Annotated in this window: 47 protein-coding genes (1 of these 47 running past the window's edge); 36 read left to right on the forward strand and 11 right to left on the reverse strand. The window is 40.6% G+C overall.

Going from position 1 to position 57,671, the window contains the following annotated elements; translation table 11 throughout:
* Positions 1-462 precede the first annotated feature (462 nt).
* From M3183_RS10075 to M3183_RS10090, 4 genes are all read right to left on the reverse strand, one after another.
* Positions 463-1,563: an ABC transporter ATP-binding protein gene (locus M3183_RS10075; protein ID WP_251469143.1), complete on the reverse strand. Its 1,101-nt coding sequence runs from the start codon at positions 1,561-1,563 to the stop codon at positions 463-465.
* A 104-nt stretch (positions 1,564-1,667) separates the two neighbouring features.
* Positions 1,668-2,573, reverse strand: coding sequence for a PucR family transcriptional regulator (locus M3183_RS10080; RefSeq protein WP_251469145.1), 906 nt, complete (start codon positions 2,571-2,573; stop codon positions 1,668-1,670).
* A gap of 244 nt (positions 2,574-2,817) precedes the next feature.
* Positions 2,818-3,345: an NUDIX domain-containing protein gene (locus M3183_RS10085; RefSeq protein ID WP_251469146.1), complete on the reverse strand. Its 528-nt coding sequence runs from the start codon at positions 3,343-3,345 to the stop codon at positions 2,818-2,820.
* Between the two features lie 222 nt (positions 3,346-3,567).
* The gene (locus tag M3183_RS10090; protein ID WP_251469147.1) at positions 3,568-4,485 is read right to left on the reverse strand and encodes a LysR family transcriptional regulator; all 918 of its coding nucleotides are present in this window, start codon (positions 4,483-4,485) and stop codon (positions 3,568-3,570) included.
* A gap of 165 nt (positions 4,486-4,650) precedes the next feature.
* Between M3183_RS10090 and M3183_RS10095 the strand changes: the two genes are divergently transcribed.
* The 4 genes from M3183_RS10095 to M3183_RS10110 are packed head-to-tail and all read left to right on the forward strand — an operon-like array spanning position 4,651 to position 8,888.
* A complete protein-coding gene (locus M3183_RS10095; RefSeq protein ID WP_251469149.1) occupies positions 4,651-5,853 on the forward strand; it encodes a 2-methylaconitate cis-trans isomerase PrpF family protein in 1,203 nt (400 codons plus the stop codon).
* A complete protein-coding gene (locus tag M3183_RS10100) occupies positions 5,850-6,848 on the forward strand; it encodes a Bug family tripartite tricarboxylate transporter substrate binding protein (protein ID WP_251469150.1) in 999 nt (332 codons plus the stop codon). Before M3183_RS10095 ends, M3183_RS10100 begins: the two co-directional genes overlap by 4 nt.
* Before the next feature lie 41 nt (positions 6,849-6,889).
* On the forward strand, positions 6,890-7,363 hold the full coding sequence (locus tag M3183_RS10105; protein ID WP_251469151.1) for a tripartite tricarboxylate transporter TctB family protein: 474 nt from the start codon (positions 6,890-6,892) through the stop codon (positions 7,361-7,363).
* A gap of 13 nt (positions 7,364-7,376) precedes the next feature.
* Positions 7,377-8,888: a tripartite tricarboxylate transporter permease gene (locus tag M3183_RS10110; protein WP_251469153.1), complete on the forward strand. Its 1,512-nt coding sequence runs from the start codon at positions 7,377-7,379 to the stop codon at positions 8,886-8,888.
* A 325-nt stretch (positions 8,889-9,213) separates the two neighbouring features.
* Here the strand turns inward: M3183_RS10110 and M3183_RS10115 are convergent, their stop codons facing one another.
* A complete protein-coding gene (locus M3183_RS10115; protein ID WP_251469155.1) occupies positions 9,214-10,077 on the reverse strand; it encodes a sulfite exporter TauE/SafE family protein in 864 nt (287 codons plus the stop codon).
* Positions 10,078-10,320: 243 nt separating this feature from the next.
* On the opposite strand from M3183_RS10115, the gene M3183_RS10120 reads away from it, so the two are divergent.
* Positions 10,321-10,590: a hypothetical protein gene (locus M3183_RS10120; RefSeq protein ID WP_251469156.1), complete on the forward strand. Its 270-nt coding sequence runs from the start codon at positions 10,321-10,323 to the stop codon at positions 10,588-10,590.
* A 37-nt stretch (positions 10,591-10,627) separates the two neighbouring features.
* Here the strand turns inward: M3183_RS10120 and M3183_RS10125 are convergent, their stop codons facing one another.
* From M3183_RS10125 to hutG, 3 genes are all read right to left on the reverse strand, one after another.
* Complete coding sequence (locus M3183_RS10125; protein WP_251469158.1) at positions 10,628-10,813, reverse strand: hypothetical protein; 186 nt, start codon at positions 10,811-10,813, stop codon at positions 10,628-10,630.
* 2,148 nt (positions 10,814-12,961) lie between these two features.
* Positions 12,962-14,176 carry a sodium/glutamate symporter gene (gltS, locus tag M3183_RS10130; RefSeq protein WP_251469160.1) on the reverse strand — a complete coding sequence of 405 codons (1,215 nt, stop codon included), beginning with the start codon at positions 14,174-14,176 and terminating at the stop codon, positions 12,962-12,964.
* Positions 14,173-15,156 (reverse strand): formimidoylglutamase, encoded by a 984-nt coding sequence (hutG, locus tag M3183_RS10135; protein WP_251469161.1) that lies wholly within the window; start codon positions 15,154-15,156, stop codon positions 14,173-14,175. The genes gltS and hutG overlap by 4 nt, the downstream gene beginning before the upstream one ends.
* A gap of 329 nt (positions 15,157-15,485) precedes the next feature.
* On the opposite strand from hutG, the gene M3183_RS10140 reads away from it, so the two are divergent.
* The 24 genes from M3183_RS10140 to M3183_RS10255 all read left to right on the forward strand — a co-directional run bounded on the left by M3183_RS10140 (position 15,486) and on the right by M3183_RS10255 (position 47,337).
* Positions 15,486-16,379 carry a LysR family transcriptional regulator gene (locus M3183_RS10140; protein ID WP_251469162.1) on the forward strand — a complete coding sequence of 298 codons (894 nt, stop codon included), beginning with the start codon at positions 15,486-15,488 and terminating at the stop codon, positions 16,377-16,379.
* Positions 16,380-16,571: 192 nt separating this feature from the next.
* Positions 16,572-17,933 carry a sigma-54 interaction domain-containing protein gene (locus tag M3183_RS10145; protein ID WP_251469164.1) on the forward strand — a complete coding sequence of 454 codons (1,362 nt, stop codon included), beginning with the start codon at positions 16,572-16,574 and terminating at the stop codon, positions 17,931-17,933.
* A gap of 72 nt (positions 17,934-18,005) precedes the next feature.
* Positions 18,006-19,469: a sodium:solute symporter family protein gene (locus tag M3183_RS10150; protein WP_251469166.1), complete on the forward strand. Its 1,464-nt coding sequence runs from the start codon at positions 18,006-18,008 to the stop codon at positions 19,467-19,469.
* Positions 19,470-19,512: 43 nt separating this feature from the next.
* On the forward strand, positions 19,513-20,754 hold the full coding sequence (locus tag M3183_RS10155) for a Zn-dependent hydrolase (protein ID WP_251469321.1): 1,242 nt from the start codon (positions 19,513-19,515) through the stop codon (positions 20,752-20,754).
* Between the two features lie 41 nt (positions 20,755-20,795).
* Positions 20,796-22,466: an amidohydrolase gene (locus M3183_RS10160; protein WP_251469167.1), complete on the forward strand. Its 1,671-nt coding sequence runs from the start codon at positions 20,796-20,798 to the stop codon at positions 22,464-22,466.
* Between the two features lie 644 nt (positions 22,467-23,110).
* Complete coding sequence (locus M3183_RS10165; protein WP_251469169.1) at positions 23,111-24,145, forward strand: TAXI family TRAP transporter solute-binding subunit; 1,035 nt, start codon at positions 23,111-23,113, stop codon at positions 24,143-24,145.
* Between the two features lie 81 nt (positions 24,146-24,226).
* Positions 24,227-25,915, forward strand: a complete 1,689-nt coding sequence (locus M3183_RS10170; protein WP_251469171.1) for a thiamine pyrophosphate-dependent enzyme — start codon at positions 24,227-24,229, stop codon at positions 25,913-25,915.
* Positions 25,916-25,949: 34 nt separating this feature from the next.
* The gene (locus tag M3183_RS10175; RefSeq protein ID WP_251469172.1) at positions 25,950-27,812 is read left to right on the forward strand and encodes a TRAP transporter permease; all 1,863 of its coding nucleotides are present in this window, start codon (positions 25,950-25,952) and stop codon (positions 27,810-27,812) included.
* A 34-nt stretch (positions 27,813-27,846) separates the two neighbouring features.
* Complete coding sequence (locus tag M3183_RS10180; RefSeq protein ID WP_251469174.1) at positions 27,847-28,413, forward strand: UbiX family flavin prenyltransferase; 567 nt, start codon at positions 27,847-27,849, stop codon at positions 28,411-28,413.
* A 383-nt stretch (positions 28,414-28,796) separates the two neighbouring features.
* Positions 28,797-29,585 carry a helix-turn-helix domain-containing protein gene (locus tag M3183_RS10185; protein ID WP_251469175.1) on the forward strand — a complete coding sequence of 263 codons (789 nt, stop codon included), beginning with the start codon at positions 28,797-28,799 and terminating at the stop codon, positions 29,583-29,585.
* 57 nt (positions 29,586-29,642) lie between these two features.
* Entirely contained in the window at positions 29,643-31,205 is a 1,563-nt protein-coding gene (locus M3183_RS10190; RefSeq protein WP_251469177.1) for a class I adenylate-forming enzyme family protein, read from the forward strand.
* A gap of 87 nt (positions 31,206-31,292) precedes the next feature.
* The gene (locus M3183_RS10195) at positions 31,293-32,693 is read left to right on the forward strand and encodes a UbiD family decarboxylase (protein WP_251469178.1); all 1,401 of its coding nucleotides are present in this window, start codon (positions 31,293-31,295) and stop codon (positions 32,691-32,693) included.
* A gap of 107 nt (positions 32,694-32,800) precedes the next feature.
* Positions 32,801-33,991, forward strand: a complete 1,191-nt coding sequence (locus M3183_RS10200; protein ID WP_251469179.1) for an MFS transporter — start codon at positions 32,801-32,803, stop codon at positions 33,989-33,991.
* A 113-nt stretch (positions 33,992-34,104) separates the two neighbouring features.
* Positions 34,105-35,631 carry a class I adenylate-forming enzyme family protein gene (locus tag M3183_RS10205; RefSeq protein WP_251469180.1) on the forward strand — a complete coding sequence of 509 codons (1,527 nt, stop codon included), beginning with the start codon at positions 34,105-34,107 and terminating at the stop codon, positions 35,629-35,631.
* 60 nt (positions 35,632-35,691) lie between these two features.
* Positions 35,692-36,444, forward strand: a complete 753-nt coding sequence (locus M3183_RS10210; protein WP_251469182.1) for a response regulator transcription factor — start codon at positions 35,692-35,694, stop codon at positions 36,442-36,444.
* 123 nt (positions 36,445-36,567) lie between these two features.
* On the forward strand, positions 36,568-37,695 hold the full coding sequence (locus tag M3183_RS10215) for an XdhC family protein (protein WP_251469184.1): 1,128 nt from the start codon (positions 36,568-36,570) through the stop codon (positions 37,693-37,695).
* 16 nt (positions 37,696-37,711) lie between these two features.
* Positions 37,712-40,123 carry a xanthine dehydrogenase family protein molybdopterin-binding subunit gene (locus M3183_RS10220; RefSeq protein WP_251469186.1) on the forward strand — a complete coding sequence of 804 codons (2,412 nt, stop codon included), beginning with the start codon at positions 37,712-37,714 and terminating at the stop codon, positions 40,121-40,123.
* Positions 40,124-40,140: 17 nt separating this feature from the next.
* On the forward strand, positions 40,141-40,596 hold the full coding sequence (locus M3183_RS10225) for an SRPBCC family protein (RefSeq protein WP_251469188.1): 456 nt from the start codon (positions 40,141-40,143) through the stop codon (positions 40,594-40,596).
* Positions 40,597-40,613: 17 nt separating this feature from the next.
* Positions 40,614-41,489, forward strand: a complete 876-nt coding sequence (locus tag M3183_RS10230) for an FAD binding domain-containing protein (RefSeq protein WP_251469190.1) — start codon at positions 40,614-40,616, stop codon at positions 41,487-41,489.
* 1 nt (position 41,490) lies between these two features.
* On the forward strand, positions 41,491-41,997 hold the full coding sequence (locus M3183_RS10235; protein ID WP_251469192.1) for a (2Fe-2S)-binding protein: 507 nt from the start codon (positions 41,491-41,493) through the stop codon (positions 41,995-41,997).
* Positions 41,997-43,553 (forward strand): class I adenylate-forming enzyme family protein, encoded by a 1,557-nt coding sequence (locus M3183_RS10240; RefSeq protein WP_251469195.1) that lies wholly within the window; start codon positions 41,997-41,999, stop codon positions 43,551-43,553. Before M3183_RS10235 ends, M3183_RS10240 begins: the two co-directional genes overlap by 1 nt.
* Entirely contained in the window at positions 43,553-44,353 is an 801-nt protein-coding gene (locus M3183_RS10245; RefSeq protein ID WP_251469196.1) for an enoyl-CoA hydratase/isomerase family protein, read from the forward strand. The genes M3183_RS10240 and M3183_RS10245 overlap by 1 nt, the downstream gene beginning before the upstream one ends.
* Before the next feature lie 311 nt (positions 44,354-44,664).
* Complete coding sequence (locus M3183_RS10250; protein ID WP_251469199.1) at positions 44,665-45,918, forward strand: benzoate/H(+) symporter BenE family transporter; 1,254 nt, start codon at positions 44,665-44,667, stop codon at positions 45,916-45,918.
* A gap of 624 nt (positions 45,919-46,542) precedes the next feature.
* Positions 46,543-47,337, forward strand: a complete 795-nt coding sequence (locus M3183_RS10255) for a carbon-nitrogen hydrolase family protein (protein ID WP_251469200.1) — start codon at positions 46,543-46,545, stop codon at positions 47,335-47,337.
* Positions 47,338-47,542: 205 nt separating this feature from the next.
* Here the strand turns inward: M3183_RS10255 and M3183_RS10260 are convergent, their stop codons facing one another.
* The 3 genes from M3183_RS10260 to M3183_RS10270 form a co-directional block, all read right to left on the reverse strand.
* Positions 47,543-48,904, reverse strand: a complete 1,362-nt coding sequence (locus M3183_RS10260; protein ID WP_251469201.1) for a M20/M25/M40 family metallo-hydrolase — start codon at positions 48,902-48,904, stop codon at positions 47,543-47,545.
* A gap of 108 nt (positions 48,905-49,012) precedes the next feature.
* On the reverse strand, positions 49,013-49,693 hold the full coding sequence (gene rpiA / locus M3183_RS10265) for a ribose-5-phosphate isomerase RpiA (protein WP_251469203.1): 681 nt from the start codon (positions 49,691-49,693) through the stop codon (positions 49,013-49,015).
* A gap of 201 nt (positions 49,694-49,894) precedes the next feature.
* Positions 49,895-50,614 (reverse strand): metallophosphoesterase family protein, encoded by a 720-nt coding sequence (locus M3183_RS10270; protein ID WP_251469205.1) that lies wholly within the window; start codon positions 50,612-50,614, stop codon positions 49,895-49,897.
* A 776-nt stretch (positions 50,615-51,390) separates the two neighbouring features.
* On the opposite strand from M3183_RS10270, the gene M3183_RS10275 reads away from it, so the two are divergent.
* From M3183_RS10275 to M3183_RS10305, 7 genes are all read left to right on the forward strand, one after another.
* A complete protein-coding gene (locus M3183_RS10275) occupies positions 51,391-52,167 on the forward strand; it encodes a 3-hydroxybutyrate dehydrogenase (protein WP_251469207.1) in 777 nt (258 codons plus the stop codon).
* Between the two features lie 145 nt (positions 52,168-52,312).
* Entirely contained in the window at positions 52,313-52,423 is a 111-nt protein-coding gene (locus tag M3183_RS10280) for a putative holin-like toxin (RefSeq protein ID WP_251469208.1), read from the forward strand.
* 507 nt (positions 52,424-52,930) lie between these two features.
* The gene (locus M3183_RS10285; RefSeq protein ID WP_251469213.1) at positions 52,931-53,947 is read left to right on the forward strand and encodes a TRAP transporter substrate-binding protein; all 1,017 of its coding nucleotides are present in this window, start codon (positions 52,931-52,933) and stop codon (positions 53,945-53,947) included.
* A 122-nt stretch (positions 53,948-54,069) separates the two neighbouring features.
* A complete protein-coding gene (locus M3183_RS10290) occupies positions 54,070-54,567 on the forward strand; it encodes a TRAP transporter small permease (protein ID WP_251469214.1) in 498 nt (165 codons plus the stop codon).
* Positions 54,564-55,832 (forward strand): TRAP transporter large permease, encoded by a 1,269-nt coding sequence (locus tag M3183_RS10295; RefSeq protein WP_251469215.1) that lies wholly within the window; start codon positions 54,564-54,566, stop codon positions 55,830-55,832. The genes M3183_RS10290 and M3183_RS10295 overlap by 4 nt, the downstream gene beginning before the upstream one ends.
* A gap of 10 nt (positions 55,833-55,842) precedes the next feature.
* Entirely contained in the window at positions 55,843-56,817 is a 975-nt protein-coding gene (locus M3183_RS10300; RefSeq protein ID WP_251469218.1) for an asparaginase, read from the forward strand.
* 25 nt (positions 56,818-56,842) lie between these two features.
* Positions 56,843-57,671: the 5' portion of a CaiB/BaiF CoA transferase family protein gene (locus M3183_RS10305; protein ID WP_251469220.1), read on the forward strand. It continues 368 nt past the right edge of the window; 829 of the gene's 1,197 nt are visible here — the first part of the coding sequence; the start codon lies at positions 56,843-56,845; its stop codon lies off the right edge, out of view.

The following is a 57,671-nucleotide window of genomic DNA, read 5'->3' on the forward strand; positions in this document are numbered from 1 at the left end:
GAAATTCCTCCGTCTATTTCAGCTAATTAACATCCAATTTCCTAAATAAGGGGAATTTCTACCTCTATTTTTTGAACGAATCTTAAAAAGGGAGCAAAAAGCAACAATCTTTTAGAAAAGAGCCTTTATTTAAGGGAATGGTCCTGTGTGTCGTTTCAGTTTCCAAGTGGCCTTGTTAAAGACAGTTCACCCATCCATCGAGCCGTTTCTGTCTTCAAGCCTGCTTATTAAAGACAGTTTCCCCATCCATCGTGCCGGTAATGTCTCCAAGGCGCCTTATTAAATGAAAAAAATGATGTGGCTATTTATTTAAACAATTTACGGAAGGGTAACTAATTTTCACCTAAATGAATGAACAAGCAATGCCAAACAAAAAAGGTACAACCCGCAAATACCCATCTGGACTGTACCATTTTTTTAGAGTGTAAAATTTTAGATTTTGAAGATTGCCCAACTGCTTTCTTATGGGCGGATTCTGGCCTCTGTATCGGCATCAAAAAAGTGAGCCTTATTTAAATCAAAAGCAAGTTCTAATTCATCACCAGGATTCACAACTGAGCGAGAATCGAGGCGGGCAATAAAGTTTTGATTGTTAATGCTTGAATAAACCATTAATTCTGCTCCGGTCAATTCGGCTACATCAATTGTTGCGGTTATAGCAGGCCCGCCTGACGCTTCAATAAAGACAGGCTCATCATGAATGTCTTCAGGACGGATACCAAGAATAACTGATTTTCCAACATACCCTTGTTCACGGAGGAATTTCATTTTTCCTTCAGGTACAGGGATGGAAGTATTTCCAATCACAAACCTGCCGTCATCCAACTTGCCGTTAAAGAAGTTCATGGCAGGTGAACCGATAAAGCCGCCGACAAAAACATTTTCAGGATTTGCATACACCTCTTTTGGTGAGCCAACCTGCTGAATAATTCCGTCTTTCATTACCACCAGCCTGCTCGCCATTGTCATAGCTTCGGTTTGGTCATGGGTTACATAAATAGTTGTTGTATCTAAACGGCGGTGAAGCTTGGTAATTTCAGCGCGCATTTGCACACGAAGCTTGGCATCAAGATTGGACAATGGCTCGTCCATTAAAAACACCTTCGCATCCCGCACAATAGCCCGGCCTAATGCAACACGCTGGCGCTGGCCTCCTGATAATGCTTTTGGTTTCCGTTTTAAATATTCTTCCAGTCCAAGAATTTTTGCGGCCTCTTTTACTCGCCGGTCAATCTCGTCTTTTGGGATTTTACGGAGCTTTAAGCCAAATGCCATATTATCATAAACAGACATATGGGGATAAAGTGCATAGTTTTGGAATACCATCGCAATATCACGGTCTTTGGGAGCAACATCATTGACACGCTTGCCATCAATTAAAAAATCGCCTTTTGAAATTTCCTCCAGGCCTGCAATCATCCGTAATGTCGTAGATTTACCACATCCAGACGGACCAACAAAAACAATAAATTCTTTATCGTCAATATGTAGATTAAAGTCTGAAACAGCTGTCACTCTATTATCATAAATTTTATAAATATGGTCTAATACTAATTCAGCCATTTTTATACCTCCTGTTAACCTGATAGTTTCAGTTTAACAATTGGTCATAAAATTCTGAATAGGCAGAATGCACAAAGTGTGAAAGCACTTCTTTGGGCACTTTGTCATTTTGATTGATATTCATAAACCAAGCAGGCTAGGAAAACAGTAAAAGCACCATAAAAATCTTTTAAGCTTAATCCTATTTTTTCAGTAAATTTATCAATTCTATATTGCAATGTATTACGATGTATAAATAACTTTTTAGCTGCTACACTTGAATTTAAATTATTCTCTAAAAAAATTTTTACCGTAGAAAATAAATCAGGATCCTCCCGGAACATCTCTAAAATATCTTCATTTATCTTATGTTTTAATTTATCAGGTAAATGATAGGCTGTATAGAAAGGGAAAATACGTTCATAAGTAAAAATATTAATATCACTTACATGTTCAAGCGCAAAAGCAAAGAATTCTTTTTCTTGTTTAAACAATATAGGCAGCTGTTCAGAATATGGATAAAATTTTCCAACATAAAAAGATACCTTGACATAAAAATCCCCCTCCAATGTGGCAGACATGGAAATCAACTCTTCTTCGGTAAGAAAAGTATGGGATCTTTCTTCAATGACAACTCCTTCATTAGGGCTCATCCATGTGATAGGGACTTTATCACTGAAAAAACCGGTTAATGCAGCCTCTATTTCACTTCGATTCATTTCGTTCTGATGAATATGAAACAAAATAAAACGTAACTCTGATTTGCCTTTTTGGACCGGAATCGGGCCGCCCGAATACAAAAATTCATACCATTGCCTTGATGGAGAAGTATTGAAAGCTGGTTCATTTTCGACATACGTGAAAAGAGACTTTAACAATTTAAACTCTTGGTCACTTACAGTTGATTTCATCAAACCAATCCATTCGTTTTCTTCCTCGTTGCAGAAAAGGTAATATTGTTCTGGAAAATCATCAGGTTTCTCTGTAAATGTAACAGACCCTTTATAATGGCTAAGTAATTTTTTTAACATTTATTTTTCCCTGCCGTGTCTTTTTCCTCTAATTATAACAAACAAAAAAACTATTTCGGCAAAGAAAGATACAAATCCTAGTCGGTTTAGCAGAGGTTCTTCTGCAGAGAAGGTCGCGCATTTCTTTGTGTAATCATGGCATATGTGGATTGATCTTAAAGTTTCCGTTTAGAAAGAAGCTGGGGTGGAGGGTATTAAGAACGTACAGGCTGATAAACCTGTACGTTGTGCTTTAAGTCGAAACTCAGTCTGTCATAAATTTATACCGCAAAACTGCTGCAAGTCCTGCACCATGTTTGAATTCCCCTACTTTAATCAGGGTCTTCAGTTCATCCATTGAAATCGTATGTAATTCAATGAGTTCGCTTGATTCTAATTTTTGCTCAGTGGGAACTAATCCTGCTGCCGCAAATAAGAAAATTTCTTCGGAGGTTGAGCCTGGCGATGGGTAGAAACTGCCTAAATTCAGCCAATGTTCCGCTGTATAGCCTGTTTCTTCTTCCAGCTCTCTTTTCGCCGCATCCAGAGGGGATTGGTCGGATTCATCAATCGCACCTGCAGGCAGCTCCCATTCCCAGCTGTTCAAGGCATGGCGGTATTGCTTCATACAAATAACATCTGCATTCTCTGTTACCGGCAGAATGCAAACCCCTTTTGCAAAATCTAAAAAGGAAAAAGTTTTTTCCTCACCGTTTGGAAGGATCACTTGATCAACGGTTATCCCAAAACGATCTATTTTTTCTTTATGAGAAGAACGAATCGTCCAATTCATGAAATTCACCTCTATATGTTTGTCTATGTTTTATTGTAATAGATTAGGGATATGGAAGAAAGCATCAGAGCCCGATAAGCTTGACAAAAAGCAGCTTCATAAACCGCCGCCTGCGGGAATTTACTTTGATCCATTCAATTTTTATCAAAGAATCCAAATAAAAGAACGTATTTTCAGATAAAAATAGGTGCCCCCACATAATTTTTGAGGGGGCATTTCACTCTATTTAGTACTAGAAACTGGAGAAGCGCTTTCAATTTTCTCTAGCAATTTACTGTTACGGAAGTCCCATCCTTTTAAGAAATCGCAGAATGCCTTTATTAAGACATTGTTTACATATTCCTTACGATAGATTAAGGAGGTTTGTCTTTTTACATGTTTACCGTCTTTTGTGAAACAGGGAGTCTTAAATAGTTTTTTATCATCTTCTAATAGAATATTTGGCAGAATGGCGTACCCTAGTCCATTTAGGACCATTTCTTTGCATGTTTCCATATTGTCGACCCGCATAGTAATATTAGGGGGCTCGACATAACTTTCTGTCCACCAATCATCAATCATTTTTTTTAAAGAAGTGTCAGTATTATAATAAATCCTTGGCATGAGATGCAGTTCTTTTACATTAATGGGTTCTTTACAAACAATTAGTAAGTCCTCTTCCATTAACAGCAGCTTTTCATGGGAAACCTTATAATTGCCGCGCAGGATGCCTACATGTGCCTGTTCCTTAAAAATAGAATCAATGACATCTGCACTCCAGCCAGTATTCACCTCAAACTCTACCGACGGATACCTTTCACTAAATTTTGCGAGAATGGGCGGCAGTTTATAGCGTGAGAAAATACTAGATGCACTAATCCTCAGCACCCCTTGAATATTGTTTTCGAAATTGATCACATCTTCTTTCGCTCTCTTCAATTCCTTTTTCATTCTTTTGGCATAGTTGACCAAGTATTCTCCTTGCGGGGTAAAAACAACTCCACGCCGGCCGCGATAAACAATTTTTATACCAAACTCTTCTTCTAAACGCTGGAGCCGATAGGTAATAGCTGGCTGAGAGCTTCGCATCATTTCGCTGGCCTTGGTAATATTTTTGGATTCAAATAAGATAGTTAACATTTCCCAGTCTATCTGATCCATACAAATTCCTCCTTGAAATTTTTAGACATTATATTAATAATATTAGGTATAAATAGATTTTATCAAAAATTATAAAAAATCGATATTTTATTTATTTCTCAATTTTCAATATACTTCTTATATACCATGGTATCAATAAGTTTTTTATAAGAGGTGTATTACCTGGTGAACATTTATGGACAATTATACAAATTACCAAGTGTGTTAATGAGAGGAGGAACAAGCCGAGGGTTAATTTTTAAGGATGTGGATTTGCCAACTGACCCAGAGATAAGAGATGCAGTCATAACAAAAATTTATGGCAGTTCGAAAAATGGCCAAATTGATGGCATTGGCGGCGGAACATCCTTAACAAGTAAAATGGCAATCGTTGGAATGACAGATACCTTAGGCTGTGATATCTACTATACCTTTGGACAGGTGAGCACTAATAGCCAGAAGATTGATTATCATGTTACTTGCGGGAATATGGCTTCAGCAGTTGGACTATATGCTGTCGAAGAGGGATTGGTAAGAAGAACAGAAGGAATCACAACTGTAAGAATCTATAACACGAATACAAAACGGGTTATGGAAGTCGAAGTACCGGTTCAAAATGGACAAGTTGTTTACGAAGGCGACTTTTCTATCTCAGGTGTATCAGGAACAGGTTCTTGCATCATGGTTAACTTTATTGATTTTGGCGGCGCTATCACTGGCGAACTGCTGCCAACTGGAAATATCATTGACACAATTGAATTAGATCATGGTCAGGAAATAGAAGTAACTATCTTAGATGCAGGGAATGTGTTGGTTTTTGTTAGAGCATCAGATTTGGGCTTAACTGGCACAGAATTGTCTGACGTCATGGATCAAGAAGATATGAAGAAAAGAATGGAAGACATTCGAGTGCGGTGCGGGAAGAAAATCAATCTTTACGAAGAGGGAGAAGTAGTTACTCCTGAAACACATGCGCTGCCAAAAATAGCGATTGTTTCAGAATCTGCAGATTATATGACTGAAAATGGAGAAAGAGTCGATAAAAACAGCATTGACATTGTAGGAAGATATATTTCGATGGGATCCTTACATCGTGCATTTGCCGTAAGCGGTGCGATTGGATTAGGAGCAGCTTGTAAAATACCAGGTTCTATACCCAATCAAGTGATGTCCCCATCTAATCAAACAGACCAAATCACAATTGGCCACCCTACAGGTACGATTCTTGTGAATGTTCATTTAGAGGCATCTAATTTTTCTTATAGATTGGTAAAAGGCGGGATTGGAAGGACAGCACGAAGAATTATGGAAGGGGATACATTTGTACCAGTTGATCTATTAGATACAAATTCTATACATATCAAAAATAAAGAGGGGGCGCAAAAATGAAAAAGAGATTTCTGCTTAGTGTCATGATTATTGGAAGTTTATTATTGGCTGCATGCAGTTCAAGCCAATCTTCAGCTGGAAATAAAGGAAACAAGGATTATCCAAAGAGACCCATTGAATTAGTGGTTCCGTTTGGGGAAGGCAGTGCAAGCGATACTTTCGCCAGAAAATATGCTGAAATTATGTCCAAGGATATGGATCAGCCCCTTCAGCCTGTGAACAAGGATGGCAGCGGCGGCCTGGTTGGGATGGTTTATGCACACGGCCAGGCGAATGATGGATATACCGTTCTAGAAGTAACCCCATCCCATGTGATTGCGGATGTTCTTGGAACAGGTAAGAATATGAAGTTTTTAGAAGAATTCGAGCCGATTGCTAGAATTCAAGAAGATATTTACGTTTTGTCGGTACCTGCTAACAGCAAAATAAAAGATTTTGATAATCTTGTGAAAATGGGGAAAGAAAAAGAAATCTCATTTGCCGGTGTCAGTCCAGGAGGGCTTGATGATTTAACCCTAAATGCACTTGCCGATGCGACAGGGATGAAAGTTAAGTTTGTTCCATATGGTTCAGGATCTGAGGTAAAAGCTGCAGTATTAGGCGGCGAAGTGGATGTGTACTTAGATAAATTGATAAACACTGTCAACTATATCAAAGATGGCAAGGTTCGACCAATGGTTGTGTTAAATGATAAACGAATTACTCAAATTGATGAATTAAAAGATACGCCAACCACGGTGGAAAAAGGGTACGATGTAACGATTGGTTCTTGGAGAGGATTTGTTGTGAAGAAAGGCACTCCTCAAGAAGTAAAAGATTATTTACTAGAACAAGTAAAAAAGGCTTATGAAACAGAGGAATATAAAAAGTTTAATGAGGATTCGTTAACCAATATTCGTGACAGCTTCTTGGAGCCAGAAGAGTTTAAGAAAGCAATGCAGGAAGACTACAAAGTATTTGATAAGGTTGCAAAACAAACTGGATTGAAGAAATAATCAAGGGCGGCTTTTAGCCGCCTGCTTTTGGAGGTATATAGATGGGTGAAGTTATATTTCATGTGTTCCTCATCATTGTGATGGGGCTGTTTTTTAAAGATTCTTTCGCAATAACATCCGGCCGTTCTGCTGATCCCATTGGGCCTGCGGGATTTCCACAAACACTTCTCATTATTATCATAGTACTTCTATTAATTTCCCTTTTTAAAGCGATTCGAAAGCTGAAGTCTGGTGAAGGAAAAGGGGAGCCATTGAACCTAAACTTTGCTTATTTTGGATTATTACTAGGAATTATCGTGTTTATCATTTTAAATGATTTGATCAGTTTTACACTTGCAACAATTGTATTTACTTTCTTCTTATTTTGGATGTTAGGGCAAAAACGATATGTTCGAATGTTCGTTCAATCCATCCTCGTGGCAGTTGTTTTTACCCTGGTTTTTGGAAAGGTTTTATCTGTTCCGCTGCCTCGCGGAATGGGAATTCTAAAAGAGTTAACATATTTCTTATATTGATAGGGGGGAGAACATGGATTTTCAATTATTACTTGACGGGTTATTGACAACTATTTCACCGGTGAACTTATTGCTGGTTTTTGCTGGAATGTTAATTGGGGTATTTTTCGGGTCCCTTCCCGGGATCAGCTCATCGATGGGGATTGTTCTAATGCTTCCATTTACGTATTATATGGGTATTCTCCCTTCAATTATTTTACTGGTCGCTCTTTATGCTGGTTCGTCCTATGGTGGGTCTATTACAGCCATCCTTTTTAATACACCAGGGACACCGGAATCTGTGGCAACCACTTTTGATGGATATCCCATGACCAAACAGGGGAAGGCAGGAAGAGCTCTTAGTCTTGCCATTAGTGCATCTGCCTTTGGAGGCGTTTTCTCCGTTTTGATTATGTTGTTTTTGGCGCCGCCATTATCAACTATAGCATTAAAAATACAGAGTGCAGAGTACTTTGCGCTAACCGTTTTGGGGCTTATTGTCATAGCATCAATTGGAACAAAGTCCCCTCTTAAAGCGATTAGCTCCGGCCTTATTGGGATAATGATTGCCTTGATCGGAATGGATCCAATGGTAGGAGTGGACAGGTTCACTTTTGGACATATCGAGCTTATGAATGGACTTGAAATGATTCCGATTATGATTGGTGCCTTTGCATTAGCGGAAGTATTAAACCAAGTAACAGAACGTCATAATCAAATTAATGTGGATAAAAAGGTTTCTTTAGAAACGGTTAAACTAATCGATATGATTAAATATAAATGGGTTTTATTGAAATCAGCCGTGATTGGTACGGTTATTGGAATTCTGCCAGGCACCGGCGGCTCCATCGCATCTATTGTCAGCTATGGGGAAGCAATACGTTCCAGTAAGAATAAAGAAAGATTTGGCCAAGGGGAAGAGGAAGGGGTTGTAGCTCCTGAAACGGCAAATAATGCTGCAGCGGGGGGCGCTATGATACCAACACTTGTTTTGGGGATTCCAGGAAGCCCAACTACTGCTATTATTCTAGCAGCACTTGCCTTGCAAGGGCTGCAGCCTGGTCCACAGTTAATGTCAGACCAGCCATTAATGCTGTATTGCATTTTCTTCTCAATGCTGATTGCCAGCGTTACTGTATTTATTGGCGGCCGTATCGGGGTTAAGGCCTTTGCGGCTATTCTAAAACTGCCATATTCGATATTAGGAACTTTAATTGTTTTATTATCCATGGTCGGTTCCTATGCAGTCGGAAACTCCATGTTTAATGTTTGGATTATGTTCCTGTTCGGGATTATTGGATATTTCATGAAAAAATATCATTTCTCACCAGCTGCGCTAATTTTAGGGCTTGTCTTAGGTCCTATGATGGAAGAAAACTTAAGAAGACAATTATTAGTAACAAACGGGGATTACTTATCCTTTATCACACGGCCTATTTCAGCTGTTATCCTGCTTTTCGCGATAGTTGCATTATTCTATCCAGTCATTGCAAAAGCGGTTAAGAATAGGAAGAATTCGAACGGAGATGTTTCTTCGAATATGTAATGAAGGTTGAAGCATGAGGAGGATTCCCATGCTTCTTTCCCATTCTTTTGAAATCAAAGTGGTATGATTGCCAATATCTTTGTTCCTTCATTTAACCGTTGTGCGAAAGATAACTTAGTTAAAGTAAAAGGGCTTGGGAAAGAAGCTGGAAGATAAAAGAGAATATTGTAGAAAAAAATAATATTTTCCCAGGAAATTTTGTTTGAATTTTCGACATGTATTTTAAATTAGCAGTGAAAAACTTCTTATGTACCGGCTCTTCAGCCGTTTAAACTAAATGTTTATTCTGGGGGAGATTTACGGAAATAATGTCGGTTCGTAGAATTTATTGAAAAAACATTCGAAATCCAATGACAACTAATAACACAGAGAGCATTTGGATAATGATTTTTCCAGGGATCTTTTGAGATAGAAAAACACCTAATTGAGAACCAATAATGACCCCAATGCCGCCCCATAATACAGTAATCCAATCAATATTGCCATAATACATTTGGGAGGCCACACCGACGGTTGTATATAGACATAATGAAAAAATGGAAGTGGCTGTTGCATAATGAGTCGGAACCTTAAAACCATAGATTAATATTGGAACAAGCAGCCATCCTCCTCCAATTCCAAGATAGCTGGATAAAATCCCCATGAATAACCCCAGTGGAATCAGCCATTTTCCTTGAAGATTGGTATTCTCTATTGCAGCAGCTTCCTGTGCCGTACCCTTTGTTATAGAGGCCGTTTCTTGATCCGCTTCCCCGATTTCAGGCACAACAGCACCGTCTACACTTCTAGCCTGCAGGCCTTTCTTTTTCATTAGTACTGCGGGTTTATTTTTTACAAATAAAAAGATCCCTAAAGCGACTAGTAAACTAGCGAAGATGAAGTAAAAGGAACTGGACGAATAAAGCTGCAGCAGCCAAACACCTAAAAGAGAACCTGGTAATGCACCGATGGCCAGCATGATTCCGGTGCGATAATGAATTTTCTTTTGTTTGGCATAACCGAAAACGCCGGAAAAAGAGTTAATCAAAACAATGACTAAGCCTGATCCAGCCGCAATGGCGGGATCCATGTGGAAAATGATGAGGAGCGCTGGTACAAATAAAAAACCTCCCCCAGCTCCGACGATGGTTCCGTAACCGGCAGCCAGTGCACCAATTAATAAAATCAATAAACCTGAAGAAATATCCATCAAAGTCCTTCCTTTCCACCCTCCATTATACTTCTAAGCTATCAAATGAAACAGGGGGCGTAAATTAAAAACTTTTTATAGGTTATAAGGAAAAGTTATAGGTAGTTGAAATGATAACAGGGCATGATTGAATGGTAAAAGAGGCTCGCTAAAGGCATGGTGGATTTTGTCTAAACTTGTAATATAATTTTCTTTGAATTTGTAAACGTTTTCATTTATAATAAAGAAAGAGGGATGGCGCGCGTGGCCATCATAGTATTGTGCGTAGGGCGGGGCCAATACTGGGGAGGCAGTACCAATCGAATTAATTTTTACTCTAATAATATGAAATATTTTTATAAAACGATTATGACCGGAAAAGAAAGGAGAAAGGACGTGGAGAATAGTAAAACCTTGTTCGAACTGTTTTTAAGGGAAGACCGTTTTGAATTATCCTCTTATCTTACTTATTTATTTAACCAAATCACGAATCACTTGCCGGACCACATGGATGAAGAAATAGCCAACCAATAAAAGGAAAGCAGCCAACTGGAAATGGCTGCTTTTTGTATTATAGATGAGCAATTTTATCCTCGATATATTCCTTCATAAGCAGATCTAATCTAATAGATAATGAAATATAATCAGAGCTTCCAGGGCCTGTTTGTTTATACAGCTCATTTATTTCTGTTTTTACATGAGCTATTTCCCTTAGAAGTTTAATATTTTCATATGGAATTAGTCTATTGGTTTTCATCATACACCTCGAAAAAAAGTTATATTGTTGATTTCGGATACAGTGATGAGGTGAGTTCCCATTTGTTGCAGTATCTAATTGGGTCAAGCAAATTCCAAAACCTTAATGATTCTAACATAGTCCAAATGGCTTTTAAATATGGAAGGGAAAAGTGAAATTATTCAAAAAAGTGGTGCATAATACTGATATATTAACCGTTTATATATATTAATCTTCGATTGCTTGATTTAAAGGGGAATACGGTACAGGGAAATCCAAAAGATAGCAAAACATTTTATACTATAATAGCTTTGCGGGGAAAAATAAAAATATTTAAAAATTACACGCAATGTGGCGGCTTTGTTATAAAGCGTATGGGAGAGGATAAAAAGGAGATCTGCGCACTAAGACCGCTTTATAATGCGCGTGAGGAAGGGAAAACATGAGAATCGCGTACTAAGAGGGCTTTATAGAGCGCGTGGAGAGGAAAAAACAAGAGAATCGCGAACTAAGAGCGTTTCATAGAGCGCGTGGAGAGGAAAAAACAAGAGAATCGCGTACTAAGAGGGCTTTATAGAGCGCGTGGGGAGGGAAAAACAAGAGAATCGCGTACTAAGAGGGCTTTATAGAGCGCGTGGAGAGGAAAAAACAAGAGAATCGCGAACTAAGAGCGTTTCATAGAGCGCGTGGAGAGGAAAAAACAAGAGAACCGCGTACTAAGAGCGTTTTATAGAGCGCGTGGGGAGGAAAAAACAAGAGAATCGCGTACTAAGAGCGTTTCATAGAGCGCGCGAAAGAGGAAAAACAGGATTTTCGCGCCCTAAGAGGGATTTATAGAGCGCGTGAGGAGGAAAAAATAAGAGAATCGCGCACTAAGAGAGCTTTATAGAGCGCGTGGGGAGGGAAAAGCAAGAGAATCGCGCACTAAGGCTGTTTTATAGAGCGCGTGGAAGAGGAAAAACAGGAATCTCGCGCACTAAGAGAGCTTTATAGAACGCGTGGAGAGGAAAAAACAAGAGAATCGCGAACTAAGAGCGTTTCATAGAGCGCGCGAAAGAGAAAAAACAGGAATCTCGCGCCCTAAGAGGGATTTATAGAGCGCGTGGAGAGGAAAAAACAAGAGAACCGCGAACTAAGAGCGTTTCATAGAGCGCGTGGAAGAGAAAAAACAGGAATCTCGCGCACTAAGGATGTTTCATAGAGCGCGTGGAGAGGAAAAAACAAGAGAACCGCGTACTAAGAGGGCTTTATAGAGCGCGTGAGGAGGAAAAAACGAGAGAATTGCGTACTAAGGCCGTTTCATAGAGCGCGCGAAAGAGAAAAAACAAGAGAATCGCGCACTAAGGCTGTTTTATAGAGCGCGTGGAAGAGGAAAAACAGGATTTTCGCGCACTAAGAGGGCTTTATAGAGCGCGTGGGGAGGAAAAAATAAGAGAATCGCGCCCTAAGAGGGCTTTATAGAGCGCGTGGAGAGGGAAAAACAAGAGAATCGCGAACTAAGAGCGTTTCATAGAGCGCGTGGGGAGGGAAAAACAAGAGAATCGCGCACTAAGGATGTTTCATAGAGCGCGTGGAAGAGAAAAAACAGGAATCTCGCGCCCTAAGAGGGCTTTATAGAGCGCGTGGAGAGGGAAAAACAAGAGAATCGCGCACTAAGGATGTTTCATAGAGCGCGTGGAAGAGAAAAAACAGGAATCTCGCGCACTAAGGATGTTTCATAGAGCGCGTGGAAGAGAAAAAACAGGAATCTCGCGCCCTAAGAGGGCTTTATAGAGTGCGTGGAGAGGAAAAAACAAGAGAATCGCGTACTAAGGATGTTTCATAGAGCGCGTGGAAGAGAAAAAACAGGAATCTCGCGCCCTAAGAGGGCTTTATAGAGCGCGTGGAGAGGGAAAAACAAGAGAATCGCGCCTAAGGATGTTTCATAGAGCGCGTGGAAGAGGAAAAACAGGAATCTCGCGCACTAAGAGAGCTTTATAGAGCGCGTGGGTAGGAAAAAACAAGAGAATCGCGCACTAAGGCCGTTTCATAGAGCATGTAAGGAAGGGGAAAACTCCGAGAACCGCTCACTATAAACTCTACACACTAAAAAAGAAGCCCCCAAAACCCCCTAAATCCAAAAAAAGCCGCCCGTAACATAACAGTTACAGACAGCTTTTTCAACCACATCTATTTCAACAAATTAATCGTCGTAATAATAATCGGCATTCCAAATACGTCAATCAAGAAGGCTCCGACAATTGGAACGATGAGGAAGGCTTTTCGTGAAGGGCCGAATTGGTCGGTAATGGCAAACATGTTGGCCATGGCATTTGGCGTGGCCCCTAATCCGTGGCCGGTAAATCCGCCAATCATGACGGCCGCGTCGTAATCTTTTCCAAACAATCGGAATAACACAAAGACAGCAAACAACACGATGAATACAACTTGCACAAAAACGATAGCCAGCATCGGTAAAGCAAGGTCGGCCACTTCCCATAATTTGATGCTCATTAACGCCATAGAAAGGAAGATTCCCAGTGTGACATCCCCAATTAAGCTGATGCTTTTCATGTCGATGGTCTCTTTTTTAAATTTATCAATGATATTCCGAATAATAACAGCAACAAACATGGCGCCAACATAGTTTGGCAGCACAAAACCAGTAGCTTTTGAGAATAACTCTCCTAAATAAGATCCCGCCGCCATACAGAAGGTAATAATCAGGATTTGGACCATAAAACTATCGAATTGAATGCCTTGATTACCGGCGGATGAATGGGTGCCGTTTTCAAGGGAAGCCGCCACTTCATGATTTTCGTCTGTTTCAGTCGGCTTGAGGTTATATTTTGTCATTAAATATTTGGCAGTCGGACCGCCGACGAGTCCTCCGGCAACCAAACCAAATGTTGCGGCAGCAAGACCGATAGATAAGGCAGAATCGACGCCGAGGCCTTCAAGAGTTCCGCCAAAGGCTGTTGCGGCCCCATGTCCGCCCTCCATTGAAACGGCTCCCATCATGACTCCTAATATAGGCTTTAAACCAAAGGCAGCAGCAAGGGAAACACCGATAATATTTTGAAAAAGTGCTAAGAATCCACATGCCAGCCAATAGAACACCAATAGTTTTCCGCCTTGTTTTACAAGCTTAAAACTAGCGCCTAATCCGACAGTTGTAAAAAAGGTAAGCATGAAAAGACTTTGCAGGGAGGTATCTAATGTGAGGTTGACTAGTCCTGCTTGTTTAAAAATGGTAACAAGAATCGCAAACAACAATCCTCCGACAACAGGAGCAGGAATACAAAACTTCTTTAAAAAGTTCAGTTTCTTAAGAATGAATCCGCCGAGAAGAAATAAGGCAATGGCAAGAAATACAGTGGTAATTTGATTGAATTCTAGATTCATGTGGTCCCCTCCATTTTATGTTTTGTATCTATTGTAAGAAGCGCATCATTTACTAAGGATGCAGCTAATGAAACCGTTTTATTTTCCTCGTCTAAGGATGGATTTACTTCCGAAATATCAAAGGAAAGAATGTTGTCATGTGAAACAATATGCCGGATGAGGGCACGGACCAATTTCGGTTCAAGCCCGAATGGTGATGGTGCACTGACACCCGGGGCAAATGCAGAACTGATTCCGTCTGTACATAAGGTTAAAATGATCGCATCATGTTCTCTAGCAAACTTTGAAATTTCCTTTTTAGGCTCATCTAAACGGTCTATTGAAAGACTGTCTTCTAAGATATATTGAACGTTAAGCTTCCTGGCCGTTTCAAAGAGAGTTTTTGTATTGCCCTGTGTTTGAATGCCAATCACCATATATCTGCTGTTTGGGTCTTGATCCAAAATCTGTTTAAACATAGTTCCTGATGATGGCTCTTGATCATAGGGCCGTAAGTCGAAATGGGCATCAATATTGACGATTCCAATTTTGGCATCCGGACCCAGGTATTTTCTTGCACCCAAGTAATGGCCGTAAAATGTTTCATGTCCGCCGCCAAGAATCAGAGGGAAAATCCCTTTTTTATGAAGAGTTGAGATGGCCGCACCCATTTCTTCCTGGGCTGCTTCCATTTGGTTCCCGTCACATTTCACATCGCCAATATCCAACACTTGAGTTCCCGGTTTGAAGTGCCAAGGTAATTTTGCCACGGCCTTCCTGATGGCTTCTGGTCCTTCTGCTGCCCCCACTCTGCCTTTATTCCGCCTGACCCCTTCATCACATTGAAAGCCAATGATGGCAAATCTGTTGGCCTGTTCATTAGAAGGACTGATATCCGAAGAATTCACTGTTTGAACTTGCTGATGATAACGAAAACTTAATGGGTCGTTGTCGGAGTCAATTCTCCCCCTCCAAAGATCGGCTGATGGTTGTATATACATATGATCGCCCCTTTTTTATGAAAATTGAAAACATAAAGTGTAAACTTAGATAATTGTCCAGCTCCAGCGCTTAGTCAGTTTTTAATTTTGAATAGGTTCCTTGGAAACTTTTTGAAAAAAGCCGGCTTTAAACAGCTCGAGGTCAAATAATCTCCTGCCATAGAAGCCAAAAACGTTGTGGCAGAAGAACGTTTGCTATACCTGAGGCTGCCCAAGGCGCTTTCGCTTCTCTTTTAACTGTAAAATAATTTTAAATGTTGCTAATATATAATTACAAATACTTTATTTTGATAAATCTATAGTTACAAACTATAAATGGAGGGGAGCTAATGGATATTCGTCAGCTTCGTTATTTTGCTGTTGTTGTTAAAGAGGGGAGTTTTTCAAGGGCGGCGGAGGTTTTGCACATTTCCCAGCCTTCATTAAGTAATGCCATCATGAAGCTGGAGAACGAGATTGGATTTCCGCTGCTGGAGAGAAATACCAGGGGATTTTCCCTTACAGATGCAGGGCATATTTTTTATAAGCGGTCGATGGACATGTTAATGAGGTTCAGTAATTTGCAAATGGAACTGAAAGATATGCAGGAGGTGGGGACAGGCCTTATATCCATTGGCCATATTGAATCCTCTAAATATTGGATGCCAAAGGTGGTGAAAAATTTTAAAAACGAATTCCCAAACATTCATTTACAATTTAAAGATATACTAGGACAGGAAAAAGTGCTGGAGGCCCTTAAACAATATTCTGTTCACCTAACCATTACAAACCAGCCCATCCATCACGAAAAAATCCTGTTAACACCTCTTTACACTGAAAATTTTATTTTATTGTTTCATAAGAATGACGAGTATTTAAGCCAAAAAAATTCTATTACATTAAAAGATCTTACAGACAAGGAACTTATCATCAGTACGACTGGATTTCAAACGAGGATAGATATCTTGCATGCATTTCAAAAAGAAAATGTGGTTCCTAATATCTTTTATGAGATAGAGAGATTGGAAACGGCCTGCAGTCTGGTAGAGGAGGGCTTAGGAGTGACAATTTTACCGGAAAGTTATATTAAACAATTATCTTCTCCCAATCTGATAACCAAAAGCATTGATTCCAGCTACCTCAAACGAACTGTTTATCTCGCCTATCTAAAGGATCGCTATCTCTCACCTGCCGTCCACCGGCTAATTGAAGGGATTAAAAACTATGGGGATTTTGTTTCCTAGAATAAGTCTAAAAGGACTCAACATAAGTCTTTTTAGACTTATTTTTTTCTATTAAAAAAGTGGAAATATCACTTTTTATAGTAATTTTACTCCTGGCACAAAACTTGCATAATTAGTTAACCAACACTCCACTGTTCCAAATGATGATATAATTTGAAGAAAGGAGAGGATCAATCAAGGTGGTGTAGTGTAATGGATGAAAAGGTAAGGCAGCTGGAACAACTGAATGCTGAATTGGAAACGATTTTTGAATATTCCTTTGAGGGAATATTGCTGACAGATGCGGATGGGACAATTATCAATGTGAATAATGTCAGTGCATCCTTTATGGGACTTCCGAAAGAGGAGGTCATTGGGCAAAATGTCCGTGACTTGGAGAAAAGAGGTATTTTCTCGCCTTCAGCAGCAGAGAGAGTGATTGAAGAGGGAAACCCTGTTGAACTTGTTCAAAAACTATTAGGGGGACGATACCTTTATGTAAGGTCGAAACCTATCTTTGATGAAAATGGCAAAATCAAACGGGTTATTTCTTTTACCAGGGATTTATCAGAAATCATGCTGTTAAAAAAGCAAATTGAAGAAATGGAAGATGAGCTCAATAAATACCGGCTGGATTTTCCACAGCAGATTCAAATGAAAGGGATTTATTCGAGAAGTGAAAAAATGAAGAAAACATTGAATCACGTACATAAGCTTGCGAGAGTTGACAGCGATGTATTGTTATTAGGCGAAACGGGAGCAGGGAAAACTGAGATTGCCAAAGTGATTCATCAGCTAAGCAGAAGGAAAGACAAACCTTTCCATATGATCAACTGTGCTGCACTGCCAGAGTCATTAATTGAAATCGAATTATTTGGCTACAAGGGCGGCATGTTTACAGGAGGGGACCCTGGAGGTAAAAAAGGTTTATTTGAAACTGCGAATGGGGGGACAATCTTTCTAGATGAAATTGGCGAACTGCCGATTCACTTACAAGCAAAGCTCTTGCATGTGATCCAGGAAAGACAGCTGCGTCCAGTAGGAGGCACCGAACAACTGAAACTAGATGTCAGGATTATCACAGCAACAAACAGAAATTTAAGAGAAATGATTCAAGCTGGTTTATTTCGAGAAGACTTATATCACCGCATTACTATTTTTCCAATTACCATCCCCGCTCTTCGAGAAAGAAAAGAGGACATTTTAGATTTAGCACATCAATTTCTACAGGGATTTAACAAACTTTATCACAAACAGGTTTCATTATCACCAAAAGTGCTGGAAAGCTTTTTATCGTATTCCTGGGAGGGAAATGTACGGGAATTGAAGAATCTGATTGAGCGGCTTGTCGTGTTATCAGATTACAATGTTGTTCAGGAAAGTGACCTGCCAGAATATATCCAGGCTTCTTCAGATGTACCAGATCACTTAACACTGAAAGAGATCATTGATAAAGTAGAGAGTTCTATTATTCTAAAGGAATATGAAAGAGAGAAATCTTCCTATAAAGTGGCTGAAAAATTAGGAATCAGTCAAACTGCAGCAGCTAGAAAAATCAAAAAGTATTTAGGGTAATTTTTTTACCAAAATAATTCAGATAATTGTAAATAATGGGAATTATAAAAATAGAACAAAGGTGGGAATGCTGTGGGTTGGTATGCAAGCTATATTGTTATTTATTTTATTTTCATGTTCGCCATGGGCATTTACTATTTTTTCAAGGTTAAAACCTATAACGAATACTTAATTGGGAGCTGGAGTGTAGGATTCTGGCCGATTGTCGGAACAATCGTGAGTACCTGGTGCGGTGCGGCGGTTTTTATTGGCTGGGTTGGAATGGGCTATACAGTGGGACTTTCAGGATTCTTTAAGTTCGCGCTGCCTGGGATCTTTTTTAGTATTTTACTTATCTTTTTATTTGCTGCTCCTTTAAGGAGACAAAAGCTTTATACATTGGCTGATTTGTTTGGTGAGAGATTCGGCGGAAAATCGGGAATCGTTCCTTCTATTTTATCGGCATTTATCTACTCTGTGCCAACACTGGCATTGCAAATTGTGGGGATGTCGACGGTTTTCAAAATGGCATTAGGAATTGAGATGGGGACGGGTATTTTTCTATCCTTTGCATTAATTTTGGCTTTTACAATTCTAGGCGGACTTCCAGCGGCCATTGTAACGGATGCCATTCAATCTTTTATTCTATTAGCAGGAATTGTGATTTTATTTATTGCAGCTGTTCTTTATGGAGATGGATTTGGAAATATTATCGCCAAAACACAAGCAGAGTTTTTATCACCAGTTGGCGCGGATGGTTTAAATGAAGTGCTGTTATTTGCCTTATCAGTCGGTCCGTTCTATCTTGTTTGGCAGTCTACCTGGCAGCGGATTTTTGCCTCGGAAAGTGAAAAGGTTGCAAAGAAGGCGGGGATTACCGGCTTTGCTATTTCCGGCGCGATTTCTATTCTGCCTTTCAGCATCGGAGTGATTGCCCGGCAATTTGCCCCTGCGGATATGAAGCCTGATTTGCTATTTTCCTATGTGACGGTTGAACTTCTTCCTCCCGTTGTGGGTGGATTAGTATTGGTTGGTCTTCTGGCAGCCTTGATGACCGGAGCAGATTCTTTTATTTTACAAGGAAGTTCCAACCTGACAAGGGATATCTATTATCGAATCATTAATCCGAAAGCAACTGAAAAACAATTAATGACTTCGGCCCGGTGGACGGTTGTGATTATTTCTGTCCTAGGACTATTGGTGGCTTATGCATTGACCGACATCGTCACCTTGTATCAATGGGCATTGCGATTATCCGCAACTGTTATGATCTTCCCATTTCTAGCGATCATGTTCTGGAAGAGAGTGACCAAAGCGGGCGTTGTCTGGAGTATGGTCCTTTCAGCAGCAGCAACCCTCGCCTGGCCGTTTATGGGAATTAGCCTCGACCATACGGTATTTGGCTTTCTTGTCTCGATTATAAGTTTAATAGTTATTAGTCTGCTGACCAAACATGATCAGAGTGAACAGGTAAGGGCCGTTTATTGGGAAGATTTAGATTCAGCTAATCTGGATATGGAACAAACGATTGATGATGAAAAAAGTATTACTCTATAAAAAATTGGAACGTGCACACAAAGGGGGGCTTTAGGTGATACAAATGGAGGGTCAGTCCCATATTCAGATAAGTCGATTAAAGACCCGCATGGAAAAAATGGCACAGATAGGGGCAACAGTAAGAGGCGGCGTGTCCAGATTAGCCCTTACCGACCAAGAAAAAGAGGCGCGTACCTTATTTATTCAATGGTTAAAGGAATCAAACTTGGAAGTTAGAGTGGATGACTTTGGAAATATTTACGGAAGGCTTGAAGGGAAAGACCCTTCCGCTTCCCCTGTTATGACGGGCTCCCATTTAGATACGGTTCCAAAAGGCGGAAAGTTTGACGGAACCTTAGGTGTATTGGCTGCTTTAGAGGCCATTGAAACAATAAAGGAAAGCGGCATTAAGCCTGTCCGGCCGGTAGAAATTGTTTCTTTTACGAATGAGGAAGGGGCCCGCTTTGCACCACAAATGCTGGGGAGCGGGGCCATTACTGGAAAATTTTCAAAAGAATATGTCTACCATAGGACTGACCAGCATGGAATCACCTTTCAATCTGAATTGGAAAGAATTGGTTACCTTGGGGAGGAGAAAAACCGTCCGGGGAAAATCGCCTCGTTTATTGAATTGCACATTGAACAAGGTCCGATACTGGAAAAAGAGAACATTTCGGTTGGGATTGTTGAGGGAATTGCCGGGTTTACCTGGCTGGAGGTAACCTTATCCGGTCAGTCTGATCACTCTGGATCAACTCCGATGACTATGAGAAAAGATTCCCTTGTTGCTGCATCTGCCATCATTCAAGAAATCTATAATTGGGCTATGGCGAAACAGGATGGTACAGTCGCAACCGTGGGGAAAGTCCGCACCGTCCCCGGAATTATCAATGCCATTCCAGGAGAAACGGCTTTCTCAATTGATATCCGCAACCCCAATCCGGTGCAATTAACGGCATGTGTAGAGGAAGTAAAAGAAATAATCATCCGTATTTCAAACGAAAATCATATTGATTACAAGATGGATAAGATCGGGTCAAACGAACCTGTTCACTTTTCACCATACCTCATTGATACTTTGGAGAAGGTCTGTAAGGAAATCCAGCAGCCATATAAAAAGATGATCAGCGGTGCAGGCCACGATTCCATGTATATAAATCAGGTGACGGATACAGTGATGATTTTTGTACCAAGCAAAGATGGAAAAAGCCATTGTGAAGAGGAGCATACGTCTTGGGATGACATTGAAAAAGGAGTAAACATCCTTTATCAGGCTCTATGTAGACTTGTAACAAGTAATGACTAGAAGTCTGGTAAAAATTGAATGAAATAAGGGGTGAATGCTAAATGGTGAAAGCAGATCTTTTAATTGTAAATGCAAATATCATGACGCTTGATAAATATAATACGGTGGCAAAATCAGCGGCGGTAAAGGACGGACATATCATAGGCATTTGGCAGGATGCCAAGCCGCCAAGGGATGATGTAGATTATTCCCTTGACCAGCATATTTTAGATTTAAAAGGAAAAACGATCATCCCAGGATTTATCGATACCCATAATCACCTGTTGATGTACTCGCTGTTCCGCAAACAGGCAAACTGTTCCACCCCGCCAAATAAATCGATAGCGGATATTCTTGATAGAATCAAAAAGCAGGCAAATGAGACCCCGGAGGGAAAGTGGGTGCTTGGCTGGGGATATGATAATACCTTATTGGAAGAAAAACGTCATCCGACAAGAAGAGAGTTGGATGCAGCAGTGCCTGACAAACCTGTGCTCATTCGTCATATCTCCGCTCATTTTGCGGTTGCCAATTCAGCAGCGTTAAGGATTGCCGGCGTCGATGAACAGACTCCAGATCCGCAGGGAGGACATTTGGGCCGAGATGAAAATGGGCGGTTAGATGGTGTATTGCATGAGCTGCCGGCTTTAGACCTAGTGCAAGCAGCCATTCCTCCCCTTACTGCGGAAGAAATTGCTGCCTGCATTGGAGAGGGTTCACAAGACTATTTGGCTCAAGGGATTACCACAAATTCAGATGCGGGAGTCGGTTTGGATTATGGGGCTGTAGAATTAGATGCTCATTTATTAGCCTTAAAAAAGGGCTTAAATCCTTTGAACATGCGTTTGATGGTGCTGCATTTCTTGTTAAATGAAAACGGCCCCTTTAAAGATTATTCTGCAGAAGAGCTTAACCATGAAATTCAGCGGCGATCCCTTAATAGGGCGCGGCTGGACAGTGCGAAACTGTTTCAAGACGGTTCGATTCAAGGACTGACAGGGGCGCTGCGAGATCCATACCATTGTGCACCGGAAATAATCGGTGAGCTGCTGCATGACCAGGATTCCTTTAATGAGGAAATTCTTAACCTTCATAATAGGGGATTCCGCGTCACCATTCACGGGAACGGGGATCGTGCTATTGGCTCCATCATTGAGGCCTACGCCCATGCATTGGAAGCCAGTCCGCGCTCAAATCACCGCCACCGGATTGAACATGTGCAAACAGCAACGAATGAAGATTTGGATCGAATGAGCGAGCTCGGAATTGCTGCCTCCTTCTTTATTAACCATGTGTATTATTGGGGAGACCGGCACCGCCGATTATTCTTAGGGCCTGAAAGAGCGGAACGAATCAATCCATTACGGGATGCTCAGAAAAGAAATATCCTGTTTACGCTTCATTCTGATTGCCCAATTACACCAATCTCTCCTTTGTTCTCTGTATGGGCAGCTGTCAATCGAGTAACAAGAGAAGGTATGGTCTTAGGAGAAGATCAAAGAATTAATGTGATCGATGCCTTAAAGACGATGACTATTGATGGGGCACGCTTAAACTTTGAAGAAAATGAAAGAGGTACCATTGAGATAGGCAAAAAAGCAGACTTTGCCATTCTCGAAAGTGACCCAACAGCAGTTGATCCAATGGAAATTAAAGATATACCTGTTTTAGCAACACTCATTAATGGCGAAATAAAATACATGGCACCGAATCAATCACTGATCTCGGTATAAAAGAAAAAGGTCAGTCCTGTTGTTTTTGGCAGCGGGATTGGCCTTTTCTATTTCTTAAATTAGCACTATTAAAAACAAAACCATTTAAGGAAAAAGAGAAACAATCTTAAAAGGCACTTTTAAAGACTAACTATGAAATGGAATTATAAGTGATTATCAGGAAAGAACCACGTAAAGAAAGGGTAAAACTTCTTTAAAAGGTGTTCTTAAAAACCATTAATATAAAGGTGATACCTGTCTTTAATAAGCATGTCTTAGGCAAAGATTACATTTATTTGAAAATTATTAAAAATTAAAATAACAAAAATAAAAAAATAAGAATTTAAAACTGTTACCATGCTTTTTCCCCTATTCTTTTAAGTAAGGATTTGGTTAATTAGTACAAATTATTTTCCTAATGAAGAAGACCTCAATCAACCCCATTTATCTTTCAATCTTCAAATTAAGCATTTTGAGGTTCGTGTTTTCCGAAACTATTAAGTAAAGAAGATAGCTGGCTATTTCGCATACTCAGGAGCAAAGGCTATTTCTTATATTTACTAAAGCGCTTACAAGTGAGAGAGGAGAGATGTCAATACATATCCATTCTTGTGAAGCTTTAACTAAAATAAATCTGTATCTATTAGAAAAGGGGTTGAATTTTTATGAAAAAGGCAAAAAGTATGGTCCTTATTTTTCTTATGCTGCTGCTGATAGCAGCTGGCTGTTCGAAAGGCCCGTCTGGCAGTAGTAAGGCATCTTCGAATTCTAATTCAAATGCGCTTAGAATGGCTACATTAAGTCAAGGCGGTGCGTGGTATGTTTACGGTGCAACGATTTCTGAACTTCTAAATAAAAAAGTGAAGGATATTGAGAGAGTGGACGTCCTTCCATACGCCGGCGGTTTAGGAAATGTACAGATTCTTGATAAGGGTGAAGCTGAACTGGCATTAACCTTTTCTTTGAATAATCGCTGGGCCGTTGACGGCACTTTTGGATATAAAAAGAAATATAGCAATTTAAGAGTTTTAGCCGGTGGTTTTGATGAGTATTATGTCGGTATTATCATGACAAATAAGTTTATGGATAAATACGGAATTACCTCTATTGCTGATATTAAAGAGAAAAAAGTCCCTGTAAAACTGCTTACTCTAAATAAAGGAAGCCAAGGTGAATACGCTGCTATTCAAGTATTAGAAGCATATGGCTTGGATTATGATAGGATCAAGTCTTTTGGAGGGTCTGTTGAGCATACAACATTTGATGTAGTGAAATCTTCTATCCAGGATGGGAAGGCAGATATGTTTATTCAAGTTATGACAAAAGGGCATCCGACATTTACAGAAATTGCTTTGCAGACACCTGTAACTTTTATCCCGGTAGAGGATGAATACTTGGATAAATTAAAGAAATTTGGGTATTCAAAGGCTATTCTGCCTCCAAAAGTCTTTCATGGACAGGACAAAGAGGTCCAAGCACTCGGTTTGACTACTACTCTTGTAACAACCACAGACCTATCCGACAAAATGGCATACGAAATTACGAAAGCCATAGCTGAAAACAAAGAGACATTGGTAAAAGGCCATCAAAGCCTTAGTGTATATGATCCAGAAAAAGGAATAACAGCCGATGCTACTGGAGGTATTCCGCTTCATCCAGGTGCTGAAAAATATTATAAAGAAAAAGGCTGGATTAAGTAAATATTACTCATTCAATAGGCTCTATTTGGTTAAACCAAGAGAGCCTAATTATTTCACAAAAGGGAGAGGAGTACTTTAAAAATGGAAAATAGCCTTACTGGCGGCCAAGCAATTGTTGAAATTTTAAAAAAGGAAGAAATTAAACATGTATTTACTGTCCCAGGGGAGAGTTTTATTCCAATTTTAGACGGCTTATATGATGAAAAAGATATTACATTAATATCTAATCGGCATGAGGGTGGTGCTTCCTTTATGGCAGAAGCATATGCCAAAGCTTCAGGTCAGGTTGCAGTAGTAATGGCAACACGGGGTGTAGGGGCTGCGAATCTATCAATTGGTATTCATACGGCTAAGGAAAACTCAACACCAATGGTTGTCCTATTGGGCCAGGTCAAAAGTTCCTTTCGTGGCAGGGAAGGGTTTCAAGAGGTAGATTTAGACCTTTTCTTGAAAGACTTATGTAAATGGACTGTAGAAATAAATGAGGTCAATAGAATACCAGAATTGGTCCAAAGAGCTTTTAGAGTGGCAAAATGCGGACGTCCTGGACCAGTTGCAGTATCTTTGCCGGAGGATATTTTAAAGCAAAGCGCAAAATTAAAAATTAAAAATAAGTCCATTTGTCCGAAACCGAGGCCGTCAAAAAATGAGGTTAAGGAATTCTTTGGTCTTTTAAGGAAAGCGGAAAGACCTGTCATTATAGCTGGAGCAGGAATAAACCTTTCGAGTGCTGAAAAAAACTTGCTGCTTTTTGCTGAAAAATATCAAATTCCAGTAATGGCGGCGTTTAGAAGACATGATGTATTTCCAAATAATCATGTTTTGTATGCAGGACATTTAGGCATGGGAACTTTTGATGGCATAAAAGAAACGGTTAAAAAAGCTGATACGATTATTGCCATTGGTACCAGGTTTTCTGAAACAACGACACAAGGGTATTCCATCATTTCCGATGATCAAACAATGATTCATATTGATATTGAATATTCAATGTTAGGAAAAGTTTACGAACCAAGTCTGGGAATTGTTGCAGATGCCGATGAGGCTTTACTTGCACTAATTAACGAGGAAAACACCAATATTTTACAGAATAAATGGGAATCTTGGGCAATCGAACGCAGGAAAATATTTGAGGATGTTACGTATGTTGAGAATCACAAACATGAACAAAGTGTTGATAATAAGCAAATCATATCCATCTTACAGCAGTATCTTCCTGCAAATGCAATCCTGGTAAATGATGCAGGGAATTTTGCTGGATGGGTTCAAACCTTCTTTAAATTTAATTCGCCTAAATCCTATATTGGGGCAGCATCTGGTGCAATGGGGTATGCAATGCCTGCAGCAGTGGGGGCGAAATTGGCACAGCCCGAGAGAACAGTTGTATCACTTTCAGGTGATGGCGGGATCATGATGACGATTCAAGAATTAGAAACAGCAGTCCGATATAAGGTTCCCATTATTTCACTCATTTTCAATAATAATATGCATGGTTCCATACGGATGTTTCAAGAAATCGCTTACCCTTATCGTGAAATAGGAACATCTTTGGGAAATCCAGACTTTGTTGAATTAGGAAGCTCTTTTGGGGTTTATAGTCAGAGGGTATCATCAGATACAGAATTTGAGCAGGCTTTCATTAATGCATTAGAATCCAACAAAACTTCCTTAATCGAAATTACATGCAATCCTGATCAAATCTCCATCCACTCCACTATTACAGGTATCAGGAAAAAGGCAGTGAATAAGGAAAAAGTCGAGTTGAGTTAAACATGCTGAAAAGTAATTTTAAGGAGGGAATGAGATGAAAAGGTTTGCTGTTCCGGGAATTATTGCGATTGTATGGTCTTTGTTTCAGATGTATACAGCAATGGAAGGAGCTTTTCCGTCTATTGTTCAAAGATCGATTCACGTTTCCTTCGGTTTGTCATTGGCCTTTGCCTTATATCCGCTGGGAAAAGAAAAAAGGAATATCATTCAAAAATTATTGAATATAGCTTTCATTCTATTACCGCTTATTATTGGGGTATATGTCACCGTAGAAGCAAATCGTTTGAGTACAAGAATTTGGTTTGTTGACGATGTTTCCTATTTAGATTTTTGGCTGGGTGCATTATTTATTTTACTCCTTCTGGAAGCATCAAGAAGAACGGTAGGTTATGTCATTACACTTTTGGCTGTTCTTTTCATAGCATATGGTTTTGCCGGGCCTTATTTAGGCGGATTATTAAGCCACCGCGGTTTAGATGTTACTAGAATGGTTGATTTGTTGTTTTTATCACCTGATGGGATTTTTGGTGTTCCCATCGGTGTTGCGACAGATTATGTCTTTTATTTTATCCTGTTTGGAGCCTTTTTGGAGATTTCCGGCGGCGGAAAATTGTTTATTGATATCGCCTTCAAGCTTACCCGTAAATCAAAGGGCGGTCCGGCTAAAGCTGCAGTCGTATCCAGCGGCCTGATGGGGAGCATCAGCGGAAGTGCTGTTGCCAATGTAGTCAGTACGGGTATTTTTACGATTCCTTTAATGAAAAAAACCGGGTATTCCAAAAGAGATGCTGGGGCGATAGAGGCCTTGGCCTCAACAGGCGGGCAATTAATGCCGCCGATTATGGGTGCGGCCGCCTTTTTAATGGCAGAAATGCTTGGAGTGCCTTATGTAAAAATTATTTATGCAGCTCTCATTCCAGCTCTACTCTATTATATTTCTGTTTTCGTCTATGTTCATTTAAAAGCTTCAAAGGATCAACTAGGCTTAATGGATGAAGCATTAGAAGAAGAGAAGGAGAAACTGAAGGATCGAATTCATCTGCTGCTTCCGTTAGTTATTTTAATTATATTAATTTTCTCAGGTTCTACCTTATCAACAGCGGCATTCTGGTCCATTGTCAGTGTGCTGGCTGTCAGTTATTTAAGGAAAAACACTTTCTTAAAAATAAAGGATATTCTTTCTGCATTAGAAAGCGGTGCTAAACAATCTGTAAAAGTGACGATTCCTTGCGCCGTGGCGGGTATTATTGTCGGGACAATCAGTTTTTCAGGATTAGGATTGAAATTTACCAGTATTATTGTTGAATTATCGTTTGGAAACATAGGACTTGCACTAATATTGGTGGCGCTCGGCTGTATTATTCTTGGCATGGGGATGCCTACCACTTCCGCTTATATTATGGCCGCCATATTATTGGCACCGGCACTTGAAGAATTTGGTGTTAATCTATTTGCTGCCCATATGTTTGTCTTTTATTTTGCTGTACTATCGATGATTACACCGCCGGTTGCCCTTGCTGCTTACAGTGCTGCTGGTATTTCAGGTGCTTCGATGAATGAAACGGGTGTGAGGGCATTGGTTTTAGGAGCGGGAGCCTTTTTAATACCATTTGTGTTTGTCTTAAACCCAGCCTTATTAATGATTGGTCAGCCATTAGAAATAGCTTGGGTTACCATTACCACACTGCTTGGGATTATTGGATTAGTGGCGGCCACGGTAGGATACTTTTTTACGAATATGTCAGGCTGGATTCGGATTGTTTCGCTTGTTTCTGCCATAACCATGATCATTCCGGAAACGATAACGGACATTATCGGGATTTTATTATTCCTTTTTGTCGCCTTCAATCAACGGAAATTAAGCCGAAGATTTATCAGTAAAGGCCTTACCACATAATGAAGAATCATACAATCAACAGGGGGGTAACAAGATGAAGAAGAAAATGGTTATCGGCATTACAGGAGCGAGCGGAGCTATATATGGCATTCGGCTTTTGGAGACACTGAGAGAGCTGGATATTGAATCACATGCCGTTATTAGTTCTTCCGCCGTCAAGACCATTCATCATGAAACTGACTATACCATCAACCAGGTAGAATCGATGTGTTCCTATCTGTATGATACATCAGATATTGGAGCAGCTATTTCAAGCGGCTCATTTAAAGTAGATGGGATGATTATTGCCCCATGCTCAATCAAAACGTTATCCTCAATTGCTAATAGTTTTAATGACAATCTTATCACCAGGGCGGCAGATGTAACATTAAAGGAACGCAGGAAATTAGTTTTAATGGTCCGGGAAACACCTTTTCATCTTGGACATTTAAAATTAATGCAATCCATTACAGAAATGGGAGGAGTCATATTGCCTCCTGTTCCAAGCTTTTATCATCTGCCTCAATCCCTTGATGATATCGTGAATCAAAGTGTCGGCAAGGCACTTGATCAATTTAACATTGAAGCAAACTTATTTACCAGATGGTCCGGTTTAGAGTAAAAAGGTATATTGAGAGACAGTGTTTTTTCTAACGAAGGACACTGTCTATTTTTTAGTGTTGATTGGAGCGGAAGGCACTTGACTCCTGCGGGAGACCCCACAGGAGCTTTTAGCGCTGAGGAGGCTCCCCGCACGCCTGCGGAAAGCAAGTGACTGGAGCGGAAAGCAACAGCCAAGTTTAACAGCCATTTTTTTAAAAGAGAAAGTAGATAGAATTTTAAAAAGGATAAAATAGAAATTTTGAAATATCCACACTCCCTCTTTTGTTAACATTATTTATATAGCTGGAAAATTAGTAATAATTAAAAAATTAAAAAATAGATAATATATTTTTTGAACTTTTCATTTTAATCATTATTTATTATTGGGATAGGGGGATATAAATGGCGGATATTCTCATTGTTGATAACAATGGAGCAGAAAGAAAAGAAATTTGTTCAATTATCAAGGATTCACCATATAACTTTTTAAATGTATATGAGGCAGGAAGTGCGCAGCGGGGCCTGATGCTTCTTAAACAAAATCAGCCCAGTGTATTGATACTCGACATTTCCTTACCCGATATGGACGGCATCAAATTTGGAAGGACTGCACTAGAGCTTTATCCATCCCTTCCTGTGATCATTGTCAGTCATTTGAAAATGTTTGAATTAGTTCAAATGGCCATTAATGCAGGTTTTGATTCCTATCTTTTAAAACCATTAGCGAAACATGACCTTTTACAGACCTTCGACCGGCTGCTGCCTCCAGGACTAGGTATGAACGTAAGTACAATACCTAATAGTATGACACAAATACAAGCAAATGATTTGAAAAACCCAATCAACAGCGCCATTCAATATATTCAAGCCAATTATGGGAATCCTCTCACATTAAAAGAAATATCAGATCAAGTGTATTTAAGCGCATCTTATTTCAGCAAGCTCTTTAAGGAAGAAACAGGCATGACTTTTATCGAGTATCTAACCTTTGTAAGAGTCCAAAAGGCAAAGGGGCTGTTAAGGCTTTCATCCCTGCCGATTGAGATTATTGCTAATAGTTCCGGCTTTTCAAATCAAAGTTATTTTTCAACTGCCTTCAAGAAAATAGTCGGAAAAACACCTAAAGAGTATAGAGATCAGTTTCTTTGGAATACAAAAAAGATGAAAAAAGTAAGAGCAATTGAGGCTTGAAATCATTCTAATTTGGAAACCCAGTTGTGATAGAGAAAATAGGGGGGAGTTGAATCGATGAATTTATCTGCCATGTGGGACTTTGCGGTCGAACGATATTCCAATCGAATCGCCCTTGTACAAGGGAATCGCAGGTTCACTTATAATCAATTAAATAAAGAAATTATAAAAACAGCTTCTTCCCTTCAAAGAATTGGAGTGAAGAAAAATGACAGGGTTACGATTTTATTAAAGAATCGTCATGAAAATGTGGTGATTTATTGGGCACTCCAAAAACTAGGTGCTATTTATACCCCAATCAATTTCAGACTGTCCTCGAAAGAAGTGGAATACTGTGTAAATGATTCCGAATCCACTGCGGTTATTTATGAAAGCGCTAGCGAAACGGCTGTTTTACATGCTAATTTTCACTTTAGCCCGATTTTAATAGGGGTGGGTGAAGTGGCGGGAGCAGATATTTACTACAGTGAACTGGTTGACCGCAGTCCGGGAGGCTACATAAAACCAAACATTCAAGACGAGGATATCGCCCTTATGCTTTATACCTCCGGGACAACAGGAAAACCAAAAGGCGTTCCTAGGAGTCATAAAAATGAGTATTCCGCTGCGGTTGCTCACATTATTCAAAATAAGTATGTCGATAATGAAAGTACATTAGGGACCATGCCGCTTTACCATACGATGGGAATGCGTTCCTTGCTGGCTATCGCTTTCTTAAATGGAAAATATGCAGCATTGCCGGATTTTGATGCAAAAGAAGCACTGAATATCTTAAGTAAGGAAGAAATCACCTCCTTGTACTTAGTGCCGACTTTATATCATGATATTTTAAATCATCCTGATTTTTTCCAATTTGACCTTAAAGCTTTAAGAAAGATTGGCTATGCGGGTGCTTCGATGACAACGGCATTAACGGAAAAATGTGTGGAGTTATTGAAGCCGGACGTGTTTGTGAATCACTATGGAAGCACTGAAGTCTATACTTTTACCATTTGCTCAGATGTCACAAAAAAGCCGGGGTGTGCCGGAAAGCCGGGCTTCCATCAAAGCATTCGTTTAATCACGCCTGATCCTGATGGGAATGCTGCACCTGATGATCTTGTCGGCAAAGGAGAAACAGGGGAAATTATTGTATCCATCAACTCGATTGAAAGTTTTAAAGGTTACTGGAACAGACCCGATGCCAATAAAAAAGCAATACGGGATGGCTGGTATTTTACAGGCGATTTAGGTGTGTTTGATGATGATGGCGATTTGTTCGTGATCGGGCGGGTGGATGACATGATTATCTCAGGTGGTGAGAATGTCCATCCCATTGAGGTGGAAGACATTTTATCTGAGCATCCCAAGGTGCTGGAGGCTGCCGTTGCAGGTGAGCAGGACGACCGCTGGGGACAGATTGTGACAGCCTTTGTTGTTCCTAAGGATCCTTCCATCACGATTCAAGAGCTTGATGAGTTTTGTAAAAATACCCCCAAACTTTCCAATTTTAAACGGCCAAGAAAATATGTTTTTATTAAAAGTATTCCTAAGAGCAATGTAGGAAAAATCCTCCGGCGAAAGCTTAGAGAGGGAAAATATGAAATATACCAAAATAGTAATAATCTTGTAAGGAATTAAGAATATAAAAAAAGGTTAGGAAACCCTAGCCTTTTTGTTCTCCATTTAAAAATATCCAAAAAAAAATAATGTAGGCTGGTGAATCATATGCATAATTGTAAGTCACTTCGCAGTTGGTTAGGTAAATTAAAAAAAGAAGAACAATTAGCAGTCATTGATAAGAATGTATCATTAGAATATGAGATTGCTGCTTTTACTAAAAAGCTGGATGGTAAAAAGGCCGCCTACTTTTCAAATGTAGAGGGCTATCATATTCCTGTTGTGTCCGGCATGACATCTACTAGAGAACAGTTTGCAATGGCAATGGGGATTCCTGAGCAGGAAATCACCGATAAATTCTTAGATGCGCTTGACCACCCAACCCCTTGTTTGCAGGTTTCTAGTGAAGAGGCACCTGTACATGAAAATGTGATCATGGGTGAGGATGTGGACCTGCTAAAACTTTTGCCGATTCCGATTCACCATGAAAAGGATTCCGGCCATTATATCTCCGCCGGTCTCGCTATTGCAAAAGACCCTGTAACAGGGAATCAAAATGTTTCGATTCACCGGCTGCAGGTTTCGGGGAAAAATAAATTAGGTGCTCTCATTCTTCCGAGACATTTATATAGTTTTTATAAAGCAGCAGAGGAAAAGGGAGAACCATTAGAGATTGCTATTGTTATAGGCGTGGATCCAGTCAGTATATTAGCTTCACAGGCGATCGCACCCTTAGGGCAGGATGAAATGGAAATTGCCGGATCTTTAAAAGGGGAACCGGAGCCTGTGGTAAAATGTAAAACCATCAATGTGAATGTTCCGGCCTATGCGGAAATTGTGCTGGAAGGCAGAATTTTGCCTCATGTTCGTGAACCTGAGGGACCGTTTGGGGAATTTCCAAAATATTATGGCCCAAAAAGCAATAAAGAGGTGATTGAAATAACGGCTATTACCCATCGCAATAATCCAATCTTCCAAACCATTCTTGCATCCAGCTATGAACATCTATTATTAGGCGGAATCCCGCGTGAAGCCAGCCTTTTACGGGCCTTAAGAAATACAGTGCCGACCGTTAAAGATGTTCATCTTAGCCTTGGGGGCACCTGCCGTTATCATTTAATTGTACAAATGAAAAAGAGAAATGAAGGGGAAGCCAAGAACGTTATTCTGGCAGCCTTTGCGGGCCACTATGATGTCAAACATGTCATTGTGGTAGATGAAGATGTAGATATATACAATTTGGAAGAAGTGGAATGGGCATTAGCGACCAGATTCCAGGCAGAAAAGGATTTGGTTGTCATTAATGGTTCGCTTGGTTCGAAACTTGACCCATCTACCAATAAGGGGGTAGGTTCAAAAGTTGGATTCGATTGTACGGTGCCATTAAACAGCGAGCCGATGGAATATGAAAAAATTCAAATACCTGGAATGAATGATATGAATGAACATGATTATTTACAGCAGCAGGTTTCCTTTGACCTTTTACCGGGAGAACATTTTAAAGAATAGAAAAATAAAAGTTCCTATCTTTTTAGGTAGGAACTTGGTCTTTTTTAGGGAATAGTTAGTATAAAACATAAGTATATCTTTTACTAGGGGCAGGAAGGTGTAAAATCATGCAGATGAAAAATACGAAAATCCTTTATATTGTGACCTTGGCCTCGTTTCTTGGTCCATTTACACAGACGATTTATGCCCCTCTTTTACCCGAATTGACATCCATCTTTGAAACAACCCAGCTGCTTGCCAATATCAGCATCTCTATCTTTACTTTTACGCTTGCATTTATGCAGATGGTTTATGGACCGATTTCTGATCTCAAAGGGAGAAGAAAGGTATTGCTATTTGGGATTTTTATTTATTTGCTGGGCTCATTGGGCTGCTCTATATCAAGCTCAATTTATTTATTTTTACTGTTCAGGGCCGTTCAGGCAATTGGAATTGCCTCTGGTTCTGTGGCGGCCACCGCGGTTATTGGTGATTTATTTCAAGGCAGGGAACGATTCAGGGCAATGGGGACCTTTCAAATGCTGATGGCACTTGGCCCTGTATTAGGACCGGTTGCCGGCGGGTTTTTAGCGGGGATGTTTCATCTCCATCTCATCTTTCTATTTCTTTCGTTTACAGGACTGCTCATTTTTATCGCTAATTACTTTTTTCTTCCTGAAACCAAAAGCCAAGAGCATAAAAATAATAAATTTAAACTGAAGTATTTTAGTTTGGTTTTTCAAAATCCGGTTGGAATGGCTGTTGTTTTGCTGGGCTTTATTCAATATTATTCTTTTTATAATTATTTAATCTTTATGCCGGAAATCCTAACCTCCCGCTATTCTCTTAGTATGGAACAAAAAGGGCTGTTATTTTTGCCATTGTCATTATCTATCTTAATAGGAAGCTATTTTGGCGGCAGATTGCAGGAAAGGTTCAAGGCAGAGAAATGCCTTATCTTTACCTCCCTTTTTAATGTATTGGGAATCGTCTTGTTTATCTTTTTTGCGAAAGTTTCCTTGATCCTCCTTATTCTTTCAAGTGTCCTTTTTGGACTGTTTTTGGGTTTATCCCTTCCTGTTCAAACGACGCTCCTGACAAGTGCTTTTGTGATGAACCGGGCCACAGCCATCGGTGTTTACAACTTTTTTAGATATATGGGGATGGCGCTTGGGCCTATTTTAGGCAGCATATTGTTCAAATTAGGAGATATATATTTGTTATTTAGTATTACGGCCTGTACATTCTTCGGAATTGTTTTATTTGTAAGGGCCAAATTATTGAAAAATGTCCATCTATCCAATTCTTTTGATGTTTAAGGCAGAAAATGGGTACTTTTTAGAAAATTGTGTAAAGTTGTGTCGAATTGTTGTATAATAATTTGTATTAGAAAAATCCGACCTTTAATCCTTCATGTTAAGGAGAGTGCCGAATGAATTTAAGTAAAGTTTTTCGTTATGCTGTCGAAAGGCATCCTGATCGAATGGCAGTAGTTGATCGAAATCAAACGTACACATACCGGGAGCTTGAGCGGGAGGTAAATGCTGCCGCTTTTTCTTTGCATAGGCTTGGAGTAAAAAAGCGGGACCGGGTAGCCGTGCTATTAAAAAACCGTATAGAGGCCGTTGTGCTTTTCTGGGCCATTCAAAAATTAGGGGCTATTTTTGCACCCATCAATATCCGGCAATCCCAGGAGATTGTTCATTATTGTCTGAATGATTTAGAGGCAAGGTTTGTCATATACGGGAAAGCAACCGAGTATTTAATTGATAGAAAAAAGTTTATAGAACGTCCTCTTTTCATTAATATTGATGGATTTGGAGGGGATATCAACTATCAGGAGCTGGTAAAGCAGCCGGCAGAAGATTTTCAGCCAGGCCCAATCCTTGAGGAGGATTTATCCGTTATTCTATATACATCGGGGACTTCGGGCAATCCAAAGGGTGTTCCCCGCTCCCATCAAAATGAATATGCTTCATCATTTTCACACATCTTCCAATGTCATTACCAGTGGCATGATACTACCTTAGGTGTCATGTCTCTCAATCATACAATGGGACTAAGGTCACTCATTAGTATGATGATGTTAAATGGCACCTATGTCGTTTTACGAGACTGGGATCCATCTGATGCTGTCCAGCTGATAGAACAAGAGAAAATAAGTGTCTTATATTTACTCCCTAATATGTATCATGACATCGCTCTGCTTCCGGAATCAAAAAGGAATCGATTTGACGAGCTTCATACGATTGTCTATGCAGGGGCGCCGATGTCGCCTAAACTAATTCGATTATGCCAGGAAGTTTTCCAGCCCAAGCATTTTGTAAATCACTACGGCAGCACTGAAATCTATACGTTTACATTTTGCGACCGGGTAACAGAGAAACCAAGCTCTGTTGGAAAGCCAGGAATCCACCAGAATATTAGAATCATAGAGCCTGATGTATACCGTACCAAAACCCCGGATGACAGGGTAAAGGACGGAGAAATAGGGGAAATTATTGTGCATATGGGTTCACCGGAATCATTTAAGGGGTATTGGAACAAACCTGATATCACGAAAAGAAGTGTCAAAGATAATTGGTATTATACAGGTGATTTAGGATATAAAGATGCAGAGGGCGATCTCTTCGTGGCGGGCAGAATTGATGAAATGATTATTTATGCCGGCGACAAAATCTACCCGCTTGAGGTGGAATCTGTTTTATTGGAACATCCAAAGGTCCAGGAAGTTGTGGTTGCAGGGGAACCTGATGAACGATGGGGACAGGTTGTGACGGCACACATCGTACCTAATGATCAGACCCTGACAGCTAATGAACTAGACCTATTCTGTAAAAGACACCCAAAACTTTCAAATTATAAAAGACCAAGAAAATACACCTTTCAATCATCTTTTCCAAAAACGGTCTATGGAAAAATCATGCGCAAAAAATTAAACATGGATATCCAAAATTGATTTCTAAAATTCTATCATTAGAGCAAAATTTTAAAAATTATCGGGATGGGAGGTTAGGCCTTGCCAAATTTGTTAATAGTTGATGATGAATATGAGAGCCGTTATTCCCTTCAAGAGTTTATTCAATCCAGTGAGTATGATTATTTTTCGGTCCATGAGGCGGATTCTTATGAAAAAGGGCTATTAATGCTTAAACAGCTGAGGCCGTCTATTCTAGTCGTCGAAATTTCCCTGCCTGACGGAAATGGCCTTGAACTGGGGGAAAAGGCCATACAATGGGATCCATCCATTTCCGTTATTGTCCTTACCCAGTTGAAAATATTTGAAGATGTCCAGAGGGCTATTAACCTTGGGTTTTCCGCCTTTCTTTTGAAACCGTTTTTAAAAAGTGAACTAAAACAAATTTTTAATCGAATTAGCATTCAAAGCCTTTCAGCAGAAACCAGCTATCTTATTGAACCAAATGAAACACCTGTGAATGCAGACCTTGCCAATCCTATCCAATCATCGATCCAATATATTCAAAAACATTTTAAAGAACCGATTACATTAAATATGGTGGCGGATGCCGTTTATTTAAGCCCTTCCCACTTCAGCCGATTGTTTAAGGAAGAGATGGGCGTCACATTCGTCGAATATTTGACCGCCTATCGGATAGAACAATCGAAGTCATTGCTGAAAATGACCTCTCTGCCAATTGAGATTATCGCCCATCAAATGGGCTTTACCAGTGCCGGCTATTTTGCCACAACCTTTAAAAAAGGAGAAGGCTGCACACCAACTAAATATAGAAGTTTATTTGAAAAGGGGTAAATCTTTAAACGATTTACCCCTTTTTAATAAAATTTTAAAGATGTGTATGATAGAAATTTGCAACTAGAATATTTAGAGAATTTCTATAATTCAATTAAGCAAGATGAAATGAGGTGATGAGCTTTGATAATCACAGAATTAAAGAGATGCATACAAAACAATCAAAAAGCCGTTCTTGCCGTCATTATTGATAAAAAAGGCTCATCTTACCGCCAAGTCGGTGCAAAAAGTCTTATACAATCAGATGGAACCATCGTCGGAGTTTTAAGCGGCGGATGCATTGAACAAGATTTATTCGAACATGCAAAAGACGTATTTGAAACAGGTGACCCTAAACAAATCGTCTATGACTTAAGAAATGACGATGATGCACCCTGGGGATTAGGGGTAGGGTGTAACGGAGTAATCACGATATGGCTTTCCCTCATAGATCCAGTCAATAGAAAAAAAGAAGCCGAGAACATGATGAATATTTTTGAACGGCAATATTCCAGTACTGAACCTTTCACACTTGGTGCCGTCATAACTTCGGATCGACATGAAGTGCTGTCTCCAGGTACTGTTTTTGAACCAAATGAAATGGATACAACCTATCTGCCATTCAATAAATTAAATGGAATCATCGAAAGTCAATCTTTCCTTATTGATGGTAAGGCTGTGAATGCTGCAATTTTTTTGGAAACGATTACACCAACTCCAAGCATTATTGTATTTGGTGCTGGGCCGGATGCATCTTCATTAGCGAATCAATTAAAGCTGCTGCACTGGCATGTCACAGTGGTGGATCACCGTCCGGGTTATGTAACCGAAGAGAATTTTCCAAATGTGGATGAATTAAAACTAGTTTCCCCAAGGAGATTTCCTGAGGGGTTGGAATTAAATGAGAATACTTATGCGGTAATTATGACCCATCACTATGAGCAGGACCTTGTCTATCTTAAAGGGTTAATGAAAGAGAATCCCGCTTATATCGGCTTATTAGGCCCTAAGAGGAGATTTGAAAATTTAAAGAAAGATCTTCAAGTACAAGGCGTCACCATTCCAGCATTTATGGAGGACCGGATTCATACCCCGATTGGGCTTGATATTGGATCAGAGACACCTGAAGAAATAGCCTTAAGCATTGCAGCCGAAATTATGAGCTGCAGAAACAAAGCAAGTTACCAGCCGCTGAAATGGAAAACGGATTCAATCCATACGGCTGTTTCTGAAAATCAGTATTGTCATATGAAATTGGTTGAAATGGAGTAAAAGGAGGTAAGCAGGCTTGAGTTATATAGGAAAACCTTTAAAACGTGTTGAGGATGCAAGATTGGTATCTGGTGAAGGAACATATATGGATGATTTGTCTCCGCTGCCCAATATCCATCATGCAGCCATTTTAAGAAGCCCGCATGCACATGCAAAGATTATTCAAATCCATACGGAAGAGGCAGAAAAGCTGCCAGGTGTCATTGGGGTTGTCACTGGTGAACAGGTGGCAGCACTGACGAGACCATTCCCTGTTGGTGTACGGGTTCCTGTTAAATACTATCCAATCGCAGTAGAAAAAGTGCGTTTTGTTGGAGAAGCGGTTGCAGTAGTTATTGCTAAAAACCGCTATATTGCAGAGGACGCACTGTCATTAATCAAAGTGGAGTATAAAGCATTGGACCCTGTTGTCCATATCGAAGATGCCCTTTCAGAGGAATCAACAGTCCTTCATGAGGAAGTTGGCAGCAATATTGTCAATCATCGTTTTTTCAATTATGGAAATGTAGAAGATGCGTTTAAAAATGCGGACCGTGTCATTCGAAAGAAATTTCATTTTCCAAAAGTTAGTGCAACGCCTGTTGAAAACTACGGTGTCATTGCAAACTATACCAAAAGTGAGGATGCCTATACGATTTGGGCAAACTTCCATGGCCCTTTCACGCTTCACTCTGTTATGACAGCAGCCCTCAAGGTGCCAAGTAACAGACTAAGGATTATCACACCAAAAGATATAGGCGGCAGCTATGGAATCAAATCCGGTGTGTTCCCTTACATGGTGCTGATGGGAGTTGTCTCAAGAATTCTAGGTGTTCCGGTGAAATGGACGGAGGACCGCCAGGAACACCTTTCGGCCAGTTCCAGCGGTACCGACCGTGTCTCTTGGATTGAAGCAGCGGTGAAAAAAGATGGAACGATTCTAGGGTTAAAAATGAAATATGCCGATAATGTCGGCGGCTATATCCGTGCCCCAGAACCTGCATCCCTTTACCGGACCCATTCCAATGCAACCGGGGCGTACCGAATTAAAAACTTGGAGGTAGAGGCGATTGCCGTTGTCACCAATAAAAGTCCAACGGGTCTTATCAGAGGATACGGCGGTCCGCAGCACTATTTCCCGCTTGAGAGAATGATGCAAATCATCTCAGAAGATCTGGGACTTGATGTAATCGAAGTTATTAAGAAAAACTTGCTTACAAAAGAAGAATTCCCCTATCAAACTGCTACTGGTGGAATCTATGACAGCGGGGATTACCATAAAGCTTTAAACCTGGCACTTGAATCGATCGATTATGAAGGATTTAAACAGAAGCAAAAAGAGGCTTGGAAGAATGGTAAATATTTAGGTTTAGGATTTGCCTGTATTGTTGAGCCGTCTGGTTCGAACATGGGATATATCACGCTTGCCTTAACACCGGAAGAACGCGCAAAATCACTGCCGAAATCAGGATGTTCAGAGGGAGCAACGGTTTCCATCGATCCACAGGGCGGCATTACGGTACGAATCAGTACAGTTCCAACCGGCCAGGGCCATGAAACGGTTACGGCGCAAATTGTGGCCGATGCCCTTGGCGTTGATCCTGCTTCTATCCGGGTCATTGCAGAAATGGATACCGTCACAAGCCCTTGGTCCGTCGCTTCAGGAAGTTATTCCAGCCGGTTTGCACCAATTGGATCAAGTGCTGTCTATCAAGCTGCTCAAAAAGTGAAAAATAAACTGCTTGAAATCGCGGCCAGCCAGTTAAATGTACCGGCAGAAGAACTCGTGATCAGCGATGGTAAAGTCAGTGTGAAAAATGATCCGGAAAAAGGTGTATCTCTTAAAAGAGCAGTCGGTTTAGCGCATTGGAATCCGGAAGGTCTTCCAAATGGAATAGAGCCGGGCATTCATGAAACCGCCTTCTATACACTGCCTGTCGCGAAGTCGCCGAACGAAAAAGATATTGTCAATGGTTCTGTCACCTACGGATTTGTCTTTGACGCCGTTCAGGTTGAAGTCGATATTGAAACAGGCGAAGTAAAGATAATAGACTATACGACCATTCACGATGCCGGCAAGCTATTAAATCCAAATATTGTGGAAGGCCAGATTATGGGCGGTCTTGCCCATGGGCTTGGAGCCGCGATGTATGAAGAACTTGCCTATGATGAGAGAGGTCAATTTTTAACGGGAAGTTTCATGGATTACCTCTGTCCAACCGCAACAGAAATTCCGAAGGTAACCATTAAACATATTGAATCACCTTCTCCAATAACACCGCTTGGAGCGAAAGGGTTAGGGGAAGGAAATACGATGAGTGCTCCAGTTGTACTGGCTAATGCTGTAACAGATGCCTTGAAACCTTTACATGTCTCAATTGACCAGCTTCCATTATCGCCAGACCGGATTTGGTCAAAGATTCACAATAAAAATACTGTAAAAATGTAACCAGAGGAGGAATTGTGATGAATGGAGAAGGCGCTATTCAATTAAATGGAAAAGTAGAAACAGTTTTTACTAGTTTACTAGACCCGGAAGTATTAAAAAACTGCATTATGGGCTGTAACCAATTAAATAAACAGGGAGACAATGTCTATGTCGCTGACCTGTCTGTCGGCGTTGCCGCAGTAAAAGGGAAATATGATGCTACTATCCGCCTGACAGATTTAACCCCGCCAAATTCCTATAAGCTCATTGTGAATGGGGAAGGAGCACCAGGATTTGTTGAGGCCGAAGCAGAAATTCAATTAGTGCAAGTGGATGATCAACATACAGAACTAAGATATACCTATGAAGCAGCAGTCGGAGGAAAAGTAGCCGCAATCGGCCAGCGCATGCTGGGCGGCGTTGCTAAACTGATCATTAAAGACTTTTTCAAAAAGATTAAAAAGGAGCTTGAAAAAGTAAATATTGCTGATTAAGGAAGGAGGGGACAGACATGAAACCGGCAACGTTTACTTATCATCGTCCGGCAGATTTAGAAGAAGCCGTTAAGCTTTTAGACGAGTACGGCAGTGAAGGGAAAATCATTGCTGGAGGGCAAAGCTTTATTCCCATTTTGAATATGCGGATGTCTGAACCGGGGTGTCTGATTGACATCAACCAAATAGAAGAGCTGAAGAGCGTCCGTTTAGAGGACGATGTGATAAAGATTGGTGCCTTGACCACTCAACGGGAGCTGGAACGGCATGAGCTCATTAAAAAACATATTCCGCTTTTGGCAGAAGGGGTCCCATTTATCGGCCATGTTCAAACCAGAAATAGAGGGACGGTCGGCGGCAGCGTGGCCCATGCTGACCCAAGTGCAGAACTGCCGCTATGCTTTTTGGCACTGGATGCCGAAATCGTAATTGATAGTATTGACGGCAAACGGACTACAAGTATCAATGATTTCTTTATTACCTATTTAACAACTGAACTGATGCCGGAGGAAATTCTTACGGAGATTCATGTTCCGCTAAACCAGCCGAATGGCTATGCATTTGAAGAGTTCAGCAGAAGACATGGCGACTTTGCTCTAGTTGCAGCTGCCTGCCTGCTGTCGGTGGATGATGATGGTATTATCGAGAATGCAAGAATTGTCTTAGGCGGGGTTGAAGCAGTTCCCCTGCTCGCGGAAGAGGCAATGGAATATTTAGAAGGCAAAAGCCTTACGGAAAATGTCCTTGAACAAGCGGTAGAGCTTGCGGTTGTGGATGCAGATCCTGACAGCGACCTTCATGCTTCAAAAGAATACCGGCTGCATTTAACAAAGGTCATGGCAAGAAAAGCGCTGTTAAAAGCATATGACCGCGGATTACGGAAGGAGGGCTAATATGTCAAATCTCTCAGTACAAGATAAAGTGAAAATTTCATTCTCTATTAACGGCAGGGAAATCGAGGGTGAAGCCGAACCTAGAAAACTATTAAGTGACTTTATTAGAGAAGACCTTGGCCTTACTGGAACACATGTAGGCTGTGAACATGGAGTATGTGGTTCGTGTACAGTACTGTACAATGGCAAGGCTGTCCGCAGCTGTTTGATGTTTGCGGCACAGGCGGATGGATCGGAAATCCAGACCGTTGAGGGATTAGCGGTTAACGGGCAAGAGCATCCATTACAAACATCATTTACAGAATGCCATGGGCTTCAATGCGGTTTTTGTACACCAGGAATCTTAATGTCATCGGTAGAGATGCTTAATAGCGGCGAGGAGCCGACAACACAGGAAATCAAAGAAATGCTTTCCGGACATCTTTGCCGGTGCACCGGTTATAAAGGAATTATTGAGGCAATCGAAAAAGTTTGTAAACCAAATGCATGTAAAGAGGGTGAAAACTAGTGGATCTTGGTACATTGTTTGAATTTGCTGTGAATCGGTTCCCAGATAAAACGGCCATCGTAGAAGATCATAGACGGTTCACCTATCATGAATTTAACCAGCAAATTAATAAACTGGCTTTTTCCTTACAGCAAAAAGGGGTTGAAAAAGGAGACCGGGTGGTTATTATTTTGAAAAACCGCCTGGAGATGGTTGCACTTTACTGGGCAGTCCAAAAGATTGGGGCTGTTTTTACTCCAATCAATTTCCGGCTGTCAACCGAGGAAGTTGCTTATTGTGTCAATAATGCGGATGCCAAAGCCGTGATTTACGAACCAAGCAGCCAGGATGCAGCACTCTCGGGTGAATATGCACACAAGCCGCTGTTAATCAGTGTATTAGGTGCAGCAGGAGCTGATGTAACGTATGAACAGCTGCTGAATCACGACCAGGAAAACTTTAACCGCCCTTCCATTCAATTTGATGATCCTTGCCTCATGTTATATACATCTGGCACAACAGGAAAGCCAAAAGGGGTTCCAAGAAGCCATAAAAATGAATACAGTGCAGCCGTGGCCCATATTATTCAAAATCAATATGTCCTCCATGAAGGGACATTGGGGGTCATGCCGCTCTATCATACAATGGGGATGCGTTCCCTTTTATCGATGGCCTTCATCAATGGAAAATTAGTAATGATTCCTGATAACGACAATCTAAAAATGCTGACAGCGCTGGAAAAAGAAGAGATCACTTGTGTTTACTTAGTTCCAACAATTATTCATGATTTATTGCATCATAAGGATTTTTCTAAGTTTAACTTACAGAAACTTCGGAAAATTGGATATGCCGGGGCATCGATGACGACCGAATTAACAAAGGACGTTTACAAGAAACTGAAGCCGGATGTATTTGTGAATCATTATGGCAGCACAGAGGTATATACCTTCTCTATTTGCAGCTATTTGGATAAGAAACCAGGTTGTGCCGGGAAACCTGGATTCCACCAGCAGTTAAGGCTGGTTACTCCTGACCCGGAAGGCTATTCAACTCCTGATGATCTGGTTCCCCAAGGAACTCCTGGAGAAATCATTGTCAATATTGATTCTATCGAAGCTTTTCAGGGGTATTGGAACCGCCCGGATGCCAATCAAAAGGCGATTCGAAATGGCTGGTATTTTACCGGAGATATGGGAGTACTGGATGAAGACGGTGATTTATACGTAGTCGGCCGCGTAGATGACATGATTATTTCAGGCGGTGAAAACATCCATCCACTTGAAGTGGAAGATGTCATAACCTCTCACCCGGAGGTGTTAGAAACAGCCGTGGTGGGTGTGCCGGATGAACGTTTTGGTGAGAAGGTTGTGGCATTTGTCGTCACCAGAAATAACAATCTGACAGCTGCTGAATTGGATCAGCATTGTAAAGCATCTGGAAGCCTGGCAAACTTCAAACGGCCAAGAGACTATCATTTTGTATCAGAAATTCCAAAGAGTCCTGTTGGAAAAATTTTAAGAAGAAAATTAAAAGAAAACTATGAAACCTATACGAGTAAAGAGGAGAGTGTAAGTTAATGACAACAGTTAATAACAATACGTATCAATGGGATCGCATTTCAGTAGAGAAAAATAAAGAAGCAGGAACAGCAACCATTATTTTAGACCGTCCAGAAAAAATGAATACCATCAGCTTTATTGCCCGTTCCCATCTGAATCAAATTTTTGCAGAATTAGAGCAGGATCAGGAAGTTCGCGTGATTATCATTAAAGGGGCTGGAGAAAAAGCGTTCAGTTCAGGCGGTAATATTGCTCAGTTTATGGAGCAGCATCCTTCTGTCCTTTCAGAGCTGCATTTAAATGTGGCGGCACCTGAACGTTCATCTAAACCTGTTATTGCACAGCTTCAAGGCTATACCTTTGGAGTAGGACTTGAAATCGCAATGGCCTGTGATTTCCGTGTAGCGGCAGATAATACACTGATTGCATTGCCGGAAGTCAATCTTGGCATGATTCCTGGAAGCGGCGGCTCACAGCGTATTGCGAAAATCGCCGGTGTCGGCCGTGCAAAAGATATGATCATGAGAGGACGCCGTGTTCCTGCGCAAGAAGCCTATCAATGGGGACTATTGACAACTGTTACTACTCCGGAAAAACTAGAAGAAGAAGTGGCTAAACTTGTAGCAGATCTAACAAGACTTTCTCCTATGACATTAAAAGTATTAAAGCGTGTCCTGAATGCTTCACAAGATTCATCACTAAGCATGGGAATGGAAATTGAAGGTTTTGCATATGGCATGCTGCGTTCAACCCATGACTTCGGTGAAGGCGTAGACGCGTTTGTCAATAAGAGAAAACCAACTTTTACCGGCGAGTGATTCGTGTTAAGATGATGAACAAGGTGAAACCATATCACCTTGTTCATTTAAATCTTGCATTTTATGGAAATCGCTTTCATGATTATTGAACTGCTTCACCCATGCTTTGTAAAAAAAACAGGTGACTGCATCCATTCAACTAAATCATTTCAAAAAGAGCAATACCTCTAGTAGTACATCCACTGTTTAGTCTGTTTTATTTTGCTGGTTTTGGTTTTGTTACGTCTAAATAACATTTCTTTACTTCTTTTCAACTGTTTCTAATCTCAATGGTATTAATAGATTTTTAGACATATTAAGGGGTGAAATATATGAAATATTCAATTGGCGAAAGTATAAAATTATTACCAAAGTATTTGAATGCAAATACAATCAGTGCTGGCACACTTGCTGCTATATTTGGCTGTACCGGCCCGGCTTTAATCATTATTGGCGGTGCAAAAGATGCAGGGCTGTCAATGGAACAGACGATTTCCTGGTTATTTGCCGTTTATTTCTTTGGAGCCTTAATTGGACTTTATTTAGCCTTAAAATACCGGCAGCCGATTGTAGGAGCCTATTCTATACCAGGTGCTGTTTTAGTCGCTGCAGGCTTGCAGCACTACTCACTCAGTGAAATATCGGGCGCCTATTTTGCAGCTGGTGTAATCGTATTTCTGATGGGAATTTCCGGCCTGATTGGAAAGGCGATGAAATGGATTCCAGTACCGATTGTTATGGCCATGATTGTAGGGGCCATGATTCGTTTTGGTACAGGTATGATTACTTCACTTAAAGACACGCCAATCATTGCAGGTGCGGCTATTGTTGTGTATTTGCTATCTTCCCGTTTTCTTAAAAAGGTGCCGCCAATTTTAACGTCTTTTGTTGTGGGGGTTATTTTGGTAGCCGTGATGGGGGATTTCCAATCAACCAATATTAATGCAGGATTATCCTTACCACATCTATTATTGCCAACGTTTAATATTGATGCCATTATTTCCGTTGGCATCCCGCTCGCTCTTTTGGTTATTGGAGCAGAGAATGCTCAGGCAATCGGTGTTTTGATGGCGGAAGACTACAAGCCGCCAATCAATTCTATGACAATCTGGAGCGGAATTGGCGGAATGATTACTTCCTTTTTTGGTGCACATAATGCGAATATCGCAGGCCCGATGACAGCTATTTGTTCATCAAAAGAATCCGGCGAAAATAAAGAAGGACGATACGCTGCTGTCGTGGTTAATGCGGTATTATTCGGCGGATTTGGGATTATTGCAGGAGTTGCGGTGTCCTTTGTAACTGCTTTACCAGGGGCATTAGTTTCAACCGTATCAGGCTTGGCGATGATTGGAGTACTGGTAAGCTCGCTGCAAGCATCCTTCTCTGAGACAAAGTTCCAAATCGGCGCTTTCTTTTCACTGGTCATTGCCATGTCAGGAATTAGCTTCTTCGGCATCAGCTCCCCATTCTGGGCACTGATCGGCGGAGTTGTCGTATCCCTTATTATTGAAAAGGCAGACTTTGATTCTTTCAAATCAGAGGTTAAATCCGGCGATGTAACGGATATAGAAAATGCAGTTTAAAAAGGAGGCACCTTCTTCAATGGAGAAGGTGCTTTTTATATGTGGTTTAAATAATTGGGGGTTATGCGTAAGTAATCAGGGGTTAACCGCAAGTAATGTGGCAAGCGCAAGTAAACGCGGGTTATGCACAAGAAAAACGGCCTTATCCGCAAGAAACAAGGGTTTAACCGCAAGTAAACTTCGCCCATGCAAGTAAACGCGGGTTATGAGCAAGAAAAACGGCTTTATCCGCAAGAAACAAGGGTTTAACCGCAAGTAAATTTTGCCCACGCAAGTAAACGAGGGTTATGAGCAAGAAAAGCAGCCTTATCCGCAAGAAACAAGGATTTAACCGCAAGTAAACTTCGCTCATGCAAGTAAACGCGGGTTATGAGCAAGAAAAACGGCTATATTCGCAAAAAACAAGGGGTTAACCGCAAGTAAACCTTGCCCATACAAGTAAACGCAAGTAAAAAAAGTTCCCCTACCCGCAAATATTGTGAAGCTGTCCGCAAGTTAAGGCGTGAAAAACATAATGAATCGATTTTTCGAATAATTAATGCCTTCATAAGTCAGCCGGATTATAATATAGTGGAGTAATATAAAATAATTGATTTTTTGAAGCAGTGTACAGGAGGTATTTCATTGAAAATAGCCATTGCACAATTATCTACAAGTGTTGATAAAACCGCCAATTTAGAAAAAGCACGACAATTCATTGCGAAGGCTAAAAGCTTTGGGGCGGATTTTGTGGTGCTCCCTGAATATTATATGGCATTGGCCACCCCGAAATCTGGTGTGACGCCGGCGGAAGCTGCCGAGCCGCTTGATGGGCCGTTTGTCTCTGCGCTGAAGGATGAGGCACGGGAAAAGGAAATCTACGTTATTTGCGGAACTTATGAATCAAAGCCTGAAGATGTGATGCGTGCTTATAATACGACCGTCCTGATTGACCGTTCGGGAAAGCTGGTCCATTCTTATCGGAAAACCCATTTATATGACGCCTTTAGTTTTAAGGAATCAGATACGATTATTCCGGGTGAAAATCCATATAAAGTAGTAGAAACAGAGTTTGGGAAAATCGGTTTAATGGTCTGCTATGAACTGAGATTTCCGGAAATTGCAAGACAATTTGCCCTTCAGGAAGCAGATATCCTGTTTGTCCCTGCCGGATGGATTGCGGGACCAATGAAAGAGGATCACTGGCAGACATTGCTTCGTGCGAGAGCCATTGAAAATACAATGTTTGTCATTGGAGCCAATCTTGTCGGTCCTAGTTTCACCGGACGCAGTGCAGCGGTGGACCCAATGGGGGTAATGATCGCAAGCGGGGGAGAAGAGGAAACGTTAATTTTGGCTGATATCGATGTCAATCGAATTCGACAGGTTCGAGAAAAACTGCCAAGCGTAAAAGACCGCAGACCTGAATTTTATGCTTAAATTAGCAAGCTGAATAAGAAAAGCTGATGGAAGTTTTGTTCTTTCATCAGCTTTTTTAATTCATTTTAAGATTGGACTGGAAAAGACGATACTAGCTGCAACGGAACAACGTCATATCATAGACCAGCGTTTAAATGGCATGGCTAATTGAAAAATGGGTCAAATTTATCTGGCCGTTAGTCAAAAAAATGCATTCAAAATGATATTAAAGTGATTTGGTATACTCACCCAGGGCATAAATCACATGGCAGGTACAAATAATTCCGTTAAAAAAGTGATCAATTTCCAAATTCTCATTAGGAGCATGATTGGCTTGGTCAAAGTTCGCATATGGCACAATAATGGAGGGAACTCCTAAAATTTTGGTCCATACATAATCTGGAAGTGAGCTCCCTAGGCTTGGCTGAATCAGCGGCTGCTCTTGAAATGCGTTCTCAACGGCATTTACTATCACTTCTACGATTTTTAGATCTGCAGGAGTTCTTGAAGGATCCATAGAACCTAAACATTTCACCTCAATGGCGGGATCATGCTTTTGGACATGCCGGCAGATTTTCTCGTAAATATCTTTGGGATCCTGATCCACAACGAGGCGCACATCCATTTTAACTGTGGCGGAAGCCGGAATAATCGTTTTCATTCCTTCCCCAGTGTACCCGCTTTGTAACCCGTTTATATTAAAGGTTGGTTCCATTGTCAGTTTACGATAATAGGTTTCGCCATCCATTTGTAAATGAGGATAGCCGATTTTCCTTCCAATATCTTCGCTGTTAAAAGGCAGGGATTGAAGCAGTTCTTTTTCCCGCTTGGAAGGCGGGCGAATATTATCGTAAAATCCGTCAATTAATACTTGTCCGTCTTTATTCCGCATGGTTTGCAGTAAATCGATGAGTCTCCACGCCGGGTTTGGAAGAATATTTCCGGTGTTCCCTGAATGGTTATCCCTGTCTGCTCCATAGGCTGTCAATTCAAGGTCAAGCGATCCCCTTGCCCCTAATAAAATCAGCTGGCGGCCGCTATAATGTGATGAACCATCGGCAGTATAAACCAGATCTGCTTTTAGTAATTCTTTATTCTCTTTGACGAACAAAGCAAGATGCGGGCTCCCATTTTCCTCTTCCCCTTCAAATACAAACTTTATATTAATAGGAAGGTTTTTGAAAATCTCTAAATAGGTTTTTACCGCAAGAAGCTGGGCCATCAGCTGGCCTTTGTTATCACCTGCACCGCGGCAATAGATCCGTCCATCTCGGATCGTTGGCTCGAAAGGCGGGGACAGCCATTCGTCTAACGGCTCTGGGGGCTGTACATCATAATGCCCATAAAGAAGCAGTGTGAAGTGATTCTCTTCCTTCATAATTTCACCATATACCACGGGATGTCCCTCGGTTTTTAGAACTTGGGCAGAAATCCCAAAGCCCTCCATCATGTTTTTAAGGAATTCTGCACATTCTGCTATCCCAATATTTTGTGTACTAATACTTTTTTGACGTAAAAAGGCAAATAATTGTTGTAAGTATTCATCCTTTTTAGGAAGTAGAATTTCCTGGATTTTATCTAAATGCATGACATGTACCTTGCCTTCTATAAATTAGTGTCAGTAGTTAACCTATTAGAATTTTAAAGCATTAAAGTGACATGTGCTAATCAAATTTTGATAGAGCAAAGGGACTTCCTATTTGTTACCTATTTTTACGTCCTCTTCCCCTCCGATAATGACAGTGTCTGTCATTCCAAGAAAAAGTCCCGTTTCCACAACCCCTGACAAAAGCTTTAACTCCTTATGTAAATCAGCTGGATTTGAAATAGAGCCAAACGGACAATCTAAAATATAGTTGCCGTTATCGGAAACAAAGGTTTGTCCCTCTTTTTTTCTCAAAATAGGAGTTACACCAAGCGTAGCGATCCGTTGAGATGTGGTTTCCCAGCCGAAAGGAACGACTTCAACTGGAAGCGGGAATTTCCCTAATTGGGATACCATCTTGGATTCGTCTGCAATAATCATTACTTTTTTTGCCTGCATGGCGACCAATTTTTCACGTAAAAGTGCACCGCCGCCGCCTTTTATGAGGTTGAAATCGGGATCAATTTCATCCGCTCCGTCAATCGCCAAATCAAGGGATTGAACCTCGGAAAAATTGGTCAGCGGAATATTGAATTCCTTAGCCCAGTCTTCTGTCTGTGTGGAAGTTGGGATTCCTTTTATATCCAGACCTTCGTTTACCCATTCGCCTAATCTCTTTAACGTCCAGTAAACCGTTGACCCGGTGCCTAATCCAAGAACCATCCCATCCTGAACAAATTCTGCTGCCTTATCTCCGGCTGCTTTTTTCATTGCGTCTACTTTATTTAACATACGTATCACCTCTAAAAATTTAAGTGAAATCTGGGGAACAAGGGGGATTGTGTGTAATTCAATAAATGAAAAAGACCACCCTATTCTAAGAGCGGCCATAAAAGTCCTGTAGAAAAGAAAGTGATAATCCCGGAAACGTTATTTAGTATATTTTATATCGGCCTTTTTTAAACATACCACGAACGGCAAATGAACTTTTCTTTAGATCCTTGCATTTTGAATAACCTGTTTCATCATTTCTCTATTGGGATAGTCAGCTTCATCATATTGCCTCATCACTTTTTCAGCATCAAAACGAACCCGTTCAATAGAGGTGCGGAAATTGCCGTTCTCTATTTCAACCAGACCATAGGATGCCTTTTGCACACCGTCAAACGGGAGACCCACACTGCCGATATTCATGACAACCTTTCCATTGATATATCGAATATAGGGACGGTGGATATGAGCGTAAATATAAATCCCGGCATCAGATGGCTTCATCAAGCGGGCGGATAGGGTTTCATCCTCCTCATTTGGGGGGACAACATCAAACAGGCTGTCAGGTGTTGCATGAAACGCGGCTATTTTCAGTCCTTCCACTTCTAACTTCAGATGGGTGGGCAGGTTTTTTAGATAGTCAAGGTCTTCCGAATTCAGATACTCTAAAGCCCATTCACGTTCCGAATTCATTAATTCCAATGCTTGGTCAGGAACCTCACCCTTGCGGACACCGCGGACGACCCACTCATCCGCATTCCCCTTAATCACCTCTGTATGTAAGGACCGAACCAAATCAAGCGACCGCTTCGGCTCCGGCCCGCGATAGCAAATATCGCCTAAAACATAAAGCTTGTCCACCTGTCTGTGCTTCAGATCTGATAGAACGGCATCAAGTGCCACAGCATTCCCGTGAATATCTGAAATAAAGGCTATCTTCATAATGAAATCAATCCTCCAAAATATTCCTTTACTAAAATAGTACCATTGATTGATGTTGTTTTCTAGAAAAGGCATGCGTGCTGCTAGATTCAAGAGATAGTATTAGCACGCCAAAGGCCTACTCGCGGAAAGAAGGGCCAAACCCGCGGAATAAAGAGAAAAGCCGGCGGAATAAAAGGCAAAACCCGCGGAATAACCGAAAAAATCGGCGGATTTCAGAGATCAATCCGCGGAAAACCAGCAAAGCTTCTCTTTAAAAATGATAGTCAATTCCAGCACGCAAAAAGCATGCTGGCGGAAAGAAAGGAGAAACCCGCGGAATAAAGAGAAAAGCCGGCGGAATAAAAGGCAAACCCGCAGAATAACCGAAAAAGTCGGCGGAATTCAGAGATCAATCCGTGGAAAACCAGCAAGCTTCTCTTTAAAAATGATAGTTAATTCCAGCGCGCAAAAAGCATGCTGGCGGAAAGAAAGGAGAAACCCGCGGAATAAAGAGAAAAGCCGGCGGAATAAAAGGCAAAACCCGCGGAATAACCGAAAAAGTCGGCGGAATTCACCAGCATTCAAGCGGAATTAGTATCATAGACACATTTGTATCTGCGGTTTGTCATGCAACCCCAGCGGGAATACTAAAAAGAGACCTCGAAAAATTCTACTCAAATAAAAGGGAATAGACCAGTTTTTGAAGAATCATACAGATAGACACATATGGGCAGAGCATTACTAGAAACAACAACCCGCCCACAAGATTTCAGCAAGCAGGGAGGATATTTTAGATGGTAAAAGATAGAGTAGTTTTTATCACGGGAGCTGCACGCGGGATAGGATTTGAGATAGCCAAATCATTTGCCAAACAGGGGGCAAAGGTTGTGTTAACCGATTTGGATAGGGCAGGGTTGAGAGAAGCTATCGCCTCATTGAAAGAGGAGGGGTTAACAGCAGTTGGGGTTAAATGTGATGTCACGGATGAAAAGGAATTAAAGAAGGCATTGGATTTTACGTTGGAACAGTACGGGAGCCTCGATATCCTGATTAACAATGCCGGCCTTCAGCACGTGGCTCCAATTGAATCATTCCCGAAGGAAAAGTTTGAATTACTGCTATCAGTTATGCTGACAGCACCGTTTTCAGCCATTCAGCAGGTTTTTCCCATCATGAAAAAACAAAAATTTGGACGCATCATTAATATGGCTTCTATCAACGGCTTGATCGGTTTTGCCGGTAAAGCCGCCTATAATAGTGCGAAGCATGGTGTGATTGGACTGACAAAAGTTGCAGCATTAGAAGGGGCCGAGCATGGAATCACCGTAAATGCGGTCTGCCCGGGATATGTTGATACACCGCTTGTCCGGAATCAGCTGGCCGACCTTGCCAAAACACGGAACGTTCCGTTGGAGAGCGTATTGGAAGAAGTCATCTATCCGCTCGTTCCACAAAAAAGGCTGTTAAATGTAGATGAAATTGCAAATTATGTTCTTTTCCTATCAGGCGATCAGGCTGGAGGCATCACTGGACAGGCATGTGTTATTGATGGAGGATACACAGCGCAATAGAAAGAAGAGGCATTCTAAAAACTCTTCACACAAAAGGAACATTTGTTCTGGTTAATTGGTAAGAATTGTGATAACATAAATTTAGCAGCTATATAAAGCGGATGGGCGGTTGACACTCCCTGAAAGAGAGGGGGTGTTCGAAATAGTGACATATGAAGCAATGGACATGCTCCTTCAATTCGGCAGTTTACTTGTCGGATTGTTCACTGTCTTTGTGGCAATTATCGCGCTAGTCACCGATAAAAAAAAGAAGTAACCGCCCCTCTCCCGACCAAAGGAATAGGCATGTTACTTCTTTTGATGTAATCGTTCAATTCACTGGGTCAGCCGCTCTTCACGCGGCATATAGCTGTTACCTGGCTAAGCAATACCGCTGCTTAGTCTTTCTTATCATACGTTTATTATATAGGTAAATATACATAGGCGTCAATGCAAGAGCCACCCTCGATTTTTCATTATCATTTACTTAATTACCTTCACTTTCCCATTAGATTAATCTTTTTATTCACTATTAACGTTCAAAATAGCCTCATAATGATAGCAGAAGAGTTGAGAGTTGCTGTTTGATGCTTCAGCCATCTTCCTTAATTCTATCAAAAGAATATCTATTTTCCGAATTGACAGAATAATATTTTTGTTATAGTATTTTAAGTGTGATAACTGTTAACAGTAAACAGTAGACACGAAAACCAAAGAAAAAGGATGGTGGAGCTTACATATACATCTGACTTGTATTCTTAAACAAAAATAAGGGGGAAACAAATTGAAAAGGTTAATGACTTTTGTAACTGCACTTGGGTTATTTGTTGGTCTTGTCGGCTGTTCTAGTTCTGCATCTAAACAATCAAATGAAAGCGCTTCTAAAAGTGATGAAAAAGTCTATGAATTGAAATTAGGTCACACTGGTGCACCAGATCACCATTATCAAAAAATTAGTGAACAATTTGCAAAAGAAGTAGCGGAAAAAACAAATGGAAAGGTAAAAATTTCTGTATTTCCATCCGATCAATTGGGAAACCAAACTGAATCAGTTGAAGGAGTTATGATGGGGACACAAGATATGGTGTTAACGTCTGACACTGTACTTTCAAACTGGGTTCCGGACATGGGAATTTTAAACTTACCGTTCCTTTTTAAGGACACCGATGGCGTACGAAAGGCACTAGATGGAAAACCTGGTGAAGAACTTGCCAAAGAGGTTGAAGATCATGGTGCAGTACTTATTGGCTGGTGGGAAAACGGTTTCCGCCACATTTCAAACTCTAAAAAGGAAATTAAAACTCCTGCCGATTTAAAAGGGGTAAAGATTCGTGTTCCAGAAGGTGAAGTATTTATAGATACCTTTAAACAAATGGGTGCTGCTCCAACTCCAATTTCATTTGGTGAATTATATTCCGCCTTACAGCTTGGAACTGTTGATGCACAGGAAAATCCACCGGCACACATTTTAACGCAAAAATTCTATGAAGTTCAAAAGTATGTTTCTCGTACTGGACATATACACTTGTCGTCTCCATTATTAATTAACAAAAATAAGCTTGAAAGTTTACCAGAAGAATATCAAAAAGCAATAATAGAAACTGCTAAAGAGCTTGGACCGGTCCATACAAAAATGGTTAACGACCTTGAAGCAGAACAATGGAAAGAAATCGAAGCAAAAGGCATGAAAATTACGGACGTTGATAAACAGCCATTTATGGATGCAATGAAACCGGTTTATGACAAATACAAAAAGAAATTAAATGCAAATATTATTGAAGAAATCCAAAAGCTTCAATAATAGCTCTGGGGGGAATGATAGATTCTATCATTCTTCCTGGCTAGGCAATGAAACAGTTATTATGATATTTAAAACTGCCCATACCAATGGATTCCTTTCACTTTAAAAAAAGGAGAAACTATATGAAAGTCCTATCAACGCTTAATCGATTTATCCTTAGTCTCTCAGGAATTTTGCTTGGAATTATGACCTTTCTCGTTATTATACAAGTGTTTTTTAGATATGTGTTAGAAAAACCTTTAACAGGGTCGGAAGAGCTGGCCCGTTTTACGATGATTTGGCTGGTTATGATTGGTTCCACTGTAGTACTTAGAAATAAGTCACATATTGCAGTAGAATTTTTTGTTGAATTATTCCCTACAGTTATTCAGAAGGGAGCAAGAATCATTACCTATCTATTAATTTTCGTCTTTGCAATTATTTTAATGGTTGATGGATATCAATTGGCGATGACTTCAATGAGTCAAATATCTCCAGCTACACGTATTCCAAATGGATATATAGCAATGAGTATACCGGTTTCAGGTTTCATCAGTGCACTTTATATGCTGGAAAGCCTTTTTCAAGAATTTTTCTCTAAGAATAGATCCACTGACATGGAGAAAGGGGTAGAAGCATGATAGCCATTTTATTTATTACCTTTTTTATTATGCTCCTAATTGGTGTACCAATTGCCATCTCACTGGCACTTGGGTCAATTGCAGCCCTTGTTTTTGGAGGATCCGGTATTCCGCTGATTATCGTGGCGCAAAAAATGTTCAGCGGGATAAATTCTTTCCCAATTATGGCGATTCCATTATTTCTGTTGGCAGGTAACATCATGGCTGAGGCGAAAATTTCCGATAAATTAGTAGGATTAGCTTCTATTTTTGTAGGGCGCTTTCGTGGAGGTCTTGCCCATGTTTCTACAGGAGCATCAGCATTTTTCGGCGCCATTTCAGGCTCTGCACCAGCAACAACTGCTGCAATTGGCTCGATTATGATACCTTCAATGACAAAAAAAGGGTATGATAAGGGATTTTCGGCTGCTGTTGTTGCAGCATCAGGAGTCCTTGGGTTAATTATTCCGCCAAGCTTGACCATGGTGCTATATGGAGTAACCGCAGGTGTTTCAATTGGTGATTTATTTATTGCCGGGATCGTACCAGGTATATTATTGTCCCTTTTTATCATGGTCATTACCTATTACATTGCACGGAAAAATAATTTTCCAAGAGAAGACCGTTTAACGGCAAAAGAAAAATTAAAAGCCGTTTTTGACAGTTTAATTGCATTGGTTATGCCCGTAATTATTTTGGGGGGAATATACTCAGGTGCTTTCACCCCGACTGAATCGGCTGCTGTAGCAAGCCTGTATGGATTAATTGTTGGTTTTTTAATCTATCGTAATTTAACATTCAAAAAATTATATGAGATTTTAAAAAGTACTGCAGAAAATACAGCAATGATTATGTTTTTGATTGCTACAGCAAGTATCTTTGGATTTGTTATTGCAAGAGAGCAGCTGCCGCAGACGATGGCGGATATGATTTTAGGGATTACAGATAGCAAAATGGTGATAATGTTCATTTTATTAGTCATTCTATTAATTCTTGGAACTTTCTTAGACAACGTCGCAGCCATTGTTCTCGTTGTTCCTACTCTCGTAAATGTCTTGCAACAGGCTCAAATTGATCCTCTTTACTTTGGAATATTCATGGTTATTGCGCTGGCAGTAGGTCAAATCACACCTCCGGTGGGGCTGAATCTATTTGTGGCAAGTAATATCGCCAAAATAAGGTTTGAGTCGGTAGTCAAAAATACTGTTCCCTACATTATTATGTACGTCTTTGCGCTTATTTTGTTTATCTTCTTCCCAGGTATATTAACACTCTTTACAAAGTGAGGAATTAGTCATGAAGAAAATTATCTTGCTTACAACTGGAGGAACGATTGCCAGTAGACGCAACCCAGAAACTGGACTACTCAGTTCGGGAGTAATAACGGGAGAAGAGCTCTCTCAAATGTGCGATCTTCCTGATTCAATTAATTTAACCGTTCAATCGGTGCTTCAAATACCAAGTAATCAGATGAATGGAAATCGACTTTACAAACTGAAACACACCATTGAGGAAATTTTCCAAAATGTTGATGTGGATGGAGTTGTCATTACGCATGGAACGGATACCTTAGAAGAGACTGCATATTTTTTAGATCTAACTATTGAGGATGATCGTCCTGTGGTAATTACCGGCTCACAGCGAGGACCTGAAGAACTTGGGACGGATGCCTTCGTTAATATTCGTCAGGCCATCCTAACAGCCGTGAGTCCAAAGGCTAAAAAAATTGGGACACTTGTTTTATTTAATGAACGAATATTTAGTGCTCGGTATATCAAAAAAGTCCATGCTTCTAATGTTGCTGGCTTTTTCTCAGAAGGGTATGGATATCTTGGGATTGTCGATCAGGAGCACGTATCTATCTATCAAAGACCATGTCTTCGGGAATCCTATTCTATCTCAAATTCTTTCCCTTTAGTGGACATTATTCCATCTTATTTAGGATCTGATGGACGTCTTCTTCAGGCTTCTATATCTTCAGGTGCAAGAGGAATTATTTTAGAAGGATCCGGAAGAGGACATGTGTCACCAGAATTAGTTCCTTTTGTTGAAGAGGCAGGAAAGAAAGGAATCCCAGTTGTGATTACTACAAGAGCTGATGAAGGTGAGGTCAGGCATGTATACGATTTTCCCGGAAGTGTCTATGATCTAACCAATCGGGGTGTAATCGTAGGAAAAGACTATGACAGTAAAAAGGCCAGAATTAAGCTGGCTGTTTTACTCGCAGCAAATAAGCAAATAGAAGAAATAAAGGAATCGTTTTTGATATAAATAGAAAATGGAAGGGGAGTTTTTTATGTCACAGCTGCTTAATGGTCTAAGAGTACTAGAAATGGGAACATTGATAGCAGGACCTTTTGCGGGAAGATTATTTGCTGACTTTGGTGCAGATGTGATAAAAGTTGAAACACCAAAACAGGGAGATCCAATTAGAAAATGGCGCTTATTAAAAGATGATGTATCTCTTTGGTGGCATGTTCAGGGAAGAAATAAAAAATCAATCACAGTTGATTTAAAACGTGAAAAAGGACAGGAAATCATTAAAGAATTGGTCAAAGAAACAGATATTGTGATTGAAAATTTCCGCCCCGGAAAGCTGGAAGAATGGGGCTTAGGCTACGAAGATTTAAAGAGGATTAATCCTCGTATTATCATGGTTCGTATTTCTGGATATGGGCAGGATGGTCCTTATCACAAAAGACCTGGATTTGGCAGCATTGGCGAGGCAATGGGAGGAATCCGCTATCTAACTGGCTATCCTGACCGTCCGCCGACAAGGGTAGGAATCAGCCTGGGTGATTCAGTCTCCTCCCTGTATGCGGTAATGGGAGCTATGATGGCCGTTTATCATCGGGATGTATTGAAGACAAATAAGGGACAGTATATTGATATCGCTCTTTATGAATCCATTTTTAGCTTGATGGAAAGTATGGTACCTGAATATGATGTGTATCAGTTTATCCGCGAGCGAACTGGCAGTACACTTCCGGGGATTGTGCCATCCAATACTTATATTTGTAAAGACGGAAAATATATTGTAATTGGCGGGAACGGAGATAGTATTTTTAAACGTTTAATGACTGCAATTGGCCGTGAAGATGTGGCCAATGATGCTGCCTTTCAAA

The organism is Neobacillus mesonae, assembly GCF_023715155.1.
Taxonomy (GTDB): Bacteria; Bacillota; Bacilli; order Bacillales; family Cytobacillaceae; genus Neobacillus; species Neobacillus mesonae_A.

Coding starts and splice junctions, on each gene's coding strand:
- M3183_RS10075 (WP_251469143.1), bottom strand. CDS start 1,563: ATGGCTGAATTAGTATTAGACCATATTTATAAAATTTATGATAATAGA.
- M3183_RS10080 (WP_251469145.1), bottom strand. CDS start 2,573: ATGTTAAAAAAATTACTTAGCCATTATAAAGGGTCTGTTACATTTACA.
- M3183_RS10085 (WP_251469146.1), bottom strand. CDS start 3,345: ATGAATTGGACGATTCGTTCTTCTCATAAAGAAAAAATAGATCGTTTT.
- M3183_RS10090 (WP_251469147.1), bottom strand. CDS start 4,485: ATGGATCAGATAGACTGGGAAATGTTAACTATCTTATTTGAATCCAAA.
- M3183_RS10100 (WP_251469150.1), top strand. CDS start 5,850: ATGAAAAAGAGATTTCTGCTTAGTGTCATGATTATTGGAAGTTTATTA.
- M3183_RS10105 (WP_251469151.1), top strand. CDS start 6,890: ATGGGTGAAGTTATATTTCATGTGTTCCTCATCATTGTGATGGGGCTG.
- M3183_RS10110 (WP_251469153.1), top strand. CDS start 7,377: ATGGATTTTCAATTATTACTTGACGGGTTATTGACAACTATTTCACCG.
- M3183_RS10115 (WP_251469155.1), bottom strand. CDS start 10,077: ATGGATATTTCTTCAGGTTTATTGATTTTATTAATTGGTGCACTGGCT.
- M3183_RS10125 (WP_251469158.1), bottom strand. CDS start 10,813: ATGAAAACCAATAGACTAATTCCATATGAAAATATTAAACTTCTAAGG.
- gltS (WP_251469160.1), bottom strand. CDS start 14,176: ATGAATCTAGAATTCAATCAAATTACCACTGTATTTCTTGCCATTGCC.
- hutG (WP_251469161.1), bottom strand. CDS start 15,156: ATGTATATACAACCATCAGCCGATCTTTGGAGGGGGAGAATTGACTCC.
- M3183_RS10140 (WP_251469162.1), top strand. CDS start 15,486: ATGGATATTCGTCAGCTTCGTTATTTTGCTGTTGTTGTTAAAGAGGGG.
- M3183_RS10145 (WP_251469164.1), top strand. CDS start 16,572: ATGGATGAAAAGGTAAGGCAGCTGGAACAACTGAATGCTGAATTGGAA.
- M3183_RS10155 (WP_251469321.1), top strand. CDS start 19,513: ATGGAGGGTCAGTCCCATATTCAGATAAGTCGATTAAAGACCCGCATG.
- M3183_RS10160 (WP_251469167.1), top strand. CDS start 20,796: ATGGTGAAAGCAGATCTTTTAATTGTAAATGCAAATATCATGACGCTT.
- M3183_RS10165 (WP_251469169.1), top strand. CDS start 23,111: ATGAAAAAGGCAAAAAGTATGGTCCTTATTTTTCTTATGCTGCTGCTG.
- M3183_RS10170 (WP_251469171.1), top strand. CDS start 24,227: ATGGAAAATAGCCTTACTGGCGGCCAAGCAATTGTTGAAATTTTAAAA.
- M3183_RS10175 (WP_251469172.1), top strand. CDS start 25,950: ATGAAAAGGTTTGCTGTTCCGGGAATTATTGCGATTGTATGGTCTTTG.
- M3183_RS10180 (WP_251469174.1), top strand. CDS start 27,847: ATGAAGAAGAAAATGGTTATCGGCATTACAGGAGCGAGCGGAGCTATA.
- M3183_RS10185 (WP_251469175.1), top strand. CDS start 28,797: ATGGCGGATATTCTCATTGTTGATAACAATGGAGCAGAAAGAAAAGAA.
- M3183_RS10190 (WP_251469177.1), top strand. CDS start 29,643: ATGAATTTATCTGCCATGTGGGACTTTGCGGTCGAACGATATTCCAAT.
- M3183_RS10195 (WP_251469178.1), top strand. CDS start 31,293: ATGCATAATTGTAAGTCACTTCGCAGTTGGTTAGGTAAATTAAAAAAA.
- M3183_RS10200 (WP_251469179.1), top strand. CDS start 32,801: ATGCAGATGAAAAATACGAAAATCCTTTATATTGTGACCTTGGCCTCG.
- M3183_RS10205 (WP_251469180.1), top strand. CDS start 34,105: ATGAATTTAAGTAAAGTTTTTCGTTATGCTGTCGAAAGGCATCCTGAT.
- M3183_RS10225 (WP_251469188.1), top strand. CDS start 40,141: ATGAATGGAGAAGGCGCTATTCAATTAAATGGAAAAGTAGAAACAGTT.
- M3183_RS10230 (WP_251469190.1), top strand. CDS start 40,614: ATGAAACCGGCAACGTTTACTTATCATCGTCCGGCAGATTTAGAAGAA.
- M3183_RS10235 (WP_251469192.1), top strand. CDS start 41,491: ATGTCAAATCTCTCAGTACAAGATAAAGTGAAAATTTCATTCTCTATT.
- M3183_RS10245 (WP_251469196.1), top strand. CDS start 43,553: ATGACAACAGTTAATAACAATACGTATCAATGGGATCGCATTTCAGTA.
- M3183_RS10250 (WP_251469199.1), top strand. CDS start 44,665: ATGAAATATTCAATTGGCGAAAGTATAAAATTATTACCAAAGTATTTG.
- M3183_RS10260 (WP_251469201.1), bottom strand. CDS start 48,904: ATGCATTTAGATAAAATCCAGGAAATTCTACTTCCTAAAAAGGATGAA.
- rpiA (WP_251469203.1), bottom strand. CDS start 49,693: ATGTTAAATAAAGTAGACGCAATGAAAAAAGCAGCCGGAGATAAGGCA.
- M3183_RS10270 (WP_251469205.1), bottom strand. CDS start 50,614: ATGAAGATAGCCTTTATTTCAGATATTCACGGGAATGCTGTGGCACTT.
- M3183_RS10275 (WP_251469207.1), top strand. CDS start 51,391: ATGGTAAAAGATAGAGTAGTTTTTATCACGGGAGCTGCACGCGGGATA.
- M3183_RS10290 (WP_251469214.1), top strand. CDS start 54,070: ATGAAAGTCCTATCAACGCTTAATCGATTTATCCTTAGTCTCTCAGGA.
- M3183_RS10295 (WP_251469215.1), top strand. CDS start 54,564: ATGATAGCCATTTTATTTATTACCTTTTTTATTATGCTCCTAATTGGT.
- M3183_RS10300 (WP_251469218.1), top strand. CDS start 55,843: ATGAAGAAAATTATCTTGCTTACAACTGGAGGAACGATTGCCAGTAGA.